This window comes from Rickettsia gravesii BWI-1, from assembly GCF_000485845.1.
In the GTDB taxonomy this organism is placed as follows: Bacteria; Pseudomonadota; Alphaproteobacteria; order Rickettsiales; family Rickettsiaceae; genus Rickettsia; species Rickettsia rickettsii.
Genome location: NZ_AWXL01000003.1, coordinates 1 through 57,671, shown reverse-complemented (window position 1 = coordinate 57,671; position 57,671 = coordinate 1). Strand labels below are relative to the sequence as shown.

The following is a 57,671-nucleotide window of genomic DNA, read 5'->3' as shown; positions in this document are numbered from 1 at the left end:
ATACTTAATCTTAAAGTAACTTTAAGAGGAGCAGCATAACTTAAACTTCTTTGACTGCACTCTTCTACATCATATTTTGGAGTATCGAATTCATATTTTACAAATTCTAAATTAGCAATATTGGAGGAATCTGAAATAGGAAAAATTGAGTTTAATATAGATTGTAAACCTGTGTTTTTTCTTTCAGAATCTTTAATATTTAACTGTAGAAAGTTTTTCTCATATGAATTTTTTTGAATTTCAATCAAATTCGGTATATCTGCTACTAAATTTATGTGACCGAAATTTTTTCTTATTCTTCTATTATGTGACAAGGGTTGTACTTCTATATTATCCCTTAATGAAACCATATAATCTCCTGACTGATAAAATTACTGCCCGCATTGCAGTGATTAGGTCCTATGCACTTTTAATAGAATAATCATAATTATGGCTCTTTTTAGCTGTAAATCATAAGATTTTTTTGAAATAGTAATAAACTCTCCTCTCAAAAATCTTATTAATTTTCACTTAAAAATATCTCCTAATTATAATCATTAATCAAAAGTGTTCAGAACCGAGGTTCTGTATATAAAATTTAAATTATTTATATTTTAAACAGTAAAATTTTTATTGGAATAGATACCTATTTCAATAAAATGCTTATAATTTGCAGTAAAATAAAATATACTGTTTTAAATTTTTTTACACAGAACTTAAATTAAAGAAACCTAGTAAGTTTCTTATTTAGATCTTGTGTAGGCTCTACGAACATTTCCAAAAAGATTTGATTTTGGTTATTTGTTTATTGCAACAAATTATAATATTTTTTTAAAATAGGTAGCTATTCCTTCAAAAATCTCATTAATTTTCACTAAAAATCAATTATAAATGTTCACAGAACCTAGAAAATTTCAATAATTTAAATTTCTAGACGTATTGTACGTTAACAAAATTATTTTAATCAACAAGATTTTTAATGTAATAGCTTTATCCTATTTCAAAAAAATAACTTAAATTAGCTTTAAATTAACTTCTTAAAATCCAAAAAGCCTTATTCAAATTTAATTACTAAAATAAGGCTTTTTGGATTTTAAGAAGTTAATTTAAAGCTATAAAATATTTCATCTGTAATGCAAAAACATTAGGTCCTGTAAAAAAATTAATCTATACTTAGTTGTTTTTGATTGAAAATCATAAGATTTTTCTTGGAATAAAAACAACTGTTTCAACAAGAATCTTATTAATTTTTACTTGAAAATATCTAAAATACAAATAATTCAACTTTTCTTTACAGAACCTAGTGTAGAAATAATTATTTTAATTCAACTTTTGCTCCGGCAGCTTCTAACTTACATTTGATTTCGTCTGCTTCTGCTTTTTTCACATTGCTTTTAATCGGCTTTGGAGCTTCATCAACTAATTTCTTAGCTTCAATTAAACCAAGACCTGTGATATCTTTCACAACTTTAATTACTTCAACTTTCTTGTCACCGGCAGCTGTTAAAACTACTTCAAACTCAGTTTTTTCAGCTACTGCTTCAGCCGCAGGAGCTGCTGCACCGGCAGCTGCTACGGCTACAGGAGCTGCTGCAGATACACCCCATTTTTCTTCTAGCATTTTCACAAGCTCAGCTGCTTGCATTAATGTTAATGATGATAATTGTTCTTCAATTTTAGCTAAATCTGCCATAATTTTTTCCTTTTTACTTTTTTTATATTGAGAGATTACTGCATCAGGTATTTTAAAGTTAATTAAATTCTTTTTTGCTTCAAATTATAAGACTTTTTTAAAATAAGAATAATATTCTATAAAAAACCTTATTAATTTTCACTATAAAAGCTCTTTAATTATCAATTAAAATACCTGATACAGTAACCTTTAAGTTAATTTTTACTAGCATGTGCTTGTATTATTCTCGCCATACTCAAAGACGGGGCTTGTAAAACACCTACAACCTGAGTAGCCGGTGCTTGTAATAACCCAACAATTTTACCCCTAAGCTCATTAAGTGCAGGTAGCTTAGAAAGTTCTTTTATTGAATGTTCATCTAATACGTGATTATCGACTATCCCACCGATAATCTTAAGATTATCATTAGCCTTAGCAAAATTAACTATTAATTTTGCCATCTCAACCGGTTCTTTAGAATAAACAATAGCAGTAGGACCCGCAAATAAATTAGCAATACTATCAAGCCCTATTTGATTTGCAGCTATTTTTGCTAAAGTATTTTTAACTACTTTAAAACCTGCTTCTTTAGATTTAAGTGATTCTCTAAGCGAACTCACTTGACTAACGGTTAACCCGTGATAATGAGTAATAATTATAGAGGGCGATTCTTTATAAATATTTACAATATCCTCTACTGCTACCGGTTTTTCTAATCTTAACACCTTTTAATTCTCCTTTTATAATACAGTTTAATATATTTAAACTGATACAAATGCTTAAAAAACAAAATTTTTTTATTATTACTATACTACCGTTAAACGGCTATAAAAATTATGCTATACTAGTTAAATCTATTTGTACCGATGCTCCCATAGTAGAAGATAAATACATTGCTTTTAAATAACTTCCTTTTAATCCGGCAGGTTTTGCTTTAATTACTGCCTCAATAAACGCATTTAAATTTCTTAATAAATCTTGGTCTGAAAAAGATAATTTTCCAAGCCCTGCATGAATTATACCTGCTTTCTCTGCTCTATATTCTACCTGACCGCTTTTAGCATTTTTAATAGCATTTTTAATATCTAAAGTTACGGTACCAAGTTTAGGGTTAGGCATTAAACCTTTTGGTCCTAAAATTCTTGCAACTGAACCTATAGCTGCCATCATATCGGGAGTAGCTATACATACATCAAAATTAATTTTCCCTGCTTTAATTTCATCAATAATATTTGTTGAACCTACTAAATCTGCTCCGGCATTTTTAGCTTCTTCTTCTCTTTCTTCTTTACAAATAACGGCAACTCTTACGGTTTTGCCTGTACCGGCAGGTAAATTAACTACACCACGTACCATTTGATCAGAATGCCTAGGATCAATTCCAAGCTTCATAACTATTTCTAAGGTTGGGTCAAATTTAACATATGATGCTGATTTTAATCGTTCAACTGCATTTGTTAAATTATATAAAGTATCTAATTTTACTTTTTCTCTAGCTTCTCTTATTTTTTTACCGCCGCTAATTTTTACAGCAACATCTTTCTTATTTGACATAATAATTAATTCCCTACTACTTCAAGTCCCATAGATGCAGCACTACCACAAATAATTTTTGTTGCTGCTTCAATATTTTTTGTATTTAAATCAGGCATTTTTAACTTTGCAATTTCACGACAATCATCCATAGTAACTTTACCTACTACGGCTTCTTTTTTAGTAGCACTAGAACCTTTAGTAATTTTAGCATACTTCTTTAAAAAGTAAGAAGCAGGAGGAGTTTTTATTTTAAAAGAAAAACTCCTATCTTCATAAACGGTAATTACGGTTGGCAGAGGTATTCCTTTTTCCATACCTTGCGTAGCATCATTAAAATCTTTACAAAATGCTGCAATATTAACTTTTCTTTGTCCTAGGGCCGGTCCTATAGGAGGTGCAGGAGTGGCTCCGGCAGCCGGAATTATCAAGTTAATATAACCTTTTATTGCTTTCTGAGACATTTATAAATATCCTTATTTTTCTCTTAAATTAATATTACTTTGTAACAATTGCATGGATCTTGTTTCCTATCATTGCGAGGAAAAGCTGTAAGTTTTGACAAAACAAGGAAGAAAAAAAATTCTATAAATCAGAAGTTTTTTATTATTTCTTCTAGATTGCCATGCAGCCTACGACTGCTTGCAATGACGACACATTATCCCGCAACAATGACATCCTGAACATTCGTACAATACAGCTTAAGTAATTAATAAACCGTATTTAGTCCAACTTTTAATCATTTTTCTTTACTTGACTAAAATTTAGTTCTATTGGAGTTGCTTTACCAAATATTGCAACTGAAACTTTTAACCTATTTTTTTCTTGATCTATTTCTTCTACTGTACCCATGAAAGTTTCAAAAGGACCGTCTGTAACAGTCACTATTTCACCAACTTCATACAATTTAGAATTCTTTGCTTCTTTAGCTTCTGCTTCCAAATTATAAAAAATATTTTGTATTTCACTTTCTGTAAGAGCTTTTGGCGTGGTTTTGCTTCCTAAAAAGCCGGTTACTCCAGATATATTTTTTACTAAATGCCAAGATTTATCAGTCATATTCATCTTTATCAAGATATAACTCGGCATTAGTTTTTTTTCTACCTTGACATTTTTACCGCGTTTAACTTCAGAAACTCCAAAAACAGGTATTAATATATCTTCAAAAAAATCTGTCATTTTCTGTTTAGCGATTTTTCTAAGCATATCTTCTTTAATGCGTTTCTCTGCTCCTGATGCCGTATGTACTACATACCACTGCTTTACATTTTTTTCAGAAGAAGGCAATATATTATCTATACTCTGTTCTGTCACAATTTATTCCTTATACTATTTGCCGATATTAAGCAAAAGCTGCATTATGTTATGTATACTATAATCAAGTATCAAACAAATTAGGCTAAAAATAAAAACTGCTACTACCACTACTAATATTGAAGCAACAAGCTCTTTTCTAGTTGGCCAAACTACCTTATAAGTTTCTTGTTTAACTTGTTCAAAAAACTTATAAATTTTATATTCTTTAAACATATTTTTGTTAGGTAATTTATTAGACTTCTTACAAAATTCTACTTCTAGAGGCAATTGAGACGATGATCCAGCACTGGAATTCTAACATACTAGTATGTACGCTGCGATTTGAGGTAAAGTACCTCTTGCAAATTTCTCTCTATAAGCAAATTTTGTAAAAATTCTATATTTTATAGCAAAAAAGCTCTAAGCCTATAATGGCAGGAGCGACAGGTATCGAACCTGCAACCTCCGGTTTTGGAGACCGGCGCTCTACCAATTGAGCTACACTCCTATCATATTTTTAATAAAAAATCAATAAAATTTATTAAAAATATTTGTTATTATTAAAAAATTACTATAATAAACAGTACTTCTAATTTATAAGATGCCACAGCAAAACAACATTTATTTCTGTAAGACGTGACATCTCACCCCTAAATTATTTTTTAACTTTAATAATATCAGCTACTTGACTCGGCACCTGATCATAATGAGAGAATATCATACTAAACTGAGCTCTACCTTGAGATAAAGACCTAAGCGTATTAACATAACCAAACATTTCCGCTAAAGGAACATTCGCAGTAACTACTTGAGCATTCCCTCTTGGATTCATGCTTTGAATTTGTCCTCTACGACTATTTAAATCGCCTATAATATCACCCATATATTCATCAGGAGTGATAACTTCAACTTGCATAATCGGCTCAAGTAATTTAGGATTACCTTTCAGCATCCCTTCTCTAAATGCTGCCTTTGCAGCAATTTCAAACGCAAGTACACTAGAATCTACATCATGAAACGCACCGTCAACTAAAGTTGCTTTAAAATCAATCATAGGGTAACCGGCAATAACACCGGTTTCTCTAATATTATTTAATCCTTTTTCAACACCTGGTATATATTCTTTAGGCACGGCACCGCCGATGATTTTACTTTCAAAGACAAAAATTTTATTTTTATCTTCATCTTTTAGATCTTTTACCTCTTTTAGAGGCTCAAAAATAATTTTTACACGAGCAAATTGTCCTGCACCGCCGGATTGTTTCTTATGGGTATAATCAATTTCACAGGCTTTTGTTATAGTTTCACGATATGCTACTTGAGGAGCTCCAATATTTGCTTCGACCTTAAACTCTCTTCTCATACGATCAATGATAATTTCTAAATGAAGTTCTCCCATTCCTTTTATCACTGTTTGTCCTGTTTCATGATCAGTTGACACTCTAAATGATGGATCTTCAGCTGCTAAACGAGAAAGTGCAAGGCCCATTTTTTCTTGATCGACTGTTGATTTAGGTTCTACCGCAAGCTCAATTACCGGCTCTGGAAATTCCATTCTTTCTAAGATTACTTGTTGATCAATATCGGATAACGTATCACCTGTGGTAGTATCCTTAAGACCTGCTAAAGCTACTATATCACCTGCTGATGCTTCTTTTACGTCTTCACGATTATTAGCATGCATTAATAGCATTCTACCGATTTTTTCTCTTTTATTCTTTACGGTATTAATAACAGTTGCTCCTGAAGTAATTTTACCTGAATATATTCTAATAAAAGTTAATGAACCGACAAACGGGTCATTCATAATTTTAAATGCTAAGGCTGCAAAAGGCTCAGTTACCGAAATAGGGAAATCTTTTTCTTCACCGGTACTTACTTCCATACCTTTTACTATACCTATATCAATAGGCGAAGGTAGGAAATCTACTACAGCATCAAGTAAAGGCTGTACCCCTTTATTTTTAAAAGCACTACCGCATAAAACCGGATAAAATGCTGCTGAAATAGTACCTTTTCTGATTAATCTTTTAATCTCTTCTGCTGTTACTTCTTCACCTGATAAATATTTTTCCATAACATGATCATCTAACTCAACAACCATATCAAGTAATTTAGCACGATATTCTTCAGCTTTATCCTTCATATCGGCAGGTATATCTTCTTCAAAATACTCAGCTCCAAGTGCTTCATCTTTCCAAATCACTGCTTTCATTTTAACAAGATCAATTATACCTTTAAAACTTTCTTCAATCCCTACAGGCAACTGAATAACAAGCGGTTTTGCTCCTAAACGATCTTTGAGCATTTCAACGCATCTATAAAAATCTGCTCCCATTCTGTCCATTTTATTGACAAAACACATTCTAGGAACATTATACTTATCTGCTTGCCGCCAAACCGTTTCTGACTGCGGTTCAACACCTGCTACACCGTCAAAAACTGCAACCGCACCGTCAAGAACACGAAGCGAACGCTCTACTTCAATAGTAAAGTCAACGTGTCCAGGAGTATCGATAATATTAATTATTTTATCTTGCCATCTACAAGTAGTAGCAGCTGAGGTAATGGTTATACCGCGTTCTTGTTCTTGTTCCATCCAATCCATGGTAGCACCGCCCTCATGAACTTCACCTATTTTATGCGATTTACCGGTATAATATAAAATACGTTCGGTAGTTGTGGTTTTACCGGCATCAATGTGAGCACATATACCAATATTACGAATATGCTCAAGTTTATTTATTTTACTCATTTACCCTACCTTATTTCATTTTTTTAGGGCTAAAATGAGAGAAAGCTTTATTAGCTTCGGCCATTTTATGAGTATCTTCTTTCTTCTTAATGGCAACGCCTCTATTATTAGAAGCTTCAAACAGCTCTTCGGCAAGTTTATCAATCATCATTTTTTCAGAACGTTTTGACGCAGCATTAATAATCCAACGGCTAGCAAGGGCATATCCTCTTCTTTCATCAACATGCGTCGGAACTTGATAATTAGCTCCTCCAACCCTAACCGAAGTTACTTCTAAATGCGGCTTCACGTTATGCATAGCATTATTAAAGGTTTGATACGGATCAACTCTATGCTTCTTTTCAATTTTATTAAAGGCTGAATAAACAATTTTCTCTGCAAGGGCTTTCTTCCCTTCTTTCATAATATTATTGATAAATTTTGACAGTAAAATACTGTTATATTTCATATCAGGTAAAATTACTCGCTTTTCCGCGGCATGACGACGTGACATTTTATTTTTTCTCTCTAACTAACTAATAATTTATTTTTTTGTAACTGCAACTTGTTTACGAGGAGCACCGTAACGTGACCGACCTTGCTTACGTCCTTTAACTCCGGCAATATCATAAGCACCGAGTACGATATGATATTTCACCCCCGGAAGATCAGGAACCTGACCGCCTCTTACTAACACCCTATCATGTTCCTTTACACTATGCTTTTCACCAGGAATATATGCATTTACGGTTCTTTTATTACTTAAACGCACCGTTGCAATCTTACGAAGTGCAGAGTTAGGCTTTTTAGGGGTAACGGTTTTTACAACTAGGCAAACACCGCTTTTAAAAGGATTAGATTCTAAGGCAGGAGATTTGGTCTTACGAGTTTTTGACTTTCTCCCAAAACGCACTAATTGATTATATGTCGGCATTAAAAAAATACTCCAAAAAAACTTATATATACGATAATTAAAGGGTGGAAAATACTTCCACCCTTTATTTTCAATCATTTCTAAATACAAATTATAAGAATTTGTAAATTACACTAAATTTAAATTATAATTACTTTTTCCATAAAAGCAAGTATGTTTTAATTAACAATCATTTTTTTCTCAATTATTTTTGCTATAAAGCTGATTAACATCACTAAAATATAGTAACAGCACGCAGCAATAAGCATTGGAAAAAAATAATTATATGTTTCAATTGATACAATTTGTGCTCTACGCATTAAATCCATTTCTCCAAGCATAGAAATAATGGCTGATTCTTTAATCAAATTTACAAGCTCATTTACTAATGACGGAAAAATATTTTTAACTGCTTGCGGCAGAATTATATCTTTCGTTATTAAAAACTTTGGAATAGCAAGAGCTTCAGCCGCTTCAAACTGCCCTTTATCAACTGCATTAATCCCTGCCCTGATTACTTCGGAAACATATGCTCCCGAATTAAGAGAAAAAGAAATAGCTCCCGCCATAAACACACTAAATTTAACGCCTATGATATAAGGTGAAGCAAAATAAATAATACTTAATTGAATTAATAAAGGCGTTCCTCTGAAAATAGAAGTATAGAAATTTGCAAAAAGCCTTAAAGCACGATTTTTATTTACCTTACAAATAGCGAGCAGCATCCCTATTACTAAACCGAATATAACGGCAATAACGCTATATTTTAAAGTTACCAAAGTTCCCTTTACAATAAAAAAGATTTTTGGATAGAATTTTATTAAATACTCAAACATATTTTATATATATTTTTTTCTTGTCATACTGCGGCTTGACCGCGATATCTAAAAAAATAAGCATTTTTGGATCCTGCGATTAAATCGCGGGATGACATAAGAACATTAATCAGTACACTCTCTTCGCCGGCGGGACTGTTGTTACTTCATCGGTTAAAGTAGTTAAAGTCACAGGTTTATAATCAAGAACTACTTTACCTGCTTCATCGATAGAGCTAAGAGTATGCTTCATCCAATCCCCATCATTACGATCAGGATAATCTTCACGTGCATGAGCTCCTCTGCTTTCTTTTCTTGCAGCTGCCGAATATACCGTTACTAAAGCTTGATCAAGTAGATTATCTAGCTCTAAGACTTCCACTAAATCGCTATTCCAAATTAAAGATTTATCGTTAATTTTTATATCTTTATAGCTGCTTCTTATTTCGCTAATCATTCCTGCTCCTTCATCTAGTACCTCTTGAGTTCTAAATACCGAAGCATGGCTTTGCATAGTTCTTTGCATTTTAAGCCTTAACTCTGCAACTAAAATATTACCGTTAGCGTGACGGACTTTATCAAATCTATTTATAATTTTTTCAAGGCTTTCTTCTTTTATAGACTTGTGGGGACTCGCAGGCTTAATAAGCTCGGCTGCTTTTAATGCAGAACTTCTACCAAATACTACTAAATCAAGCAAAGAATTTGATCCTAATCGGTTAGCACCGTGTACCGATACGCAGGCCGCTTCACCGATTGCCATAAGCCCTTTTACTACGCTATTATGATTTTTACCGTCTTTGATTATGACTTGACCGTGATAATTCGTCGGTATCCCGCCCATATTATAATGTACCGTAGGAAGTACCGGTATCGGCTCTTTAGTCACGTCAACACCGGCAAAAATTTTAGCCGTCTCAGAGATACCGGGCAAACGACTATGTAAAATCTCAGGCGATAAATGATTTAAATGTAAAAATACATGATCTTTATGCTTGCCGACTCCTCGCCCCTCTCTGATTTCTATAGTCATTGCTCTTGAAACTACATCTCTTGAAGCTAAATCCTTTGCAGCAGGAGCATAACGCTCCATAAAACGCTCACCGTTTGCATTCACAAGATATCCCCCTTCGCCTCTTGCCCCCTCGGTAATAAGACAGCCCGCCGAATATATACCTGTCGGATGGAACTGTACAAATTCCATATCTTGCAGTGGAAGACCGGCTCTAATCGCCATGCCTCCCCCATCACCCGTACAAGTATGAGCAGACGTCGCCGAAAAATAAGCACGCCCGTATCCGCCCGTTGCAAGCACTACATTATGAGCTCTAAAACAATGCAGACTACCGTCATCTAAATTCCACGCAACTACGCCTCTACATTCACCATCTTCCATCAATAAATCAATAGCAAAATACTCAACGAAAAACTGTACTTTATGTTTTAGTGACTGTTGATATAAAGTATGAAGTATGGCATGCCCCGTACGATCTGCCGCAGCACATGTACGCTGAGCTGCTTTTCCTTTGCCGTACTCTGTTGTCATTCCTCCAAAAGGACGCTGATAAATTTTTCCCTCTTCAGTTCTTGAGAAAGGTACGCCGTAATGCTCTAGCTCTAAAATCGCATCGGGAGCGTTTTTGCACATATACTCAATGGCATCCTGATCGCCTAACCAATCAGAACCTTTTACCGTATCATACATATGCCAACGCCAATCATCTTCGCCCATATTCCCAAGAGCCGCACTAATTCCGCCCTGAGCAGCCACAGTATGACTACGGGTTGGGAACAGCTTAGTTATACAAGCGGTATTTAGCCCTTCTTTAGCCATACCGAATGCAGAACGAAGACCTGCTCCGCCTGCACCTACAACTACTACGTCAAATTTATGATGAATGATATTATACGCTTTGGTCATTAAATTAATTTTTTACTATTTTGATACGTGAATTGTCTACCTCTATCACCCCATGGCTTGATCACGGGGTCCAGTAATTCAATACACAATAATGCTATAAATTGTTTTCTGGATACCGCGGCCAAGCCGCGGTATGACAATTTTTATCCTTTATAAAACATCGCTACTACAAAAGCTACAATAGTCACAATGCAAAATAATTGCACTATTATAATCAATGTATTACGTAATTTGTGACAACTTATATAATCCTCAATTACTACACGCATACCAAGCATCGCATGATACAACGAAATAACCACCGTAATTAACAAAGCTACTACATTAAAAGGCTTTTTAAGCTCCCACATAATAATATTTATATCATTATTTTTGTTGATTAACGTAAAATATATTAGCCACACAGAACATAAAGCTAATATAATCCCCGTTACTCTTTGCAATAACCAATGATGAGAACCGCTTTTAGCAGAACCGCTATTTTTTGCTTTTACAATTTCTGCTTTAAAATCATATACCATTAATTTTCTCTATTATTTGTTTTAGCTTTTCGTCATTGCGAGGAAATTACGTAAGTAATTGACGAAGCAATCTCAGACATTTGTTATTATTTCTGAGATTGCCACGGCGATGCTACGCATCTCCTCGCAATGACGTTTTTAATTACTACACCCATAACAATACCGTTAATAATACAGATCCTACCACTACACACCAACCGGTGATATTAACCAATTTTATAGAAAAACCGTAACCGACATCCCAAAATAAATGCCGAATGCCGTTACATAAATGATAAAACCAAGCGTAGCTAACAGCTACTAAGCATATTTTTATAATACAGCATTCAGCAAACTGTAAATAATTATTGTCATATTTACTAAGAATCAACCACCACGCCAAGATTGACACCGCAAAAAACAAAGCTACGCCGGTCATACGATGCAAAATTGATAATGTAGAACTTATTTGCGGCTTATATATAGTTAAATGCGGCGAAGTTGGACGCTTATTATAAATTTCTTGTTTGGTTTTAGTCATATATTTCTAATAAATAAAAAAGGGTTATGTCATTCCCGCGGAAGCAGGAATCCAGTAATTAAAAAATACACATATACTGAATTTTTAAAATTAAAAGCTCTCTTTTTTCTGGATTCCCGCTTTCGCGGGAATGACATACTACACGTTTCAATCAGTCAACGACATCTATCTCTGCAACCAATGTCTTTCTACGGGCGATAAATCCTCTGTCACTGCTCTCCTATCATCGAAGACAAAACATTCACCTTGCCATAAATTGTTCTTGTTTTGTGTATCTTCTAGATATTGCAGTATTCCACCCTTTAAATGATATACCTCATCATAACCTATGCTTTTAAGTAAGCTGGTGGATTTTTCACACCTGATACCACCTGTACAAACCATAGCAATTTTCTTACCTTTGAGCAATTCTTGATTCTGCTGAACCCAAGCAGGAAATTGTTTAAATGTTTTGGTATTAGGATTAATTGCTGATTTAAATGTACCAACCTCTACTTCATAATCATTTCGAGTATCTATTACTATAACATCTTGTTTTGTGATAAATTCATCCCAATCTTTCGGCTCTATATATTCGCCTTTAAACAAATCAACATTTAAATCATCAACGTTCATTGCTACGATCTCTTTCTTAAGTCTGACTTTCAATTTCTGAAAAGGATGAACATCACTATAATTTATTTTAACGTTAACATCTTTGGGACCGGTCAGCTTTATCAATTCTTCAAGTACAAGATTTACATTTTCATATGAACCTGAAAAAGAACCGTTAAAGCCTTCATTAGCTAATAAAATAGTACCTCTAACATATTTTCTTTTACCGATAAGCAAAAGTTTCGGTATCAAATTCGCCGGTTCTTCTATATTAACAAAACTATATGCACTTAAAATTGCTATTTTTTCATTCATAAATTATTTAGGTATTATTTTTACATTCTATGTCATTCCCGCGAAGGCGGGAATCCCGCAAAAGCTATAAAAAACTTATTTTTATAGCTTTATTTTATTAAATATGTAATTTTTGTATCAATGTTAAGGTTATTTTTCTGGATTCCCGCCTTCGCGGGAATGACATAGAAAACTATATCTTACATAACCTGCAATGGTATGAACATATTACTACTACCCCTTTCAATAAGGAGCAAAATATTTTGCTTATCTGATTTTTTAGCATTTTCATATAATTCTTCTAGCTTACTTATATCGTCTATGCTTTCCTGATTAATATTGGTTATCAGATCGCCAATTTTGAAGCTACTTTCTTCTTCATCAATATTGGTTATAACTATTCCCATTTTATCTTGAGGAATAGTATATTTTTGTCTTAGTTCTTCAGTCAAATTACCAAAAGTAATATTATTTTTAGTAATAGATAAATTATTTTCTTCTTTATTTGTTATTTCTTTCTTATTGGTCTCTTCTGTAGAACCTTTGGTAACCTCTTCATTATCCGAAGTAATTTTAATAGGTAATTCAAGCTCCTTTTTATCGCGAAGTATTTTTACTTTTACTTCCTGATCAATAGGAGCATCTGCAATAATTACACGTAATTTTTTAGTATTTTTAACCGGTATATCTGCAAACTCTATTATTATATCACCTGTTTTAATTCCCGCTTTATCACCTGGACCGTCTTCTTGTACTTTAGCTACTAACACCCCCCTAGTATCTTTAAGTCCTAGCCCTTCAGAAATTTCCTCGGTTAAATCTTGTATTGTTACTCCAAGGCGTCCTCTACTTACTTTTCCATCTTTCTTAAGACGTTCGATTATAGGCTTTGCAGTATTTGACGGTATTGCAAAACCGATACCTATATTAGTACCGAGCGGTGAAAAAATTGCCGTATTTACACCGATTACTTTCTGATCCAAATTAAACATAGGACCACCAGAATTACCGTTATTAATTGCAGCATCCGTTTGAATAAAATTATCGACTATATTGTCCGTATCTATATCGATATCCCGCCCTTTAGAAGAAATAATACCACTTGTCACCGTACCACCTAGATTACCGAACGGATTACCGATCGCAATAACCCAATCTCCTACTCTTGCATCATTTGAATCTCCAAACTCAACAAAAGGTAGAGGTTCCTCGCTATCTATTTTTAAGAGAGCTAAATCGGTTTTAGTATCGTTACCTATTAATTTAGCCGATAATTCGGTATTATCTGCAAGTTTTATATTAATTTTATCAACATTTGCAATTACATGATAGTTTGTCACTATTAAGCCGTTAGGTTCAATAATAAATCCTGAACCAAGCGGAACACTTTTCGGAGTTTGATCGACCTCTTCCAAATTCAGCGGTATATTAAGCTTTTCTAAAAAATCACTAACTTTTTCTTGCAGAGGATCTTTCTCAGCATTTTCCGATTTACTATTAACATATTCTATTGTTGAAATATTAACGACTGCAGGAATTAACGGTTCAACTATATCGGCAAAGCTATAACGGGCAGCTTCACTTATTTTTAAAGGAGCAGAATTTATTTCCGTAAATTCATTCTCTTCTTGATCTGCTACTTTTAAAGACTTACTATTTTCTTTTGCTAGAACAACGTTACTTGATATTAAAACTATTATAACAAGAACTATTTTCAGATTAATCATATACTCCAAGTAAATAAAAAGTAGATAGACTAGTATACTACTTAGTTAGATTTAGATATTTTAAAACTTCAGCATCCGGTGAAATTACAAAATTAGTATCCTCTTTCTTTAAAGAATTTTTATATACTAAAAGTGATCTATAAAATTTATAAAATTCCGGGTCGACTGAATAAGCAGAATTATATATTTTTGCCGCTTTCTCATCGCCATCACCTTTAATAATTTGTGCATCTCGATAAGCTTTAGCAAGTATTATTTTACTTTCTTTATCTGCTTTTGAACGAATACGCACGCTTTCTTCTTGTCCTTCCGCTCTAATTTGGGTTGCTTCTTTTTCACGTGCCGTTTGCATACGACGATAAATAGCCGCACTATTTTCTTTTGGTAAGTCTGCTCTTAAAATTCTAACATCTACAACATCAATACCGAAGCTTTTAGCTTCACCGTCCACTTGATTTAAGATATTTAACATTACGTTACTACGTTCCTGACTTAAAAGGCTACTTAGCGAGATTTTACCTATCACCTTACGCATTGACGATTCAAGATTACGAGTCAGCCTAATTTTCACACCTTGATAATCATGTACCGTTTTATAAAACATTACGGGATTATTAATTTGGAATTTGGCGTAGGCATCAACAATAACTCGTTTACCGTCAGCAGCCGTTAATTCTTTTGCCTCAACCTCAACATCTAAAAGACGCTTATCAAAAAATTCAACATTTTGAATAAACGGGATTTTAATATTCAGTCCTGGATTTTCTATAGTTCTAACTGCCTCACCAAACTGGAATACTACTGCAGATTGGCGTTGGTCAACTGAAAATAAGGAGCTAGAAATCAGTATCAGCCCAAAAACAATTGTAAAAATTATATAATAAATTTTTTGTTGCATTTAATATTCCTTGTTGTTTAGATGTCATTCGTGTATAGCGTGAAAAACACGTTCAATGTCATTCCCGCAAAAGCGGGAATGACATAGCACCCCTATGGTTTAATAGCCATATGCGGCAGTAGTGCATTATTAATAATTGTTTTATTTGAACCGCCTAATATCTCTTCGACTACTTCTAAATATAATCTATCTCTAGTTACTTGCCTACCTGTAGCATATTGTTTATAAATAGCATTAAATCTTTGGCTATCACCTTCTGCTTTCGATATAACTTCTGCTCTATAACCTTCTGCTTCTTGTATAATCTTTGCAGCCGCTCCTCTAGCTTCCGGCAAAATCTTATTATTATAGGCTTGAGCTTGATTTATTTCTTTTTCTTTATCTGCTTTTGAAGTTTGCACGTCTCTATAAGCGTCTATTACTTCGGCAGGCGGCTCGGCTTTTAATAATTGTACTTTCTCAATCATAACGCCGGCATTATAACTATCCAATATCTTCTGTGCTAATTTCTCTATTTTATAAGTAATCTCCTGCTTTTGATCGGATAATACCCAAGAAATAGGAGTATTGCCTATGACTTCCCTAACGGCACTCTCAACTGTTGCTTTTACTGTTTCTGCAGGTCTTTGTACGTTAAAAATAAAATCTTCAAGATTATTAATATGCCACATTACGTCACAATTTAAAGCAACGATATTTTCATCACCGGTGAGCATTATACTTTCACCGGCAATATTTTTAGTATTATCGCCACCGCTACGCAGAGAGCTATTTGTACGATAACCAATCTCAATCCGACGTGATTGTTTAACTTTCTCAACTATTATACTTTCAAAAGGCGCCGGTAAATGATAATTAAGCCCGGGGTAGCCCTTACGCACAAAACGCCCAAATCTTATTACCGCTGCTTCTTCGCCTTCTTTTATTTCATAAATACCCGAAGCAAGACATAAAGCAACCACTGCGACAACAGCTAAAATTATTGTTTTAGCATTGAAATTAAACGGGAATTGAAATTGATCAAAATTAAATTGATTTTTACGCGGTCTTGTGAATATGTTATCTTCTTTATCAGAATCAAAATCTTTCCATGGGGATTTTTTTAAAATTGAGATATATTTTTTATTAAGCATTTGCTTTGTTGTTTTATATTATTTTAAAGATGAGATAATTATATATATTATAGTATATAACGTCAAGTTACGAGCTTAAAACAGCTTTAAAAAGGAAATTTAATTATGGCGAATTTACACCAACGACAAATTATAGATAAAATTCAGCATATTACCTTTAAAGACGGTACTTTTTTAAATGAAGTTATATCGGATATTATAATTAAAGGTAATAATATCGGTTTCTCAATAGATATATCAGGTAAAAATAAGTTAGAAGCCGAAGAAATTAGACTTAAGGCAATTAATAAACTTAACGAGATTTTGGAAGTAAATAAAATAACAATTGTTTTTACTGAAAGTAAACCGATGGAGAAAAAAGTTCAAAAACCAAAACATTTTGTAGAAAATGTAAAAAAAATTATCTTAGTAGCGTCAGGTAAAGGCGGAGTCGGAAAATCTACAATATCGGCTCTTATCGCTCAGCAGTTAAGTCTAGAAAATTACCGAGTCGGGATAGTAGATGCGGATATTTATGGTCCGTCAATTCCGCATATATTCGGCATTAACGAAGTACCGGAAACGAAAGATGGACGAATAATCCCGATACTTGCTCAAAGCATCGAAATTATGTCTATAGGCTTCTTCGTTAAAGACCACTCGGCAATTATTTGGCGTGGTCCTATGGCGAGTAAGACTATTTATCAATTATTATCGGTAACAAAATGGGATAATTTAGATTATTTAATTATCGATATGCCGCCGGGGACAGGTGATATTCATTTAAGTATACTAGAAAATTATCATTTAGACGGCGTAATAATCGTAACTACACCACAAAAAATATCAGAAATAGACGTAATACGTTCTATAGATTTATATCAAAAACTAAATTTACCTATTTTGGGAATAATTGAGAATATGAGCTATATGCTTAAAAATAATAGCGGCGGACATTTATCGCAAAAATATAATATACCACTAATCGCTCAAATTCCGATCACACCGCAAATAGCCGAGGCTTGCGATAAATCACTACCTCTAACAAACTTATTAACATTACCTTTAGAGAAGTATTTACAATGAAAATACATGTATTGGCAGATGATAGAACAGGCAACACCCATCAGGCTATTGCACTTGCTGAAAAATTAACTGAAGAATATACAACAATTAAGCTTGAATATAATTGCTTAGCTAAGCTACCGAACTTTTTACTAAAATATTATCCTATTCATATAAAAAGTGAGCTATTGCAGTATCTTTTTGATAAGTCCCCACCTGATATGATAATTACCGCTGGAAGAAGAACGGCAGTACTAGCATTTTATTTAAAAAAGAAATTTAAAGATATCAAGTTAATACAAATAATGCAGTCTAATCTTCCTTACAATGCATTTGATGCCGTTATTCTGCCTTATCATGACCAACGTCATTGCGAAGCCACAAAGTGGCTGAAGCAATCTCAGGGCTTTTTTACTAGATTGCTTCGTCAATACTTCGTATTTCCTCGCAATGACGACTTTAAAAACATCATCCCCATCAACGGAGCTATCAACAACGTAACCGAAAAGTTCGCCACGGCGAACTTGGAACTCCAAAAACATTATCCTAATCTTAAACAGTTTATTGCAGTGATAATCGGTGGGAATAATAAAAAATTTAATTTCCATGAAGATGAAGCAGTTTTATTTGCTTCATTATTAAATAAAATATATACTAATCAAAAAATACCTTTTTTCATTAGTTTTAGTAGACGTACACCACACACTGTAAAATCAATTATTAAAAATAATATACCGTCCTCCACAATTATTTATGACCCGAACGAAGACGCAGGCTATAATCCTTATATAGCTATGCTCTCCAAGGCAAAATATATAATCTCTACGGCCGACTCAATCTCAATGTGCAGTGAAGCAGCTTCAAGCGGCAAACCTCTTTATATATTCTGCCCATCAAACTTTAATTCTTCAAAACATAAGATTTTTATAAAGCAGTTAGTAGAACAGAAGATAGCAAGAATTTTTGATCAGTCAGCTATTGCTCTAGAAGAATATAGCTACAAACCCTTAAATGAAGCAGAAAGAGTAGCTGAAATTATTAAATCTTTAATCAAAAGCTGGTAAATTATATGGATAAAGATATACAATCATATATATTCATTAATAAGCTAAAATCTTTACCGTTTGTCAGCGAAATATGGCTTTTTGGCTCTCGTGCTAGAGGGGATAACGATGAGCGTTCCGATATTGATATTGCAATTATCTGCCCTAATATTACAGATCAAGAATGGCTAGAAGTTATGTCTATTATAGAGAATGCCGACATGCTTTTAAAAATAGATTGTGTAAGGTTTGAAAGTACTAAAATAAGCTCTGAACTTTATAAAAATATATTAAAAGAAAAAAAAATTATATATGTCAAAAATAAACCTTAAACTTGAAACATTTCGTAAAGCTTTTATGACGTTTGAAGATATTTATTTAAAACCGACAACAGAAGGTAGGACTTATATTGATGCCGCTATACAAAGATTTGAATTTACTTTTGAACTCGCTTGGAAGTTTTTAAAAGAATATTTTTCTCAAAAAGGCACAGTTCTTCACTATCCTAAAGAAGTGATAAAGGAAGCTTTTGTTGCCAGTATTATAAATGATGAAATGATGAGAGTTTATGGATTTATATGCTTACTGATCGTAATATGACATCTCATACTTACGATAAAAAGCTTGTTGATGAAATATAGAACCGAATAAGACATTATGTTCCTGAACTTAAGAAATTACTAAATATCATTGATTTAAAGATTTAATAATACCTTGCAGAGTTTGGAGTTCAGGGGAAGAGAGACTATTTATACGTGTAAATATATTAGTGATATTTTGTTGCATAGCAGGTTTTCTGTCGAAAGCCTTGAAGAATCCGGCTTTATCGAGTTTGCCGAATAAATTTACTAAAAAATGCTCTATTTCTTCTTTAGTAGCTAACTTTTGAATGTTATGTACATCCTCTCTGGGCGTAGAATTACGAAACAACTCATAGCATATAATAATAACCGCTTGAGCAATGTTTAATGAGCTAAATTCGGTTGTATTAATAGTGATAATCTTATTAGCAAATGCGATTTCTTCGTTGCTAAGCCCATTATTTTCCCGCCCGAACATGATCCCGACTTTTTCAGAATTTGGATAATCTAAAGGTAAATTTTGTGAAAATACATAATCTTTATTCATAGCCCTTTTAATGCAAGTAGTAGCATATAAATATTCGAGGTCTTTAATGCTATTCTCTAGGCTATCAAAAATTTTTGCATGATCTATAATATTAACCGCTCCGACTGCATTACTACGTGCTTGCTCATTAGGCCAGCCGTCTCTTGGAGCTACGATTCTAAGCTCATTTAAGCCAAAATTCTTCATTGCTCTTGCAGTAGCACCGATATTCGCACCCATTTGCGGGGCAACTAATATTATTATTGGATTCATTTTAATAATTTTTTGTAACTAAGCAGGTATAGGCAATCGCTACGGCGTCAGCTTCATCGGAATTGGTAATTAAGGAAGTACCAGGCAGCAAAAGCTTTATCATATGCAAAATTTGGTCTTTCTCTGCATGCCCATATCCTGTTACGGTTTTTTTTACCGTATTTGGCTTAAACTCTCGCATGTCCAAATTATATCTACCGATCAGCGACATTATCGCCCCTCTAGCATATCCAAGCTTTAAAGAAGTCACGCTATTAGTATTAACAAATGTTTCTTCAATCACTGCCATATTTGGTTGATATTCTAATATTACTTTTTCTAATGTACTATTAATAAAAGCAAGTCTATGATGAATTTCATCCTTACTATTTGTTTTAATAACACCACTAGCTAAATATTTCAACTGTGCGGTCTCCTTTGCCACTACTGCCCATCCAAGACTCCCAAGTGCCGGATCAATCCCAAGTATTATCATGATTATCTAATGTTATTTTTATTGGCATTATTATATGACTTTTATGTCATTCCCGCTTTCGCGGAAATGACATCGAAAACCATCCAACAAAGCCTGTCAAGCCACAGGGTGACAGCTTTATGTCTTCATATACTGATAAAATTCTTGATTATTCTCCCACAACTCACGCACCTTAACGAATAAAAATAAATGAACAGGAAATCCAAAAAACCTCTCCATTTGCATTCGGGATTTTGCTCCTATTTCTTTGATTTTAGAGCCGTTTTTACCGAGTATTATAGTTTTATAGCTCTCTCTTGAAACTACTATAACTTGATTAATCTTTACGGATTTGTCTTTAAGCTCTTCCCATTTTTCGGTTTGTACGGTTAATTTATAAGGGAGTTCTTTCTGCAAATTTAAAAATAACTGCTCTCTTGTAATTTCTGCTGCAATAAAACGCATAGGTAAATCCGTTATGTCGTCTTCCGCATAAAGCCAAGGGGAAATTTTGGCCTTACTTGTTATATATTCAAGTAATCCATCAATATTTTTGCCTGATAAAGCAGATATAGGAAAAAGCAAGCTATCAGGATGATTTTCTGTTAAAAAAGCTTTAATGTCATTTAGATATTTTGATTCGATGTCTATTTTGTTCAATAAAAATATCGGAACAATATTAAGTGAGCAAAGCTTATCTAAAATATTATGCGTTATATCATCAAACAACTTTAGACTATCAATAATTAACAGAACTAAATCCGCACTATGCAAACTAGACCACGCACATCTTACCATTGCTTTCTCTAAGTTCCCTTTCGGCTCAAATATACCGGGCGTATCGTATAAAATTACCTGCGTATCTTTTAAGGTAATAATACCGGTAATAATTGACCTAGTAGTTTGAACTTTTTGGGTAACGATTGAAAGCTTCTCACCGATTATTCTGTTTAATAAAGTTGATTTTCCGCTATTAGGTCGCCCGATTATACAAACCGATACCGTTTTCTGATTAGACATCTTCCCAAACTTCACTTCTAGAGGTAATTTAGACGTCGATCCAGTACTCGCATCCTCGCGTACTAGTGTGTACGCTGCGGCGGCAAGTGCTTCCGTGTCTCCTTTAAATTCCTCTCTATAAGCTGGTTTGGCAAGATGTCTATTAGTCATTTTTAAGTCTATGCAATAAGCTTCGTGCTGCGTTTTTTTCTGCTTCTTTTATTGCGTGACCAGTGCCTGTTTGTTCATAATCTTTTACTTTTACAAGAACCGTAAAAGTTGATGAATGGGAGGCTCCTTCTCTTTTTATCAGACGATATATAGGTAGGTGATGATCACTAGCTTGAGCCCATTCTTGTAAAGCAGTTTTTGGGTCATAATCCGTTAAATTCTGAACTTTTATAAATTCTGCCCATAACTTCTCGATAATATCATGGGTTGTTTCAATATTGCTATCAAGATATATAGCTGCAATTAAAGCTTCCGTGGCATTTTCTATATTATTAAGATTATCACGCCCGCCTGCTACTTCTTCGCCATGAGTCATAATTATATAATTTTTTAAAGTAAGTTTAGCTCCAACCATGCATATTGTTTCTTTGCAAACCAAATATGATCTAATTTTAGCTAAATTCCCCTCATTATAATTTGCAAAATTTCTAAATAAAATTTCTGTGATTACTAAATTTAATACGGCATCACCTAGAAATTCTAATCGTTCATAATCTTTATCATCCTTGTACTCGTGATGTTGCCTTAAAGACGGGTGACTCAACGCCTCTATTAAAAGCTTTTTATTTTTGAAATTATAGCTAAGTAGCTTTTCTAACTTCTCAAATGATTCCATTACGCATCCGTGTTATAAAGATTTCTGAAAATTCGATTTAACCTAACAGATTCAATCCATGGCTTTAACTTTAGTACTAGATTAATAACTCCTATATCATTATCCCACCAAGTTATTTTTGTTGAGAACCAAATAAATTGTGCTTTAGCAATAAAATTTTCAAACGGTACAAATCCAAGATTTACTCTACTATCATTTGACTGATCTCTATTATCCCCTAAAAAGAAATATTTCCCTTCAGGTACATAAAAAACATCCGTATTACCGTATCTATCATTATATATAACGCCACAAATAGGAGCAAGCTTATAAGAAAAATATGTTTTACCGTTTGGCAGTGTTTCTTTAAACTTTAAATATTTTATTCCCTCTTCGCTTATATAAGTTCCAACTTCCGTGCGTTCTATTTTTTTGTCGTTAATATATATTACGTCATCAATCAATTGGATTTTATCACCGGGTAGCCCTATTAAACGCTTTATATATCTAACATTCATATCGTTAGGCGGACGAAAAACTACAATATCGCCACGCTCCGGTTCACGAGCAAATATTCGCCCTTTAAAAAGAGGAATAAAATCAAAAAAAGATAAAGAATAATTACTATAACCATAACTATATTTCGTAGAAAATATATAGTCATTCTCAAGTATGGTTGCTTTCATAGACCCGGTCGGAACGGTAAACGGCTCCATAATAAGTATTCTAATAAGTAAAGCGATACATATTACAAAAGCAAAAGACTCCCACTCTTGCTTAGCTGTTTTATTAGTGTTTGATTTTGTATTATCTGTTTGCATAATCTCTTAATTATTTATAAATTGGAATCGTCATTGCGAGGAAATTACAAAGTAATTGACGAAGCAATCTCAGGAGTTTGTTATTATTTCATGAGATTGCCACGCTCCTTTCTCCTTTCAGTCGCTCGCAATGACGGCTTAGTATCCACGCGGGCAATATCTCCTCGCAATGATGATAAAGTCAAACCACGCTATAACTCTTTATCCTCGCCTCAATCTCGCTTCTAAAATGGCGTATCAGCCCTTGAATCGGCCAAGCTGCCGCATCACCTAAAGCACAGATAGTATGCCCCTCTATTTCTTTCGTAACGTTAAGGAGTTCGTCTATCTCAGATTTTTTGGCATTACCTTTAACTAGCCGCATCATAACTCGCCACATCCAGCCCGTACCCTCACGGCAAGGAGTACATTGCCCGCAAGATTCATGCATATAAAATTTACTAAGCCTTGCTATTGCATAAATAATATCGGTAGATTGATCCATAACTATAATACCGCCTGTACCAAGTCCGGAACCTACGGTTCTTAAACTATCAAAATCCATATCCACTTCACATAATGACTTAGGAAGTAAAGGCACAGAAGAACCGCCCGGGATTATGGCTTTAAGATTATCCCATCCACCACGAACACCACCCGCATATTTCTCAATTAATTCTTTTAACGAAATGCCCATTGCTTCTTCAACATTACAAGGCTTGTTAACATGCCCTGATATGCAGAAAATCTTAGTTCCCGTATTGTTAGGTTTACCTATACCGGCAAACCAGCTAGCTCCTCGTCTTAAAATGGTTGGCACTACTGCGATAGACTCAACATTATTTATAGTAGTCGGGCAGCCATATAACCCAAAGCCAGCAGGAAAAGGCGGCTTTAAACGAGGCATACCTTTTTTGCCCTCTAAGCTTTCAAGCAATGCTGTTTCTTCGCCACAAATATAAGCACCCGCCCCACGATGTAAATAAATATTACAATCAAAGCCCGAACCGCAAGCATTCTTTCCTATTAACCCTTCTTTGTAGGCTTCATCTAAGGCACGCTGAATATTAGAGGCTTCATTATAAAACTCACCTCTAATATAGATATAACAATTATTCGCTCCTATAGCAAAGCTTGCAAGCAAGCAACCTTCTATTAATTTGTGCGGCTCAAACCTTAATATATCACGATCCTTACAAGTGCCAGGCTCAGACTCGTCGGCATTTACTACTAAATAGCAAGGCTTCTCTGAATTTTTAGGCATAAATGACCATTTCATACTGGTAGAAAATCCGGCACCTCCTCGCCCTCTAAGCCCTGACTTCTTAACCTCTTCAACGATGAAATCTCTACCTTTATCAAGCAAAGCTTTAGTATTCTCCCAATCGCCTCGCTTCTTGCTAGATTTCAAATCATGGCTTTGCTGCCCATGCAGGTTAGTAAAAATTTTGTCTTCTTCTTTTAGCATAAACTATTCTCGTTATGGCTCAAAAACATCATTGCGAGGAAAAATTGAAAATTTTGACGAAGCAATCTCGTGCCAAAATCCTAAGATTGTCACGCAGCCTAGGGCCACTCGCAATGACGATGAAGCCGGTCCACGCAACAATGCCTGCTCGCAATGACGATTCTTTACCTTTCTATTACTTTTTTATTAAACTTCCTATTAACAAACATTGTAAGTATCGGAGCAGAGATAAAAATTGAGGAATAAGTACCGGCTATTATCCCAAAAAATACAAGTACGCTAAAACTACGGATTGCCTCACCACCAAAAAGAATAAGGGCTAAATTGGCAAGTAGCGTGGTAATGACAGTTAAAATAGTTCTTGATAAAGTCTCATTAATACTTAAATTTATAATTTCCGTGATATTTTTTTTATGATATTTACGTAAATTTTCTCTAATCCTATCATATATTACTACCGAATCATTAACGGAATAACCTATAATAGTTAACACTGCAGCAATAGTACTTAAGTTAAAATCAAGCTTTGTCATACTCATAAACCCAAGAGCGAGTATTACGTCATGCACTAAGGCGATAAGTATACCAAAACCGAAATACCACTCAAAACGCACCCAAATATAAACCATAATCGCTAAGAAAGAGAATAGCATCGCCATAGCCCCCGCTTCTATTAGCTGCCTACCGACTTGCGGACCGACAAAATCTACCTTACGATATTCAAACTTATACGGAAAATTACTTTGCAAAGATGCTTTAATTAACTCAATATTTTTCATGAGATTTTCTTCACTACTACTACCAAATCTAAGCGATAAATCACGCTCACTACCAAAATTCTGTAAGACCACCTCACCTATTCCAAGCTTTCCTAGAACCCCACGCATTTTTGGCAAATCAGGAGCTTGATCAAGCCTTACTTCAATAACTATACCACCGGCAAAATCAATACCGAAATTAAATTTATATATACCGATCCAAATAAAGCTAATGAGTGATAAAATAATTGAGAAAGTGTAGCTAACTTTTTTAAAATTCATAAAATCAAAATCGATTTTATTAGGTAAAAGTCTTAAAGGATAAATTTGCATTATTATATATTTTGTTGAATAAGGATTATATTTGTATTATATAGTAAATTCAAAAAGGTTAAATGATTTTTTATGTCAGAAGTAGTAGTAAAAGAACAATTAGAGCAATATATAAACAAAATAGAAAGATTAGAACAAGAAAAAGCTGATTTATCTCAAGAAGTAAAAGATATCTTCCAAGATGCTTCTTCACATGGATTTGATGTTAAAGCTATGAAATCTATATTGAAACTAAAGAAATTGGATAAAGATAAACTGGCCGAGCAGGACGCTATGCTTGAGCTTTATAGAGATACTTTAGGGATTTGAGGCATACGTCATTGCGAGGAAATTATGAAGTAATTGACGAAGCAATCTCAGGAGTTTGTTATTATTTCATGAGATTGCCATGCAGCCTACGGCTGCTCGCAATGACGTATTTAGTATTCACGTAGCAACGCACTCTTTCGCAGTAATGACATAAGAGTTACAAATATATTTAAGCTTTTGCTGCCTTAGTTTTAGCAATAGGGATATGTCTCTCTTTAATTCTAGCCGACTTACCGCTTCTATTTCTTAAATAATAAAGTTTAGCACGACGAACTACTCCGTATTTTACTACATCAATAGAGTGTACTATCGGCGAGTAAGTCATAAAGCGTCTTTCGACTCCTTCACCGTGGCTAATTTTACGTACTAAGAAAGATGAAGTAATACCACGATTTCTTTTTGCGATAACTACACCTTCATAAGCTTGAAATCTTTCCGTTAATTTTTCCTTACCGTCTTTCTCAATCGATCTATCAATAATTTTAACAGTTACCTTAACTGTATCGCCGGCTTCAAAATCAGGAATTTTTTTATTTGCAGTACGCTTTGAAATATTTTCCTGTTCAAAGCGGTCAATAATATTCATTTTTTTAACTCCTTAACTCTATAAATCTTTAAGTAACTCCGGACGGCGTAATTTAGTAATCATATGTGATTGCTCTTTTTTCCATTCATTAATTAGCCTGTGGTTACCGGATAACAAAACACTCGGTACAGCTCGATCACGCCAAATTTCAGGTCTTGTATATAGGCCGCATTCAAGTCCGCCCTTAAATTCCCCGTCTTCTTCAAAAGACTCGGAAGATAAGGTATTTTGGTTCATTAAAACACCTGGCAGTAGTCTAATTAAGCAATCGAGAATGGTGAGGGTAGGTATTTCTCCGCCGGATAAAATGTAGTCGCCTACACTAATTTCTTTAACATTATACTCTTCAATTACACGTTCGTCAATCCCTTCGTAACGTCCACATAAGAATATGAGGTTTTTATTTTTCAACATCTCTTTAGCAAAGCTTTGGGTAAAGACTCTACCGCGCGGTGAAGGATAGTACATTTCAGCATTAGGATTTAAAGCAAGAGCATGATCTATGCTACTGCCTAGAACATCAGGACGCATTATAAGCCCGTTACCACCGCCATAAGCCTCATCATCAATATTTTTATGCTTAGTTAAACCGAAATCTCGAATATTAATAACGTCATATGACCAAATATTTTTATTTAGTGCTTGTCCTGCTAAAGAATGTCCTAGAGTCCCAGGAAACATTTCAGGAAAAACGGTTAAGATTGTGGTATGAAGTATAGACATACGTTTAAAATAGTAGACAGTACCAATTAACGCAATAAAATTATAATTTAATTATTTACCCCACCCACCTGTCCTATAATCTTCTTTTCTTTGTTTTTTAGCAGTAGCTGTTGTACCACTTCTAAATGCTTCAGCTTTTTGTTGATGCGTTTTATGAGCTTGATCACTTCGAAATTTTTGAAACTCTGCTTTCTTAGCAGCTTCTATATAACGACTTGTTATTTTCTCTAAGCATCTCATAGCATCTTTATCTAAACTAATACCTGCTTCTTTTGCTTGCTGCTCTATTTTTAATGCTGTCTTATAACCTGCTGCTGCGTTTTTAGCTATAACTTGCCTCTGCATAAACCCACTCTAGAATCTTTCTTCATTGCATCATTATATGGATTTATCTTATTATTTTTAATATCCTTTATTTGTTTTTCTGCTTTCTTTTTATCAAAATCTTCTAGCATAACTTCCCCCCAAATTTAAGTTAAAAATATATCTATAGTTGCATATATTTTATTTCAAAAAAAGTTAATAAAGAAAAATAGAGGTATAAGTAATTAAAAATTAACCAATTTGTGTTATAAAAACTTCATCACTTCTTCAGCGATGATTAGCTCTTCGTTTGTCGGCACAGCGAAAACTTTAACCTTACTGCTTTCAGCGCTTATTAGATGCTCATTTTTTTGGTTTTTTGCATCATCTATTTTAATGCCCAGCCATAAAAGTTTTTCAGTAATCATTTCTCGTATTACAGCGGAATTCTATCCAACACCGGCAGTAAAAATTAGACAATCAACTCCCTCAAGTACAGCAGTTAGCTTACCTATTTCAAGTACAATGCGATACACAAATAAATCTATAGCAAATTTAGCATCAGGTGAGTTACTGGCAAGCAAAGTACGCATATCGGAGCTTTCACCGGACATACCGAGTAATCCTGATTTCTTATATAGTAACTCGGTTACTTTTTTCGTATTCATTTGCTCATGATCGATAAGATATAACACTACTCCAGGATCAAGGTTACCTGTCCTTGTACCTATCATAACACCGTCAAGTACGCTAAAGCCCATGGAACTTGTTAGACTAAGACCGTTTTTAATAGCACATAGACTACTACCGTGTCCTAAATGAGCTATAATAGTCTTTGTAGGTAAATCTTCCTTTGTCATTTCTTTAAAATGGCTGCTAACATATTTATATGATAACCCATAAAAACCGTAACGAATTATCCCTTTATCATAATATTTTTTCGGTAAACCGAAAGCTTTTGTATAGGAGGATTGGTAAAATGAAACGACGTATCAAAACAAGCTATATATGAGATTTCTTTATATTTTTGAAGAAATAAATCCAGTACCTGCAAATTATAAGGTTGATGCAAGGGGCTTAGAGGTATTAATGCTCTTAAATCTTCACTAACTTTTTCATTAACAATAACCGGTTTATTAAAATTTTTCCCGCCATGGACAATACGGTGACCGGTTGCAATTAACTTGAGATTTTCTTGTTTTTTCCACCAATCTTCAAAAAGATCAATCATCATTTTAATAGCATCATCTTTAATGTCGGTAGCAGATGCCTGTTTTTTATTTATATGAAATAATATTTTATTATCATTTTTTCTAAAAAAATATTATAAATTTTATCCTTAACTTTTTTATTCTGAATTTCAAAAATAAAAATTTTTAAACTAGATGAGCCGGCATTAGCTATTAAAATAACATTTTTCATTATTTACCTACTTGGATATGTAGCTTCGCCTTAGTTTGATTATAAATAAATGAAGCAAGTACACAGAAAATAACACACATATCCATAGGATCGGCTCTACTTGTTAAAATAATAGGCACACGGGCTCCAAGAATGATACCCACCATAACCGCTTGACCCAAATATTTTAGCTGCTTTGCAAGCATATTGCCTGATTCAAGATCAGGTACTACTAATATAGAAACTGAAGAGCTAATGCCTTTTGCTTCTGCAGCAAATAAAGAGATAGCATTATCAAACGCAAGCGGTCCATCAACTATAGCATTCGTAATTTGCCCTCTATCTGCCATTTTCGATAAAGCAGCAGCATCAAGGGTTGTAGGGATTGCAGAAATTATCGTCTCAACTGCCGATAATACCGCAACTCTAAACCTGCTTGTCTTCTTTGATCATATGCATTAAATCAATAGCATTCTGCACTATATCACGCTTATCTTCTAGAGTAGGACGAATATTAATAGCAGCATCGGTAATAATGAACGGTTTTGGAAAGGTAGCAACTGCCATTAAGAAAGCATGGCTTATACGACGTTCGGTACGTAGTCCATTCTCCTTATGAACTAACGCAGACATAAGCTCATCAGTATGAAGCGACCCTTTCATAATAGCCGCAACTTCTCTTTTCTTCGCAAGCTCTACGGCTTTTTTTGCTGCTTCGTGGCTATGCTCAACATTAATTACTTGATAATCCTCAAGATCGACATTATTAACTTTTGCTACTGATTCAATTTTATGTTGCAGACCAATCAAGACCGGTTTTATTACATATAAATTGTGCCGCTCTAACTGCACCGAGTAATGATTCTTTATCAATCGGATGAACTACTGCAGTTTTAACAGGCTTAAAGCCGTCGGCTCTAAGTAATAGATCGATGAAATGCTTTGCTGCTTCATCAAAGTCAGGATCGTTGATTTCTTTTGGAGGAGTATAAGTAGTACCTAATTTCTTAGCTAGAATGGCATCTAAAAAAGTCTCGTTTATTATATGTTGCTTCTTCATAAACCCCTTAATAAATTAATCACTAACTTAATTAGATAGTATATAAGTTAATTAATAAAGGGAAAACTAATTATTGTTTTTAGCGGACATTTCTTAAGTGCTATTAACGCAACAGTGTATATTCGAATTCCGTGTAGGCATTGTTGCGTAGTTCGGAAAATACCCTTAATGTCATTCCTGCAGAAACGAGAATCTAGTAAAGCATAAAAAAATTTGTTTTTTATATGCTTATTTTATCAAATATGTAACTTCTGTATCAATATTGAAGTTATTTTTCTGGATTCCTGCTTTCGCAGGAATGACATAAGAGCTATATATCAATCATTTAAATAATTTCCAATTTCGTTCTTGCGGTGGAGAATCTTCTCTTCCTTCAGAAAAAAAATCATTAGTAGGATTTGAGCTTAGTTCTGTAAATATTTCTTCCCAACTTTTTTGCGGTTTTAAGCTTTTATCTGATGATAAATACTTGAGTTCTTCAGAACCATTTTTAGTTTGATCGTTCATCAATATTTTTGTTTTTACATATTCTATATACTATAGTTGTTATTCTACTTCATATTTCTTAAATGATCTTCTAATTTTCTTAGCTTTCTACCCTCGTTTACTATAGGCTTTGCATAGGTTGGCATTTTGGCATTTTCTCTATATTTATTAATCTGATCGATCTGAGCATTGACTTCATCGGTAATGGCTTGCTTTCTATCCTCTATTTTATTTAATACTTCAGTACTATATTCATAATTTTTAACATCAGCATTAAAGTTATTAAGCTCTTCCGTAATCTTTTGGTCTATTTCAGCTCCCTCGGCGGTATCTTTAACTTTTTGTGCTATTAATGCCGGCATTTCTTCGATCTTGATATCATCTCTTTTGAAATGATCTTTAAGCTCTTTATAAGTTTGCTCTAAATTTTCCTGGGCTTTCTCGTGCATAATATCATAATGCTCTTGGCGACGAGTATATCGATCTCCATCTATAAATTCTGCATGTTTTCTATGAGCGTTATCTATCATATCTCGCATCTGAGAATCAGTAGCTTTCTCACGCATAAATCTGTCGCCCATCATTACCGGTTCACCTTCCTCAAATAACCTACCATGCACCTCATGAATAAGCTTTCTTTGAGCTAATTCTTGATAATATTCCACATCACTATGTCTACCTGCTTTTTCTAGTCTTGTTAGATATTCCGGTGATAATATATCTGCTTGAGCAGCTAGCGCCTCCTTATTAATATGCATTTGGAGCTCTTCATGTGCTCGTGCTTTTTCATCATCTTTTAATTTTTCGCTATAAGTTCTAAGCCTTGGATCGTTATATTCAAAATCATGCCATTCGGCACTGGTTAGATTACCCTCATAAGCATCACGTAAATCTTTACCGACTATTGCAGTTAAAGCTCCTCTTTTTATTCCTGTATAACCTGCATATATTTTTTCGCCTATACCTACACGCTTTTCTTCTTTTAATTTACGTTTTGTATCAACACGATGCTCTATCTCTTGCCAGCTTCTAAGCACTCCTATATTCTTACCGAACAGACCAACACCTCGCCCTGACATTTCTTGGTGAGCATTTTTATAAGCATCTTGATAATCTCTAGTAAAGTTTGCATCGCTAGCGAGTTCACGTAAGTTAGCATCTTTTAATGACTTATCAAGCTCAGCTTTTTGTTCTTTACTTAAAGCGGCGTAATCTTTCACTTCATATTTATTTGCAGCAATTTTATCTCGAAGCTGAGTAAACTTCATTTGCGATAGTTCTTTTGCTTTTAATTCATTCCCCTTAGGTAAATTCTTTAATAATCCTGCAATACCGTTTTCATAATCCGTAATAGCATTCATTTTTACATCTTTAGAATCTATACCGTATTTTCTCTTAACCTCATTTTGTACGGTTTTATTTGCTGAAGAACCGAGAGCTTGCTTTTCAAGCCTTCCCATCATCATATTTTCAAATTTCTCGGCAAAGAACATACGAGCTTGCTCTTTCCCTGCACTTACACGGCTAGTTACAGGTGCACTTACCGTCTTAGCCACATAATTTAGCGGTCTATTCATTTGTTTCGCTGCAGATTCATAAGATTGCTGATTAACTTTTTGTATGTCTGTTAAATTACCTGAAGTACCGGCAATAAATTGTGCCGTCGATATAGCAGTATCGTTAAATTTACTTAGCAAATAAATAGACACAAAAATTAGTAATATCCCATCAAGTTGGACAAATTTCCCATTTATAAAATTACTAATTCTTTTTGCATCTTTAACTAAATCTAAAAACGGTAATTCAATATAGCGTTCATCTATACACTCATACGCAGCACAATGCTTACATTTATCAGGGTCATTCTTACAAGAATCATCTACTATTATATGATCTTCAGGAACTAATATATTTGCTTTGTGGAAATTATTTATACCGCCTTTCATCGGTACTGGGAACCACCAATAAAATATTGAATGACCCAGGCTTGGATCTATATCCTCAAGGAAACTACCGAATATTTCATTTATCGGACCTAAATTAGGAAAATCATGTTTACATACCGCAAAACCAAGCGTTGAATATATTTCGGTTCTGATGATCATTGAAATAAAAGCGATACCGGCAAATAAAATTATAGGTTGTAATGCATATGATATTAATTGTCTTAACCAATTCTCAAATAACGAACGAGTTATATTAAACAACATGAAACAAATAAATATCGGTCCCATAATTATAATCATACCGATAGTTATAAGAGCGGTTAGATAGATAATAGTGGCTTTAAATATAAGAAAGAAAATAAAATATAAGGCTATTAAATATAGAATGATATATATAAAACCAAGCCAATCAACAAATAGTAAAGAAAACAATTTAGATAAAGTTTGAGGAGAAATAAGTAACCCAAGCAAGCTTTGAGAACCGGGACCGGTAGCCGAAGCTTCATTAATTATTTGCAGTATTTGCTGAACCCCATCAATAAAAAATACGAATAAATAATCATGAAAAAATGTCCAAGCTTTATCCGTACTTAATAATATTGAGACTATACTAACTTTTAATATTCTAACTATAAGTTCGACATGAGTAAGGTTTATATTACCTATTAAAAAGGAAACGCCTGTAAACATTATATATAGAGTTAAAATAGCCGAGACACTCATCCTATAACCCGACGTATCAATTATTTGTTGATAAGTTTTCTTTATAATCCCATCCTTACCAAATAATACTCCTTTTATTAAATCCGTTAAAAATTGTAGCGGATCGGATCTAGTATCAGTAACTCCGGACTTTATTACTAATCTATATTGCCCGCTATTATCATCATAAAATTTATCTATAATCTTAAAATAAAGAGGAGATTGAGCATATTTTGACTTATCTTCACCTTTATATTGATAATTTATACCGCCGGCTTTCAAGAATTGTCCTGTACTACTAATACTATAAAATTCATAGCCTACACTCGAAGTAAGCTCTCCTAAATGCTGAGTTATACCTTGCGGTTTACGCTGTGAGTCCGGTGAAATATTGGGATCGGTATTTTTAGCGGCAATAAGAAAATAAAGCCCGACACCGTCTGTCATTATACATGGAGCATTACTAATCATTGCATCATTTTGATTTGCGGGATTAGGAGTACACATATCAAGTCTAGCATTATCCCAAAAAGTACACGGTTGTAGCTTAACGCAAAAAGCAGCCAAAGTAGTTGTGTTATTTTTTTGACCATACCATGGACACCATGCAGATAACTGACCTGAAGCATTTTTATCGCCAAGTATATAACTCCACGGTCTTACCATAACGGTTAAAGGATAGCCGTTTACTTTATAAGCACTATCACGCCATGGTGCTACCTGATCACCTTCCTGTCTTGAAGTAATTTCTTCCGGATCATATCTAGAAGAAACATTGAATTTGATAAAACCGAAATCATCAGGGTCAATACAAGTATCGCCGGTACAACCGGAAAGCAGCAATAGCGATATTAATAATGTAATAAAAATATTTTTGTTCATTTATTATGTGTTATTTCCATATGTCTCAATTTCAACGTCATTGCGAGCGACCACAGGGGGCGTGGCAATCTCATGAAGCAGTACTAAATTCCTGAGATTGCTTCGTCAATTGCTATGCAATTTCCTCGCAATGACGGTGAAAATATTTACAATTATTCTTTCTTCTCTCCTTCCTCTTTCTTCACATCATTACGCTCAGCAAGAAATTTATTTGTAAATTCACCACCTCCTTCCGGTTTTCTAGCTTTATAATTTTGATCAATTATCTTGTCTTTGAAAACTCTAGCCGGAGCCATTGCAGCCTTTTTAACCGGTTTTGTTACCGAATCTATATCCTGCATAACGGCTCCCACAGGATCAGAACGTTCTTGATAATTTCCTGATATTCGTGCCGGTGTAACATTTGTAAGCATTCCAACTACTATATTTACAAAAGTTACTAAACCATATGACATTAAGCAATATGAATAAAATAATAAAGCCGTAGTAAATAATACTAAGAAAGTATTAGCATTGTTCGTTAGAATATTCGAGCTACTAATTTCCGGAACATCCGGTACATAGAAAGGTATTCCGGGTAAAAACGGTAATGTAAAAGAGAAATGAATCGGAATACCAAGATTTGTTAAATCAAGCCCTATTTTTATTGGTATAAGAGTATCCCAACAGGCTCTAACTACCACTTTTAAAAGCTGCTCAGATAAAACCTGATCTATCAATAAAAAGAAAATCAATAATATTGTCGGCTGCACTACATAGCTAAGCAATATCGATATCCAATTATCAAATAAACTTTTAGTTTTTTCAAATAACATTAATATTATAAAAAACGGTGCCAATGAAATCATAACAGTTACCCCTATGAATGCAATAACATAACCTATTATAACTTCTAAAATAGCTCTAAAATAAGTAATAAGTGAATAAATGGTTATAATAGCGATAAATGCTAAACCATTATGTATTTGTAATAATTCAATAAATAGTAATCCCCAAATCCTACCGTTAGTATATTTATCAAATATAGGATCAATAAAACCAAAAATATTAGATCTAGAGCTTGTAGCACCTACTACGTTAGTTACAAAGAAATCAATACCGTCGGTAAATGCACTAAAGAAGTATGTATTAAAGAAGCTCCAACTTTCTTCTCTAATTAAAAAAGCTACTATAGCTATTTTGCATATACGTGTTATTACTTCTACGGCAGTCAATTTTAATGCTCCTGCAACGAACATTAGCCCAAATATAGTAACATAAAGGGTTAATGCAGATTTAGCTAAATTCTGCACTGCAGAATTTTTAACTAACTTAATATAAAAGTTTTGACTAAAAGTTCTAAACTGACCGGTAATAGGTTTAATAGCACCGTTATATATTATATCAGAAAACCAAGTTGTACCGGTATAATTAGCATAATTTACACTAACTACCCCTTGTATATTACTATTAGGATTTACCACCCTTAACCATAAATATCCATCTTGCGGTGCATCAGCCGCAAAGTTATAATCTACCGGCGTACCACGAACAGATGGATCAGGTAACGTACCATCAGATGTTATTAAATATTCTAACTTTATATTTTGTTGATCACCAAGATTAATTGAATTTGCCCCATTACCTATTTCAACAATCATCGAATAACGACCAAAATATAAAAAATTAGCTGACCAATCATTCTTATTTATATAATCTACAAAACTAGCATAATTTGAAAAATTTCGGCTCCAATCACTCATTAAAACTGAATTACTAAACATATTACTAACTTGCCAATCGCTAGTAAAATCCATAGTACCGCCGCTAGTGGCTTGATAATATATAAAGCTACTTTGAGTACTGCCTGAATTTATAAAACTCTGATCTCGTCCCTTAATAACCTGCCCGCCTACTTTAATTATCATCCCTCTACCTTGATCGTAATAGCAAGCAGGGCTAGTATTTATACCGGCATTAGCAGGACAAGCATTAATTAAGTCCATGAAATACTGTACCGCTCCCGTTATCATAGGCTTACCGACTATTATTCCATTATCGGTATTTTTATACTTTGTAGCAGTACCTGTGCCGCTACATACACTTTTTCTTTCCTCATCTATCATATTACACACCTGCTCTGCAGAAGAGTAAATTATTCTATTATCAAAATTTCCAAGGTTACTTTGAGTATAAAGTGCAGAAGCAGCGAATATCGAGCTATCAAGTTCCTGTGTTAAAATATTATCTACGGTATTAGGAAGTTTTGGAGTATTAGGGCTAAAAAAATTATCTTTACCAACTAAACTAATATTTACTACATCGCCGGCCTTAACTTCAATTCTCGAATTACCGTTAGAATAGTTAAAATATTTAACAGAATCAGACATTTTAGTAAATGAAAGTGCATCAAGGTCTTTATCAGGCGGTATAGCCCCCGGTGTTTCACTGTTATTGTCCGTAACAAAACGAGGAAATCCTAAAGCTTCAAATTGAAATTTAGAATAATTATAAGTTTTAATGAAAACTTGCGGCGTACTAAACCTTGGATCAATTCTATATAATACTAGATATTTTCTAGGTTCAGGAGTAATACCTGAAGTAGACCAATTTATTTTTAACAATTTACCTTTCTTAACAGTATTACCTGTTGATTGCCAAATTCCGGCTGTAGATAAACTAATTCCTATATTACCCTCTTGAAAACTTGTAAATTCAGGCACTTCTAAACAACCGAATAAGCTTTTTAACCCGCCAAAACTGGTTGACATCCATGAAAAAGCATCATCGGCTTTAGCTGGCATCGCCATAAACAAAACTAATAAAACTAAACTCTTAAGAATTTTCATAACTTTAAATTGTTATCCAACACATCATACCGTGGCTTGTCCATAATATTAAATAGTAAACCCATTATTGCGAGCAGCTGTATGGCTGCGCGGCAATCTCATGAAATAACTCCTGAGATTGCTTCATCAATTATTTCATAATTTCCTCGTAATGACGATTTTCGATTCACCCTCTATTTCGGTGTTTCAGGTTTAGGTGGTTCTTCATTTGTCTTCTCGCCCCCTTCTTTTGGCGTATTTTTCCTATTTTTCTCAGCCTGATCTAATGTCTTATTGCGTTGTTTTAATCGTGCTTCCGCTCTGCCGGTAATACCTTGTCTTGTTTTATCATCCATTCCTATTGGACTTAATGCTTTTTGCCCTGCATCATGAGACATTTTACCACCAATTTCAGTAGCCGAAGGCCCAACAGCACTAGTTAATTTTACTACCATACGTCCCGAAAATTCGACATAACCGTACATACCGTAAGCAATAATAACTAGAGCTACGATATTTTGCATATTTACTCCCATCATACCCGACATATAATCCATTCCCCAAGGGGCAAACCAATTAATACAGAAGATGGGTACATTCAGCAATGCAATAGGTAAAATAGTACCGATAAACGGAATTTTTATTGGTAAAGCACATTTCCAACACACGCTATAACCTAAAACAAAATCTAGATAAATGGTAAATAGCTGTGTTAGCAATATAATACCTGCCATCATAACTACCGGTTCTATCATATAGCGGATCGTAAACCTCACCCAATTATCAAATAAATACCTAGTAAAATCAAATAATAAGAAACTAATAAATAAAGGGGCTATACCGATTAATATACAAGTTGCCATAAATGCCATAATATAAACGGCAACAGCTCTAAGCGCCGTAATAATTACTATACCAACCGCAATAAAAGTAATTATAAAATATATAATACCGCTAAGCCCAAGAGAAAGAAGTGCAAGTAATTGAGCGATAAAGGTTTGACTAAAAAATATTTTACTCATTACTGCATCTAAAAACATGAAAGGATTAGAAATAGTATTAGTAGAAGTAAACAAACTATATCCACTCATATTAGCAATAATTGAGTCTGAAAAATTGGTAATTGCATCAAAAAGATAGTTATTGAAAAATTCAAAGGTATTACCGTTCATAAGTCCGCTAACTACCCCGATTTTTGCTATTCTAATTACTAGCTCTTTTTGGTTTATCTTAGCAAAACCAAGCAAAAACATTGCTCCGTAAGTCATCACATACAGAATTAAAATTGCTTTAATATAGGTAAAAAAGTTAGTACAGGACGAGCTATCATTAGCTTTATAACATACCATACTTTTAAAAATAGAAGTAGCAGCCCCTTGTACTTTAGTTTTAAATAACTGAAGTAACGGATTCATTACTTTAATAGTAAAACTTCCTACTTTTAAGGATGTTGAGAAATGTACTTTATAGCTACCTTCACTATCTTTATAGTCCCTTAAATTATTACCAGGATCATTTAGAATTTTCATCCATATATAACCCGCCTCATTTGCGTTAAAGCTATATTTACCTTCACTATCAACGCTAATTCCTTGAGGTAAATAGGTTTTACCGCTAGTATTCGGGTTTTCCGAAGGCTTTACTATTATGTATTGCACTCGTCCTCGATCATCAAAAGTATCGTTAAAACTATTACCGTTTTCTCTATAGCATTTAGTCTGTTTAATATTTAAAACGTATCCTCCCGTATTCTTACTGCTATCTTGTGAAGTAGGAGACCACAGCCTATATTGTAAATAACTTTTTGCAATATTACTGTTAAAAGGTATATTATATATAACTTTATATAAATATTTACCGTCTTTATCTTTATAGTCAGATGGTTGATCTGTATCTGCAACAAATTTAGCAAATTCTAGCTTAGAAGGCAGAGCTTGACTTACAGAACCCGCATCATTTATTTGATATATTAATCCAGTTGGTCCTTTGCCTCCTTTACCGTCCGCCGTATACCAAAATCTCCGATTCTTTTGAAAATCTCCATCGCTACATATGCCCGAAGTACAATTTACACCTCCAATATAATCTTTATCTTTTGGATTACGATCGCTAACACTATCAGGACATTGACCATTTGGAGGAATATTAGCATTATTAGAACATTGAAGGGCTGAATAGTCGGTAAATAATTTACCTGTGTCGTCAGACCACGAAAATGTAAAACTCTCATCATCTAGGTAGTTTTCTGGTGCTGGTCTAGTTATATTAACCCAAGCCATACATTTCTCTTTACATTCTGATTTCTTAACACACCTAGGATTACAGCCTAGTGCTCCCCAGTCGCAACCTATTTGCTCACCCCAGTTAAGGCACCTCAATGTGACTTTACAATTCCAATACTTCTCTTTTAACTCGCAAGCATTGACATACTCACCTGAATAAACAGAATATTTTCCACAAATTGGATTATAAGTAGTTTTATTCTCTGAACAATCTTTCGTAACTTCAGCACCTTTAAAAGCATCCTTAACTGTCGCATCCGTATTGGCAAAATTAGGAGATACAGAAACTAAAACTCTATCATTGACGTATAATTCGGCAATATTACGCCATTCATTATTTTTTGCATCCATTATTAGAGAAACAGGTGGATTATTTGTATCGTTAATACGAGGAATCGGGATCATTTGACCGTTATCGTCTAAATTAGATCCAGCCCCTATACGTTGTAAATTATCTTTCGGTATATAAGCTAAACACAAACTAACCTGACCGACCACTTGTAAATTCACCGGTTGGCTGTTTTCTACTAGCACCTGAGTATTTAGCCATTCACCGTAACGAGTAGGATCAGGAATAAGCAGAGTCGTGTTGTCAGGCAACACCTTAGAAGTGTTTACATAATTAGCATTAGCATTAAGGGTTATAGTACTGGTTACTGAATCCACCCCTCCTTTACCGTCCGACGCATATCTCATGTAGCAGCCGTCACCAACTTTTACTGCTCCTATCATACCAAGTGCTGCAAAAATAAAGCAAACTAACGTTGCTACTATAGCAAGTACTCCTAAAACTTTTAATAAGTTACCCTGCATATTCTATCATTTACCTCCACCCGAACCGCTTGCTAAATCAGCTAATCCTTCGCCTGTGCTGCTTTCTGAATCCCCGCCTTGCTGCTCTCCCTCTTTACGCTTACCTCCAACATCCGGCTTATCTCCTACCGGCGGCTTACCTTGCGAAACCATAGCAGCATCCTTAAGGAAAGCTGCTCCTTTCTTTACTAAATCAACGATTTTAGTTGGACTTGCCGTTACTGCATCCATATTAGGACCATTAGTTAAATCAGAAGCAAATCGCCCTATAGATTTAGAGAAGTAATAAAAAATAACCGACAATACTAATACGCATAAAAGTTCCGCTAAAATAGATACAACATCTCTAACAATTGATTTTATTGGAAAAAGTATCAATAAATGCTCTTCCCAACCTTCACCTGCATAATATTCTAACATTTTATATCCAAAACTTTCCTGACATTTATCTGCCCCACCAACAGGAAGCCTTAACTCAAAAGTACTAAATCTAATATCCCCTTTTTCATAATCATATCTAAGAAATTCACAATTTTTAAATATTGCGGAATCATACATAGTTATTAATAAAGCTATAAAACCTGCTACTACTGCCGGCTGCAATGCACATGAAATACATACTTTTAGCCACCCGTCAAAATAAGCTTTTGTACGGGTAAATAGAGCCATAGGAATGAATATAGGAGAAATATATGTCATAACGTAAATAGTAATCATGCAAACTAAATAATGCGTAATAAAATATAAAAGTATAGATAAAAATATTACAGAAAATACTAAACCTGCTGCAAGTATAATAACGTTTCCGGCCATAAAGAATCCAAACATAACGGTAAAAAATCTAAGTGCTCCTGCTTTACTTAAATCCTTCGGTCTGTAATTTTTGCCATCAGGATCAAAATTAGGTATAGGTGTATTATTACCACGGGGACCATTGCCGACCACATTCCCTAACACTCCATTCTTATCTATATTATAAAGTAAATCCAAGCCAAGATAATAACCTATACGGCAATCAATCGCGTCCCATAAACCGTAAAATTTATAACCGTCCTTATACTTTGAATTATCAAATTGACATAATCCTCTAGAACCTGCTGCATTAAAGATCATCTGTGCAAAGTCCGGTGCTGCTCCTGTCAAAAGAGGTAATCCATATTTTAACATACCGTTTTCTTTTGTCGGCTGACCGCCGCTAAAATCTAAAGGTCCAAGACCGATAGAAAAATAAGCAACAAATAAGAATTTTATTACAAAAAGAGCTATTTTTTCAGTACTTGCATATTCTGTATTTAGAGCCATATTAAAGGCAAAAAACATAGTATAAAGAATTAATGCCGCACCTATAATTCTCTTTAAATAACCTTGAAACGTAGAAAAAGCAGCAAGATTAGTTATTCTAGAATTTTGATCTTGAGCACTACAACTCTTTCCAGCAAAAAATATTTTATTAAGCGTTTCGCTCAAACACTGAACTGCAAGACCGGAAAAATTAATTAACGATTGACTATAATTTGCTCCCGTATAGCAACTTTTTCCTATATTACAATTCTCATCCTCAGGAGGAGGTGGAGTCGGTGTAGCACTCAAAGATTTACATGCTACCGGCATCGGTCCCCTTGACGTAGGCATAACTAAACATAGATCATTATCCCATTTTTTAACCGTTAAAACGATATTCTTTAATACAGGATTTGCTCCAAGATCAGGATTATTATCGGTACTTAAATCACTAATCTTTTTAGAGTCACCTTCATTTAAAGTATACATGGTGCAAGGGCTACTACTACCTTCTACATTTTTAAAACAAAACGTTATACTAGACGCAACTGAGTTACAATTACCTCTCGGATCTTTCATATCAATATTACGAATTATATAGCCATATGCCGTGTCCTTTTCTAAATACCCATCTGAAGTAGTCGGTAAACTAGAACATGATTCTCCAAAGCCGGCAAAGCTAGCTAAGCTTACAGACGCTATACAAACTATAATAAATATCTTTAAGGTTTTAAGAGTTTTCATTAGAACTATTATCTTTTTTTTCTGTTACTACGCCGCTTTTTACTAACTCATCCCATGCCTTTTCAGCATTTGCACGTCGTTCTGATATTTCTCCTCTTCCTTGTTCTCTTACTCTTCCTCCTCCGCTTGCTACTAGTTCATTCCATACTTTTTCTACTTTTACACGTTTATCTCGAATCTCTGCATTTTCCCGTATCTGTTTTACGCCTGTCGGATTATCATGTTCCTTTAAGTTAAAACTATAATCAATTATTCCTGACCCCTTACTTGTACTGTCAACTTTTTCTTGCGGTGACGTAGTAGTATTATCTTCTTTTCTGTCGTTTTCTATATTTTTATTTTCTTCTACCTTTGCTTTTTCTGACTTATTAAGTTCATCAGCTAATTTATCAAATTTATTAGTGACACTATTATCCCTTTCTCTTATCTCAGTTACTACACCGCTATCGACTAATTCATTCCATTTCTTTTCTGCATTCGCACGTCGCTCCGATGTTTCTTCACCTTGCTGGTCTCTTATTCTTCCTCCCCCGCTTGCTACTAATTCGTTCCACGCTTTCTCTACTTCTGCACGTTTATCACGAATCTCTGCATTTTCCCGTATTTGCTTTACTCCTGTCGGATTATCATGTTTCTGTAAGTTAAAACTATAATCAATTACTCCTGTACCTTTACTTGTGCTGTCAACTTTTTCTTGTGGAGCTGCATTATCAACTTTTTCCTGTGAAGGCGGAGTATTATCAATCTCTTTTTTACTTTCTTGATTATTATCTCTTATGATTTTTCCAACACTTTCAGCTTCAATATTACTTTGTGGTGCAGGTGTAGAAATAGAAGTTCTAATACTAGCAGGCGGTGGTGAAACAGCTTCTGTAGGAGCAGGAGGAGCAACAACATCTGATCTTGCTTCACTACTTACAGTTTTTGGGCTAGAAGTTGCTACAGAAGACGAAGCTGTCGGCGTTGTTACCGCAGGTGCCGACGTACCTCCGCTTGCAGCAATATTATCATTTGGTAGTCCGCCTTTCCCTACCTCTAAATCACTTGCTCCTCCACCTTGACCAGCTTTTAAATCACCAACTCCTCCTCTACTTGCTATCTGATCGCCCCCCTTAGTTGCAGCACCCGCAGTAGCAAGTACTGCCATAGCTGCCTTAAATATTGCTTGCGGTTTTATAGCAACATTATTAAGAGCTACTCCTTCCGTCATATCTGCAGCAAATTCAGCTAGTTGACTACTAAAATTATACATCAAATACAATGTAAAACATGCCGTAACTAACGCAAGCAAAATATTTTTAATTTTCTCAAAAAGCACTTTTGGAGACTTGAAAAACATTCCGGGACCCAAAACTACTCCCGATAAAAACTGGAATTTAGCAAGAAATTTATCGGTAGGGGTATTACCCGGTTTACTATCGACAATTTCACTTACATTATCTTTTGCAAAGTTAAATGCCGTGGTAATAGGGTTATTTAACATATAACCTAAACTATTTTGACAGCTTTCTACGGCATCTTTATCAGGATATTGTGACGTATCATCCCAATCATTATTAATGTAAAATACTAAAACATCCCTCTTAGAAGTAATGCCACCTTGAATTTTGTCTTCTATACTATTGTGAATTAACTTGCTCTTATATTGACATTTACCGTAGAAACCATAATCATATACCGAAAACATCGTGATCATAAAAGTAACTACCACCATAGGTTGTAGCAAGAACGAGATCATTAGTTTAACCCAGCTATCAAAATAATTTCTTGTATATGTGAATAAAAACATAGGTACAAAAAGAGGAGCCAAAATACCGAGTATTACTATAGATATCATACACATAATCGTTGCATTAACCATAAAGGCAGCAACCGAAATCACAAGTAACGGATAAGAAAGAGCGAGTGACACCAACATCATATTACCGGAGATTATCGCCGGAATTAGCAAATAAATATATGGTGGGGCACTAAAACTAAAGAAATCAAAATTTAAAAAATCATGACTGCGATAAGCATTTTCGACAAGTAACGTAGATAATATATCAAGCCCTAAATAATGAGCTACCCTACAATCTAATGCATCCCATAATGCAATATAAGAAACGGTACCGTCATAAGAAAGATTGTTAAATTTACATAAACCGGACGGAGCAGCATTCATAACCCAACTTGCTAAACCGTTTATACCGTCAAGTAAGAAAGGAAACGCCCACTGAATCATGCCGTCTAACCGGTCATACGGAGAACCATTACCAGGGGTTATATTAATTCCTATTGAAAAATAAGTTACGAATATCATTTTCAATATAAAATTTATATACTCACTTTTTGGTGGTACTTCACCTGCAAGTAATAGTTTAAAGCCAAAAAACATAACATATAAAGTTAGAAAAGCCGTAACTATTTTATACATTCCTACTTGAAACTGAAAGAATGCACTATCTTGCCTTGAAGCCAAATTAACCACTTGGCTTACATTATCAAAACTACAAACATCTTTACTAATTAGTAATCTAGCAATCATTTGCCTCATACACTCTATAAGAGGAGAAGTCATGACTACTGCAGTTTTTGAAGCATTATAAGCTTTTTGATAACATCCATCACCCGCTGCACTACAGGAAACTAAAGCTAAAGGATCGGTAGGAGTTTTATTTGGATCCTCAATAAAATCCTTATCTGCTACATCCATAAAGCTATTATACATGGATTTTGGAAACGGCTCTTTCATATATTTACAACCGACGGGAACGTCTCCTGTAAATCCTTTTGTCGATACGCATATTCTATCTTTATCTTGAATAATTTTCCAATATATTACAGGAAAGCCTACATCAAATGCAAAACCGTCATCACCGGGCTTACCACTATACGGAACATGATATTCCTTTTTTTTATTTGCCCACGCTTTCTTTATATCATCCCAAGGGTCGCCCCCTGTTAAGACGGCTTTAGCAATAGCAAGTGCCGATTCTGCAACAGATTTTGCCCGAGATACAATTAATTTAGCATTATTACATAAAGCAAAGCGTAATTCTGGATTTTTAGGATCAATTCTGTTTTCACGAGTACATTGACCTCCGGGGAAATTCCCAAAATTACTATCGTTAAATAAATCACTGTCGTTTATTTTAAGCTTTAAAAACGTATTCATGTATAAAACGGGAGAGACAAGATTCATTACCGCAAAAGTAAAGAACGGAGCAACAATACATGTATGAGAAAATTCAGCACGCAGCAAATCGCCTACGCCTTGGGTTTCGCAAGTTAAGCCACTCAAAATATCTACAATGCTATCAAGAGTATCTTTAGCATGAGTTTTAGTAACTAGCCCTAAATTTAGGGCAAAGCTTAATACTAATGTTATAAGTATACTACGAGGAAATAATTTCATAACTAGTTACTTGCCTCGCATTGTAAAAATGTCATCCCGTGGCTTATCCATGGGATGACAGACAGGCATTTATAATGTTTTAACTGCTTCATAAAATATAGGTAACCATTTATCCGGATCATTGCCGTGTTTCTCTCTAATTTGATCGAGCAATATTACAGTCTCAACTCTACCGGATAAAACACTGATTATGTTATCCATACCATCTAAGCTAACTTTTGCAACTACGGCATCTATTCCTTGTTTTATTAAAAAATAACGTGTAGTAGGGTCGGTAGTTTTAATTAAAACATATTCTCGCTGACTTAACATAAATGCACTACGATAAATATCCGTAGCTTTCAAATTAGGTAAAAAAATCTGCGTAGCTGTTTGTTGAATCAACGTATCACTAATTCTACTTTTTGCGGCATCTTCAACACTCTGCGTAGCAAATATAACAAAAGTATTTAATTTTCTCAACACTTTTAACCAATCTTTGATCTTAGGTGCAAATACCGGATTATCGATTAAAGCCCATGCTTCATCAAGTACTATCATAGTTTTCTGCCCATCTAAAGAGCTATTAATACGATGGAAAATATATAGTAATACCGGTGCAAGGCTTACAGGATCTTTAAGTAATTCAGTCATATCAAAACCGAATACTCTTGCTTTTTGTAAATCAATATCATCTATTTCATTGTCAAATATCTTAGCGTGTGAACCTTTACCAACCCACATTGCAATCCTACTTGCCAAACTATTTGGTGTATCAATACCAAGAAATGCTATAACATTACTAAGCCTTCTGTCTTGTTTTGCTAATCTAAAATTACCGCTTATCGCTTGAGATAAGATTTTATTATCTTGTGCAGTTAAACTTTCACCGTTAGAAGTTACAAGCACGCGAAGCCACTCTAAAATAAACGTTCTATTCTCACTAGTATCTTCAAGCTGTAAAGGGTTAAAGTTGCATTTTAAACCCGGATCAATTACTGTATAAACTCCGTTTAAAGCACGTATAAATATTTCTGCTCCTCGATCTTTATCAAAAAAGAACATACGAGGTTTGAATTTTTGTGCTTCAGCACATAAGAAATTCATAAGAACTGTTTTACCGGCACCGGTTGGACCGATAATGAGAGTATGTCCAACATCCCTTACATGAAAATTAAAATAAAACGGTGTACCTGAAGTAGTATCAAGTACTGTGACATATTCTCCCCAATGGTTATCTCTAATTTTACCGAGCGGATAATTATGTTGTGAGGCAAAGCTAGCCATATTAAGAGTATTTATAGTGGATTTACGCACTATATAATCCATATTTCCCGGCAACTGTCCCCAATAGCTAGGTTCCATGTTAACTTTTTCTCTAACCGGCTGAATTCCTGAATTAGAAAGCTCAACTGCTGCCATTGACAATATATCTTCCAAAGCTTTAATATTATTTGCAGAACATAAAAGCGATAAATGATGCTCACCGAAAGCGATATCACCGCTCGTGGCCATATCAAGGGCCGTATTAATTTCAACAATTTGTGAAGTAGCTTTATCACCGGATTGTATCATTCTATTTTGCTGTAATTGCATTTTACCGATCGCTACTGTTCTATTAACAAAGACAAAGCTTTGCGTCATAACAAATTCAAAAGGCATTTGCAGGAATCCGTCAAAAATTCCTGCCGAAGTATTAGGACCATATTCAAGTATACTGATCATTCCGGCATATTTCTTGCCAAGCGGACTTCTTGCTTCAATAGTACGAGAATCAAAAAATAAGCGATGAGTCGGTAAATATTCGTCAATAGTACCACGCGGTAATGCTATAGGACCCGGTGAATCGCCACAATTGATTAAAGATGAAAGGAATTCTAAAATTTCACAATAACTACCTGACTGCGTTTGACGAACTCCAAGTAATCTTGCTCCGTAACTTCTGAATGTATTAATCACTCTAGTTGACATTTCTTGAAGATTTTCTTTCATCTCTTTCATGTCGTTTTCCCAAGCGGTTTTATTAGATTTCTGTCTAAGCTTCTTTAGAAAATACTCAACTATAGCAACACCGCCAGTATCAGGCTTATATAAAATACTAACATATAATTCGTTAAAAAACGACCTAGCCCCAGCATGTTTCTTACGCCATTCTGCACCTAAATAAGTAATAAAATCATTAGGGACTTTTACGGTAGGATCATAAGTAAATTCCGTATCGTCAAATATTACTGCTTTACGTCTTCTAATAGTATGAAAATACATAATGATATTTCCCGAAGCCATATTTTTAAGTAAAGCATTTCTGATATTCTTTTTAATGTCTAGATCTTCATCATCAGCAGTTTCAAAAGAAAATCCATTTATTTTAATAACTTGTAATAAAGAATTATCTTTTGTTAAAATAGTATTACTATCCCAATGACATTTATAAGGAATAAAATGCGAAGTGGGTCTTTCTTGTTTAGACCTTAATTCTTTAGCTGCTCTAGTTCTAAATAATTTCATTACCTCACCTGATTTAACTATTTTGATTTATTTTGTCAGTTATACCTCTTTTTATGTCATTCTCGCGTAGGCGGGAATGACATAAAACTCAAATATTATACGAATTTGCTCCGTAGTAAAATTTATTAGGACATTGGCTAGTTCTTGACATTTTATTTAAATATAGCTCTATGAATCTCGGTTCTTTAAAACATATAATATAAGCTACCAAATGCAAAGCAGCTGCAATGAATAAAATCATAATGCCGTTATTCCAAATAAATACTATCATCGTCATTATCATATTTAATGCAGCAAACTTAATACTTACTCCAAATATCATAGGCGGTCTAGTTAACCCTACAAATAAAAGATCGGATGCTAATGCTCCTGCCATAAAAAACCTCTATTAATTTATATTAATATCAAACATAGTTGACAATATTGAATTCGGTGCTTCACTATTCACAAAATGTACGTAACCGTTATTATTTTCAAGGACATTAACTGCTATCTTAATTAATGCTTCTTCGATGAAATTATTACTATCATCTAACATTGATTTCAACAAGTTAATATCTCATATTTCTATATTATACGGAAACGTCTCGGATACCTGTAATATCTCATATGACAATATTAAATGTTCTGCACTTAATGCAGAAGCAATTGTTGCTACCGTTAAGTTAACATTTAATAAATGTGTTTTCTCCTGATCGTCACTCGCAAACGGTGCTATCACGGGTATAATATTATTATCTGCAAAATTTAATAAAATTTCTGGATTAATCATAATAGGCTTACTTAAAAAACCAATATTTATAACATCATGATTTACAATTTTTCGGTGAGATAGTTTTGATTTTTTTGCTTGCAGTAAATTAGCATCCTTACCTGAAATACCAACTGCATAACAACCTATACTACTTAACTTTGTTACTATAAGCTTGTTAACGTAACTGGATAAAATTTCCATAATAATAGGATTATTTAGATAACTATAGTCGCTTATTTTACTAATTTTTTGACTAAAATTTTCATCTATTTGTGATATTAAAGACGAACTTCGTAAATCAATATGATCATGTACTATATATATTTTAGCACCGCACATCTCAAGCAATCTAACAGATTCAATAAAAGCCGTAAATAATTTATCGTCAATAATAATAGTAGCAGGCAATTTTAGAACTATTGCTTGATTCTTCAACTCACTACTACACTTTATTATATTCTTAATTATAGCAATGTTATTTAATGAAGAAATACTATCTACCTCTTTATTTTTGAGGTTTGATGCATTTTGCCAAACTAGCTTTAAGTTCTCTTGCACCTTCTTTACTCCTACTACTTACATACATAACATTACATGAGTAGTTTAAAGTTGCAAGAAAATTCTGTGCTTCATCGTTAAGGTTTTTATGATCCGTAACTTTATCGGATTTTGTGAAAATAATTTGAAATTCTCTTTTAGTTGCAAGTAATAGATCAGCTACTTTCTTATCATTTTCTTTTATACCCCTTCTTGAATCAATCAATAAGTTAACTAACCTTAAATTATAACTATTTCGTAAATAATAACTAATTAACACTCCCCACTGCTCTTTGACTGATATAGGAACATTAGCAAAACCATAACCGGGAAGGTCAACTATAATAAGTTTATCTGCAAGGTTAAAGAAATTGATTTGCCTAGTACGCCCTGGAGTATTAGAAACTTTAGCAAGATTTTTATTATTACATATCGTGTTTATTAGGCTTGATTTGCCGACATTTGACTTACCGACAAAAGCAATTTCCGGTAATGAAAAATTGGGGATTTGATTTATATTCATAGCACCGGCTACAAATTTAGCTTGATGACGAAAAAGCTTACTGCCATCAGTTGATTTTGTAGGCACTATTTTCTGGGTAGTCATAATTTGCTTTCGTATTGGATGTAATAATGCCTTCTCGCAATGACAGGAAAACCAAACCATGCAACAACACTGAGTTAGGAATGGCATCAGCAGACTTCAATAACGCTATAAGTGAACTAGCATGACATTAAAAAACATGGTAGCGGGGGCTGGATTTGAACCAACGACCTTCAGGTTATGAGCCTGACGAGCTACCGAGCTGCTCCACCCCGCAATAATTGAGAATTGACGATTTATCTGTGTTATATTTTGACTTAGTCCAATACTACGTGAATATTGTTAGTGTCATTCTTGCGTAGATACCGAGTAGTCGTAAACTGCACGGCAACCCAGAAAAAATAATAAAAAAATTCTATAAATCAGAATTGTTTACTGGATTGCTTCGTCAATTGCTATGCAATTTCCTCGCAATGACGATTTGTTATCCACAAACAAAGCCTAACTAGCTTCTTTCTTACTACCGAAAGAAAGACCTGAGAATCTTTTATTGAAATCACTAACACTTTTGTTCGATTGATTTACTACATTTCCAGAATCTTTATTCCATGCCGGATGCTTTCTAAAATCAACATCCATTAAAATTTCATCTGTAGGATGAGTAGACATTGTTTCAAAAACATCACTTCCTACTTTAATCAAAAACTTTTTATATTCTGGATGTATACCGCTTTTCATAATGATTTTGCCGTTTTAGTCTGAATTATTTTTTTCTTAATAGCTCTAGCGTTACTTGATAAAACATTATCATCGGCTTTTAGAATATATGCATCAAAACCCCCGGCTTTTTCCACTGAACTAATACATCTAGCATTAACCGATAATCTATATTCCCCGGCTGTTATATCACTTGTAAACTTAACCGATCTTAGATTAGGTTCAAAACGTCTTCTAGTTTTACGCTGAGAATGTGATACATTGTTGCCGTATAAAACACCCACACCTGTGAGTTCGCACTTACGAGACATAAGCTAAATACCTTAAAACTTATAAAATATACTTCAAGTAAATGAAGAGTCATATACGAAGATCAACTTCAAAAAGAGCTAAGAGTTCACAAGCCGAGGAGCGGAGCATATACTTAATACGTAAGCACCGCAGATCTTGTAGAACGACGTAACCAATTTTTGAAGTTGATCGAGTATATACAATATACAAAAAATATAAAGCAATACTCCCCTAGTGTCAAGAGATAATTATTTTGTAGTTAAGTATTAGCTAATGCTTGATTTTTATTAAATAACAGAGTTTTATATAAAAATATAAATTAATTAAACTATTATAAATCTATGCTTATTAATGGGAAGCCAGTTCAAGGTAATATCACCGGACTAATTAAAAAATTAGGAGAGTTACCTTCAAGTTTTCCTGAATATATTAGTAAGCTTACTCCAAAACCATTAAGTACAAAGGAGCAAATTGATCATAATCAAACAGCTTTTTTGTATAATGAAGGATTAAATTATATAGCAAAGGCAATCATCTTGTTGCTCTTAAACAACTACAACAAGCTAAACAAATTGCTATAGGTCAAACTGACAGTAATTTTCTTTCCTATATTAATACTATGATAGGACGTAGCTATCAACAGCTGGGACTGTTTGATAATGCTATTCAAAAATTTCAAGATAGCATAGAGAATTCTTTTGAAGCAAAGCAATATTATAATGTAGAAAATTCATACAAAGAATTAGTCACTGCACATCAACAACAAGGAACATTAGATAAATTTATTAAAAAGCAAGAAGCAATTTTAATAAAAAGCCAAGCTAAAGAATTAATGGCAAGATTAGCTTTATGAGCTGCTTATAAAACTCAAAACCGTAAAGAAAATTCAATAGCACAGTATGCATATGCTTACTCGTTACAGCAAGGTATAATTAATTATGAAGCTGTTCGTGTGGAACAGCATAAAGTTGGTTTTGCTGATAAAGAAAAGATAGGCACTGATAACATTCAACAATGCGTTACTGTAATTTTACATGATCCATTAACTAAAAAAACTGCATTAGCCCATGTTGACAGATTTACTGATGCTAGTTCTTTAACACATGATGTAATAAGCAACTTTCCTCCTAATACTAAATTAGAAGCTTATTTAGTAGGAGGGCGTGATAGATCTGCAGTATCAATTACGGGGTATCAGATGGTAATATTCGTAAAGTAACATAAGAATTAAATAACCACTCTAACGTAAATATAAAATTTATGATATAAATGATGATTTAGCAATTTATACTAAAGATTTAAATGAAGAGATTGCCTGTAGTTTCTTTTCCGTAAAATTAAATAAAATAGCATTAGCTAGAAATATTAATTCACAACAGTTAGAGCAATTAATTACTGACTTTAATCAGAATGAATTGATAGAACAAGATTTAATAAAAGTACGAATAATTGGAGGTAATGATTCGCCTGAATCATCTAAATACTTGGAAGATATTCGTACTACTTTAAATGGTATTGATAATATAATACTAATATGATTAATATAATAGGTTTAGATGCATGTAAAAATATACATCCCAATTCTTTTGAATTAGATGGCTATCACGGGGGAGTTAGAGCTTGAGATTAATTGTAGAATATTAAATTGATACTATTAGAAGAGAAAATAGCTGAGATGTGGGGCGTCACTAATAGCAATATTTATCTTTATGGTCCATTTAGTAAAGAAATAAAGATAGGTACGATGTATTTATACGTGAAATAGGCACAAGCCAAGCCTAACATAGTACCGATAACGATTATACGGAATTTTGCAGGACTAAAAATTAAAATAACTATTCCAAGAATAATTACTATTTTTATTATATCATCTGTCGTATAAGAACTAGAATTTATAGCATAAACATTTAGATTTATACCTAGAAATATTATTATACATAATAAGTTCTTAAACATTTTATACCTCTATAGGCCCAGTAGTTAATCCATTTATAAATTGTTTTAAATAAGGATTATCACTACTACGCATTTCATCTTTACTACCGTACCATTTAATTTTTCCTTGATAAAGCATAGCTACTTCTTTAGCTATTTTTGCGGCACTAATCATATCATGAGTTATAGTAATCGTAGTTGCCCCTAACTCTTCTTGGATTTTTATAATTAATTCGTTGATAACATTTGCCATGATAGGATCAAGCCCTGTGGTCGGTTCATCAAGAAATAAAATCGACGGTGTACTACAAATAGCCCTAGCAAGGGCTACTCTTTTTTGCATCCCTCCCGATAATTCGGCAGGGTAAAGCTCGAGTATTCTAGGGGATAAACCAACGGAATTAAGCTTTGCACCGGCAAGGTCGTTTTTTTCTTTCTTAGATAATTTTTTAGTCTCGAAAGTAATATTATCACGTATATTTAAGGAGTCAAATAATGCTCCGCCTTGGAATAAAAAACCTATACCGTCCATAATTTCAAATTTTTGTTTACTTGAGATATCTTGGATTTCTACATTATCAATAAAAATTTTACCTTTATCAGGTTTAATCAATCCTACTATATTTTTAATTAGAACCGATTTGCCGCTACCGGAACCACCTAAAATAACTAATGAACTGCCCTTTTTTACATCCAAATCTATTCCGTCTAACACCTTATGATTAGCAAATGATTTATATAATGACCGAATTTTAATTTTAAATTCTTCTACACTCATGCATACTCCAAATAAACAAAAAAAACTGTATACTCGTTTAATTTGAAAAATTAAACGAGTATACCTATACTTTAAAAAATAATTCGGTTATTAAATAATTGCTGATTAAGATAAGGATAGAAGAATTCACTACTGCCGAGGTAGTTGCTCTTCCAACTCCCTTAGCCCCTTTACCTGAATAATAGCCGCTATAGCAACTTATTATAGAAATAATAAACCCAAAAACTCCCGCTTTAATAAGACCGGAAACTACGTCAATCGGTTCTAAATACTGAAAAGTACTGGTTAAATAAGCTGCACTATTAAAATCAAGTTTATATACCCCTACCAAATAACCGCCCATAACACCAATTATATCCCCGATTAACACAAGACAAGGCATTGTAATAATAGCTGTTATTACTCTTGGAAAAACTAAATATTTAATAGGATCGGTAGATAAAGTATATAAAGCATCTACCTGCTCCGTTACTCTCATTGTGGCTATTTCGGCGGCGATTGATGCCCCAACTCTTCCCGCTACCATTAGTCCGGCTAAGACAGGTCCAAGCTCTCTAGTCAGCGACAATACTACTACCGTTGCAATAGAGCTTTCAGCTGAGAAACGGGAAAAACCGATATAGCTCTGTAATGCAAGTACCGCCCCTGAGAAAAAAGTCGTCATCGCAACAACCGGAAGCGAGTGAAACCCGATAAATAATAATTGTCTGATGATTAAACTCAAATATAAAGGCGGTCTTATGATACTGCTAACGGCAGCAAAGCTAAATAGAGAAAAACTACCTACACTTTGTGCAAACTTTATAGTACGTTTACCGATCGAATTAGCTATATTGAATAACATTTGTATTTTTTCTATTTAATTTAAGTACGCTATGTCATTTCTGCGAAAGCAGGAATCCAGTAACCTCTAATGTCATCCCGCAGTCTTTTTTAATTTTTTTCTGGATACCGTGGTCAAACCATGGTATGACACAGATATCTACCCGATATACTTTCTTTTATATCTACTACCAAGGTTAGTTAATACCTCATACCCGATAGTACCTATAATACTCGCTATTTTATCGGGTGTGCAATAATTTCCGATAATTTCCGCTTCCTGCCCTAGAAAAATCTCGGACGGTGGTAGATCGGTAACATCGATATTTATTAAATCCATCGATACTCGCCCTACTATAGGAACGCTGCGACTGTTAATAAATACTTCACCTTGATTGCTAAAATTACGACTAAACCCATCGGCATAACCAAGCGGTAACGTTGCAATGACACTATCACGCTTAGTTGTAAAAGTCATATTATAACCGATATGGCTATCTAGTGTCAAATTCTGTAAGTGAATTATAGGAGCTTTTAAGGTTATGGGATTCTTTGTTAAGGGATTAAGACCGTATAAGGCTGCCCCCGGTCTTGCTAAATCAAAATGGTAATCCTGTCCTAAAAATATGCCGCCGGAATTAGCAAGGCTTGCTTTGATGTTTGGGAAATATTGTAAATAAGCTTTAAATCTGTTTAACTGTTCTAGATTATAAGGATTATCTATTTCCTCGGATATAGCTAGATGGCTTATAATATATTGTAAATCTAGCCCTTTTAACAAATCACGATCATTAATTAGCTGCTCTATCTCATCAGAGCTTAAGCCAAGACGATTAATCCCCGTATTGAAATGTAAATAACAAGGCAATACTCTGTTTTTCAAATTACTAAATTTTTGCCAAATTTCTATTTGTTTTAAGTTATTTAGAACAGGTGTTAAATTATATTCTATCAGCTCTAAAGCATCATGTTCAAAAACGCCGTTAAGAACTAAAATATTAACATCTAATCCTAAAGCGTTGCGTAAATTCACTCCTTCTTCACTTGAGGCCACAAAAAAATGCCTACAATTTTCTTCTATTAAAGCTTTAGAAATTTGTACTGCTCCAAGACCGTAACCGTTAGCTTTAACGGCAGCACCAACTAATGAGGTTTTGCAAATATCTTGTAATAAAAGGTAATTATTTTTTATTGTAGATAGATTTATTTCTACAGTACACAAGCTCATAGTATATTTATTAACTCTTTTACGATGATAGGACAATACGGATATTATATGAAATTTTGTAGATAAGTCACTTGTTTCTATAGTATCCGTGATAAAAATATTGTCTATTAGACCTCTTGCATAACTTGCTTCTAAAGGTAATTTGTACGTCAATCCAGTACTCACATCCTCACGTACTAAAATGTACGCTGCGGTGCTGCGTTCCATATTTCCTACAAATTCCTCTTTATTAGCTTCGTTCTCCAAGAGGTCTATTATCGAATTTTTAGAACCGGCAGAAAGCACTGCATGAGTTATAAAAGCACTAACCGATAAAGCCGAATGTTCTTTTAAAAATCTCGCTGCTTTTACTATTGTTTCTCCACTATCTATAATATCATCAATTAATATGCAATTTTTGCCCTCTACACTCCTGTTATTGATATCATCTCGCAATTATTATTTATATCCCTTTCTTTTTTTATATAAGCTGAATCTATATTTAGTAAATTACTAATTTTTTGAACTCGATTGATACTTCCTTTATCAGGTGCAACTATAACGAAATTGCTATAAGTTCTTAAAAACGGGATATATAAATTTATAGGTTCAAGATTAGAAACAGGAATATTAAAAAATTTCTCTATTTTATCGGAGTGTAAATCAATAGTAATTACATGGTTTACTCCGAGCTTCTCTAAAAAACCTGCTATTAACTTAGCAGGAATTATATTTTGAGAATTTATATTATCTTGCCTTGCATAACCAAAATAAGGCATTACTAAAATTATTCTATTTGCTCCCGCTTTTTTTGCTACATCTACTAGCAAAAACAACTCAATTAAGCGATCATTAACGGGTTTTGATGTGGATTGTACTATGATTATATCTTCATTATGAAACGATTTTTGAATTTCTACTTTTATTTCGGAATCATTGAAATAGGTAATTCTCGGCTCAATAATATTTAATGCTATAGCTAAACGCGTTGCGAGTAACTTACTACTACCTGCTAAGATTTTCATGTGAGTGATTTATGTTGTTTAACGCTATTAGCGAGCGGGCTTTGTTGCGTGGATATCTAATCGTCATTGCGAGTAGTCGTAGACTGCGTGGCAATCTCATGCAATAATAACAAACTCCTGAGATTGCTTCGTCAATTGCTATGCAGTTTCCTCGCAATGACGATTTAAGATGACAGTGAAATAAGCTTAAGAACGACTTTCTAATTTTTGTATTAGTGCCTCAAAGCCTTGATTTTTTAAAGTATCGGTAAACTCGTCTTGTTGAGCTCCAATAAGACTTACACCTTCCGTAATTATATCAGAAACTTTAAAAACGTCTTTTCCGTTTCCTTTCATTTCACGTACAAGATATTCTACTTTAATAGGGCCTTGCTCTTTATTACTAATGATATTCATAGCAACCATAAAATCGGTCGAGCTTAAAGGACGAACTCCTACTATTTTAGGCTGTTCGCCTTTATAATCTTTTATTAAATCAGTATAAGATTTAGTAACATATTTAGAGTAAACTTTGATGAATTCCTGAACTTGCCCACCTGATAAAGTTTTTATCCCATTTCTGCCTAATGTATATTTAGCCATCCAATCAAAATCTAGGTTCTGAGACATTAACTCACGTGCTTTAGCAATTTTTACTCGCTCAGATAACTTACTATCGTTTAATATACTAGAAGCTTCATTTACTAAATTAGTAACGTAACTGTTTAAACCGGCAGGCACTTTTTCATTAGAATAAGCGGAAAACGTCATAACTAATAAAAATAAACCTGTAATAATTTTTTGCATATAATCCTCTTTAATTTCATTAATTCTTGGGTTTATGACATTTAAAATTTTCAGGATATTGAACCGATGCTTCACGAGCACGATGTAATGCTGATCTAATAGCCACATAAGGATCGGTAGAATTCTTCATCACATAATCACTAAACGGTAATACAACATATCGATCGTTTATTTTACTAACTGCTAGTACTCCTAAGTCAAAATCATTATGAGTGTAGTACATTAATGGATTAAGAGCATAATTAGTAATTACCGAATCCATCATATCTCTTGCGTTAGTACTACCGATTATCGGCAATACTAAATAAGGACCTGGGGCAACTCCATAATGTGCGAGGGTACTACCGAAAGTTTGACGATCGGACGACAAACCTACTTTACCTGCCACGTCAAATAAACCGCCTATGCCAA

General features: G+C 33.9%; 54 protein-coding genes, 2 tRNA genes and 7 pseudogenes (1 of these 63 running past the window's edge). 9 read left to right on the top strand and 54 right to left on the bottom strand.

Annotation, left to right across the window (positions count from 1 at the left end; translation table 11 throughout):
• The 19 genes from rpoB to hflK all read right to left on the bottom strand — a co-directional run.
• Nucleotides 1–350, bottom strand: partial view of a DNA-directed RNA polymerase subunit beta gene (gene rpoB, locus RGRA_RS0101470; protein WP_017443357.1) — the start only. The gene continues 3,772 nt to the left of window position 1, outside the view; the window shows 350 of its 4,122 coding nt (coding positions 1–350); it begins with the start codon at nt 348–350; its stop codon lies beyond the left edge, outside the window.
• 944 nt (nt 351–1,294) lie between these two features.
• The gene (gene rplL / locus RGRA_RS0101465) at nt 1,295–1,672 is read right to left on the bottom strand and encodes a 50S ribosomal protein L7/L12 (protein WP_017443472.1); all 378 of its coding nucleotides are present in this window, start codon (nt 1,670–1,672) and stop codon (nt 1,295–1,297) included.
• Between the two features lie 194 nt (nt 1,673–1,866).
• Entirely contained in the window at nt 1,867–2,376 is a 510-nt protein-coding gene (gene rplJ, locus RGRA_RS0101460; RefSeq protein ID WP_017443471.1) for a 50S ribosomal protein L10, read from the bottom strand.
• Nucleotides 2,377–2,485: 109 nt separating this feature from the next.
• A complete protein-coding gene (rplA, locus tag RGRA_RS0101455) occupies nt 2,486–3,205 on the bottom strand; it encodes a 50S ribosomal protein L1 (RefSeq protein WP_017443470.1) in 720 nt (239 codons plus the stop codon).
• Nucleotides 3,206–3,210: 5 nt separating this feature from the next.
• Complete coding sequence (gene rplK, locus RGRA_RS0101450) at nt 3,211–3,648, bottom strand: 50S ribosomal protein L11 (protein ID WP_017443469.1); 438 nt, start codon at nt 3,646–3,648, stop codon at nt 3,211–3,213.
• 271 nt (nt 3,649–3,919) lie between these two features.
• Nucleotides 3,920–4,498, bottom strand: a complete 579-nt coding sequence (nusG, locus tag RGRA_RS0101445; RefSeq protein ID WP_017443468.1) for a transcription termination/antitermination protein NusG — start codon at nt 4,496–4,498, stop codon at nt 3,920–3,922.
• Nucleotides 4,499–4,513: 15 nt separating this feature from the next.
• A complete protein-coding gene (gene secE / locus RGRA_RS0101440) occupies nt 4,514–4,714 on the bottom strand; it encodes a preprotein translocase subunit SecE (RefSeq protein ID WP_024547225.1) in 201 nt (66 codons plus the stop codon).
• Between the two features lie 198 nt (nt 4,715–4,912).
• Nucleotides 4,913–4,988 (bottom strand) — tRNA-Trp (locus RGRA_RS0101435).
• Nucleotides 4,989–5,135: 147 nt separating this feature from the next.
• Nucleotides 5,136–7,235, bottom strand: coding sequence for an elongation factor G (fusA, locus tag RGRA_RS0101430; protein ID WP_017443466.1), 2,100 nt, complete (start codon nt 7,233–7,235; stop codon nt 5,136–5,138).
• A gap of 10 nt (nt 7,236–7,245) precedes the next feature.
• Nucleotides 7,246–7,728, bottom strand: coding sequence for a 30S ribosomal protein S7 (gene rpsG, locus RGRA_RS0101425; protein WP_017443465.1), 483 nt, complete (start codon nt 7,726–7,728; stop codon nt 7,246–7,248).
• A gap of 30 nt (nt 7,729–7,758) precedes the next feature.
• Entirely contained in the window at nt 7,759–8,148 is a 390-nt protein-coding gene (gene rpsL / locus RGRA_RS0101420; protein WP_004996647.1) for a 30S ribosomal protein S12, read from the bottom strand.
• 158 nt (nt 8,149–8,306) lie between these two features.
• Nucleotides 8,307–8,963, bottom strand: a complete 657-nt coding sequence (locus RGRA_RS0101415) for an amino acid ABC transporter permease (protein WP_017443464.1) — start codon at nt 8,961–8,963, stop codon at nt 8,307–8,309.
• Nucleotides 8,964–9,072: 109 nt separating this feature from the next.
• Nucleotides 9,073–10,863: a succinate dehydrogenase flavoprotein subunit gene (gene sdhA, locus RGRA_RS0101410; RefSeq protein ID WP_017443463.1), complete on the bottom strand. Its 1,791-nt coding sequence runs from the start codon at nt 10,861–10,863 to the stop codon at nt 9,073–9,075.
• Between the two features lie 143 nt (nt 10,864–11,006).
• A complete protein-coding gene (gene sdhD / locus RGRA_RS0101405) occupies nt 11,007–11,384 on the bottom strand; it encodes a succinate dehydrogenase, hydrophobic membrane anchor protein (protein WP_017443462.1) in 378 nt (125 codons plus the stop codon).
• Nucleotides 11,385–11,529: 145 nt separating this feature from the next.
• Complete coding sequence (gene sdhC / locus RGRA_RS0101400) at nt 11,530–11,904, bottom strand: succinate dehydrogenase, cytochrome b556 subunit (protein WP_017443461.1); 375 nt, start codon at nt 11,902–11,904, stop codon at nt 11,530–11,532.
• A 165-nt stretch (nt 11,905–12,069) separates the two neighbouring features.
• Nucleotides 12,070–12,813: an oxygen-dependent tRNA uridine(34) hydroxylase TrhO gene (gene trhO, locus RGRA_RS0101395; protein ID WP_017443460.1), complete on the bottom strand. Its 744-nt coding sequence runs from the start codon at nt 12,811–12,813 to the stop codon at nt 12,070–12,072.
• 179 nt (nt 12,814–12,992) lie between these two features.
• Nucleotides 12,993–14,519: a Do family serine endopeptidase gene (locus RGRA_RS0101390; RefSeq protein ID WP_017443459.1), complete on the bottom strand. Its 1,527-nt coding sequence runs from the start codon at nt 14,517–14,519 to the stop codon at nt 12,993–12,995.
• 37 nt (nt 14,520–14,556) lie between these two features.
• Entirely contained in the window at nt 14,557–15,417 is an 861-nt protein-coding gene (hflC, locus tag RGRA_RS0101385; protein ID WP_017443458.1) for a protease modulator HflC, read from the bottom strand.
• A 92-nt stretch (nt 15,418–15,509) separates the two neighbouring features.
• Nucleotides 15,510–16,550: an FtsH protease activity modulator HflK gene (gene hflK, locus RGRA_RS0101380; RefSeq protein WP_017443457.1), complete on the bottom strand. Its 1,041-nt coding sequence runs from the start codon at nt 16,548–16,550 to the stop codon at nt 15,510–15,512.
• Between the two features lie 105 nt (nt 16,551–16,655).
• Here hflK and RGRA_RS0101375 point away from each other — a divergent pair, with 105 nt between their 5' ends.
• Genes RGRA_RS0101375 through RGRA_RS08345 form a run of 4 tightly spaced genes read left to right on the top strand, consistent with a single transcriptional unit; the run spans nt 16,656 to nt 19,237 of the window.
• A complete protein-coding gene (locus tag RGRA_RS0101375) occupies nt 16,656–17,615 on the top strand; it encodes an Mrp/NBP35 family ATP-binding protein (protein WP_017443456.1) in 960 nt (319 codons plus the stop codon).
• A complete protein-coding gene (locus RGRA_RS0101370) occupies nt 17,612–18,658 on the top strand; it encodes a mitochondrial fission ELM1 family protein (protein WP_017443455.1) in 1,047 nt (348 codons plus the stop codon). Before RGRA_RS0101375 ends, RGRA_RS0101370 begins: the two co-directional genes overlap by 4 nt.
• 5 nt (nt 18,659–18,663) lie before the next feature.
• Nucleotides 18,664–18,969, top strand: a complete 306-nt coding sequence (locus RGRA_RS0101365; protein ID WP_017443454.1) for a nucleotidyltransferase domain-containing protein — start codon at nt 18,664–18,666, stop codon at nt 18,967–18,969.
• Nucleotides 18,950–19,237: an HI0074 family nucleotidyltransferase substrate-binding subunit gene (locus RGRA_RS08345; protein ID WP_236609753.1), complete on the top strand. Its 288-nt coding sequence runs from the start codon at nt 18,950–18,952 to the stop codon at nt 19,235–19,237. Before RGRA_RS0101365 ends, RGRA_RS08345 begins: the two co-directional genes overlap by 20 nt.
• 87 nt (nt 19,238–19,324) lie before the next feature.
• Here the strand turns inward: RGRA_RS08345 and RGRA_RS0101355 are convergent, their stop codons facing one another.
• The 7 genes from RGRA_RS0101355 to secF form a co-directional block, all read right to left on the bottom strand.
• Nucleotides 19,325–20,017 carry an RNA methyltransferase gene (locus RGRA_RS0101355; protein ID WP_017443453.1) on the bottom strand — a complete coding sequence of 231 codons (693 nt, stop codon included), beginning with the start codon at nt 20,015–20,017 and terminating at the stop codon, nt 19,325–19,327.
• Between the two features lies 1 nt (nt 20,018).
• Complete coding sequence (gene ruvC / locus RGRA_RS0101350) at nt 20,019–20,492, bottom strand: crossover junction endodeoxyribonuclease RuvC (RefSeq protein ID WP_017443452.1); 474 nt, start codon at nt 20,490–20,492, stop codon at nt 20,019–20,021.
• 117 nt (nt 20,493–20,609) lie between these two features.
• Entirely contained in the window at nt 20,610–21,641 is a 1,032-nt protein-coding gene (gene era / locus RGRA_RS0101345; protein ID WP_017443451.1) for a GTPase Era, read from the bottom strand.
• The gene (gene rnc / locus RGRA_RS0101340; protein ID WP_017443450.1) at nt 21,634–22,317 is read right to left on the bottom strand and encodes a ribonuclease III; all 684 of its coding nucleotides are present in this window, start codon (nt 22,315–22,317) and stop codon (nt 21,634–21,636) included. The genes era and rnc overlap by 8 nt, the downstream gene beginning before the upstream one ends.
• Entirely contained in the window at nt 22,317–23,117 is an 801-nt protein-coding gene (gene lepB, locus RGRA_RS0101335; RefSeq protein ID WP_017443449.1) for a signal peptidase I, read from the bottom strand. The genes rnc and lepB overlap by 1 nt, the downstream gene beginning before the upstream one ends.
• A gap of 181 nt (nt 23,118–23,298) precedes the next feature.
• On the bottom strand, nt 23,299–24,564 hold the full coding sequence (gene nuoF, locus RGRA_RS0101330) for an NADH-quinone oxidoreductase subunit NuoF (protein ID WP_017443448.1): 1,266 nt from the start codon (nt 24,562–24,564) through the stop codon (nt 23,299–23,301).
• 164 nt (nt 24,565–24,728) lie between these two features.
• Nucleotides 24,729–25,655 (bottom strand): protein translocase subunit SecF, encoded by a 927-nt coding sequence (gene secF / locus RGRA_RS0101325; RefSeq protein WP_017443447.1) that lies wholly within the window; start codon nt 25,653–25,655, stop codon nt 24,729–24,731.
• 72 nt (nt 25,656–25,727) lie between these two features.
• Here secF and RGRA_RS0101320 point away from each other — a divergent pair, with 72 nt between their 5' ends.
• Nucleotides 25,728–25,964 carry a DUF2312 domain-containing protein gene (locus RGRA_RS0101320; protein ID WP_017443446.1) on the top strand — a complete coding sequence of 79 codons (237 nt, stop codon included), beginning with the start codon at nt 25,728–25,730 and terminating at the stop codon, nt 25,962–25,964.
• 169 nt (nt 25,965–26,133) lie between these two features.
• On the opposite strand, the gene rplS is transcribed toward RGRA_RS0101320, so the two are convergent.
• The 19 genes and pseudogenes from rplS to rpmB form a co-directional block, all read right to left on the bottom strand.
• A complete protein-coding gene (gene rplS / locus RGRA_RS0101315; RefSeq protein ID WP_014273176.1) occupies nt 26,134–26,550 on the bottom strand; it encodes a 50S ribosomal protein L19 in 417 nt (138 codons plus the stop codon).
• Nucleotides 26,551–26,568: 18 nt separating this feature from the next.
• The gene (gene trmD / locus RGRA_RS0101310; protein WP_017443444.1) at nt 26,569–27,273 is read right to left on the bottom strand and encodes a tRNA (guanosine(37)-N1)-methyltransferase TrmD; all 705 of its coding nucleotides are present in this window, start codon (nt 27,271–27,273) and stop codon (nt 26,569–26,571) included.
• Between the two features lie 51 nt (nt 27,274–27,324).
• Nucleotides 27,325–27,618 carry a hypothetical protein gene (locus RGRA_RS0101305; RefSeq protein ID WP_017443443.1) on the bottom strand — a complete coding sequence of 98 codons (294 nt, stop codon included), beginning with the start codon at nt 27,616–27,618 and terminating at the stop codon, nt 27,325–27,327.
• Nucleotides 27,600–27,728 (bottom strand): hypothetical protein, encoded by a 129-nt coding sequence (locus RGRA_RS14035; RefSeq protein WP_017443442.1) that lies wholly within the window; start codon nt 27,726–27,728, stop codon nt 27,600–27,602. Before RGRA_RS14035 ends, RGRA_RS0101305 begins: the two co-directional genes overlap by 19 nt.
• Nucleotides 27,729–27,842: 114 nt before the next feature.
• Nucleotides 27,843–28,998: pseudogene (locus RGRA_RS08340) on the bottom strand (acetate/propionate family kinase).
• Nucleotides 28,998–30,037, bottom strand: a pseudogene (locus RGRA_RS08335) (phosphate acetyltransferase). Before RGRA_RS08335 ends, RGRA_RS08340 begins: the two co-directional pseudogenes overlap by 1 nt.
• Before the next feature lie 321 nt (nt 30,038–30,358).
• A complete protein-coding gene (locus RGRA_RS0101285) occupies nt 30,359–30,544 on the bottom strand; it encodes a hypothetical protein (protein ID WP_024547224.1) in 186 nt (61 codons plus the stop codon).
• Nucleotides 30,545–30,588: 44 nt separating this feature from the next.
• Nucleotides 30,589–34,053 carry a TrbL/VirB6 family protein gene (locus tag RGRA_RS0101280; protein ID WP_017443441.1) on the bottom strand — a complete coding sequence of 1,155 codons (3,465 nt, stop codon included), beginning with the start codon at nt 34,051–34,053 and terminating at the stop codon, nt 30,589–30,591.
• 152 nt (nt 34,054–34,205) lie between these two features.
• Nucleotides 34,206–36,881, bottom strand: a complete 2,676-nt coding sequence (locus tag RGRA_RS0101275) for a TrbL/VirB6 family protein (protein WP_017443440.1) — start codon at nt 36,879–36,881, stop codon at nt 34,206–34,208.
• Nucleotides 36,882–37,054: 173 nt separating this feature from the next.
• Nucleotides 37,055–39,955, bottom strand: coding sequence for a TrbL/VirB6 family protein (locus RGRA_RS0101270; RefSeq protein WP_017443439.1), 2,901 nt, complete (start codon nt 39,953–39,955; stop codon nt 37,055–37,057).
• A gap of 6 nt (nt 39,956–39,961) precedes the next feature.
• Nucleotides 39,962–41,980: a TrbL/VirB6 family protein gene (locus RGRA_RS0101265; RefSeq protein WP_017443438.1), complete on the bottom strand. Its 2,019-nt coding sequence runs from the start codon at nt 41,978–41,980 to the stop codon at nt 39,962–39,964.
• Nucleotides 41,967–45,377, bottom strand: coding sequence for a TrbL/VirB6 family protein (locus RGRA_RS0101260; protein ID WP_017443437.1), 3,411 nt, complete (start codon nt 45,375–45,377; stop codon nt 41,967–41,969). Before RGRA_RS0101260 ends, RGRA_RS0101265 begins: the two co-directional genes overlap by 14 nt.
• A gap of 69 nt (nt 45,378–45,446) precedes the next feature.
• On the bottom strand, nt 45,447–47,864 hold the full coding sequence (locus RGRA_RS0101255; protein WP_017443436.1) for a VirB4 family type IV secretion/conjugal transfer ATPase: 2,418 nt from the start codon (nt 47,862–47,864) through the stop codon (nt 45,447–45,449).
• 88 nt (nt 47,865–47,952) lie between these two features.
• Nucleotides 47,953–48,240, bottom strand: coding sequence for a type IV secretion system protein VirB3 (locus RGRA_RS0101250; protein ID WP_010976817.1), 288 nt, complete (start codon nt 48,238–48,240; stop codon nt 47,953–47,955).
• A 12-nt stretch (nt 48,241–48,252) separates the two neighbouring features.
• Nucleotides 48,253–49,176 (bottom strand): annotated as a pseudogene (locus RGRA_RS08330) (amino acid kinase family protein).
• The gene (yihA, locus tag RGRA_RS0101240) at nt 49,124–49,762 is read right to left on the bottom strand and encodes a ribosome biogenesis GTP-binding protein YihA/YsxC (protein WP_017443435.1); all 639 of its coding nucleotides are present in this window, start codon (nt 49,760–49,762) and stop codon (nt 49,124–49,126) included. The pseudogene RGRA_RS08330 and the gene yihA overlap by 53 nt, the downstream one beginning before the upstream one ends.
• A gap of 137 nt (nt 49,763–49,899) precedes the next feature.
• A tRNA-Met gene (locus RGRA_RS0101235) sits at nt 49,900–49,976 on the bottom strand.
• 224 nt (nt 49,977–50,200) lie between these two features.
• Entirely contained in the window at nt 50,201–50,437 is a 237-nt protein-coding gene (gene rpmE, locus RGRA_RS0101230; protein WP_017443434.1) for a 50S ribosomal protein L31, read from the bottom strand.
• The gene (rpmB, locus tag RGRA_RS0101225; RefSeq protein ID WP_004996729.1) at nt 50,434–50,727 is read right to left on the bottom strand and encodes a 50S ribosomal protein L28; all 294 of its coding nucleotides are present in this window, start codon (nt 50,725–50,727) and stop codon (nt 50,434–50,436) included. The genes rpmE and rpmB overlap by 4 nt, the downstream gene beginning before the upstream one ends.
• Before the next feature lie 321 nt (nt 50,728–51,048).
• On the opposite strand from rpmB, the gene RGRA_RS13060 reads away from it, so the two are divergent.
• The 4 genes and pseudogenes from RGRA_RS13060 (at nt 51,049) to RGRA_RS08310 (ending at nt 52,331) form a co-directional block, all read left to right on the top strand.
• The gene (locus RGRA_RS13060) at nt 51,049–51,288 is read left to right on the top strand and encodes a hypothetical protein (protein ID WP_017443433.1); all 240 of its coding nucleotides are present in this window, start codon (nt 51,049–51,051) and stop codon (nt 51,286–51,288) included.
• A 38-nt stretch (nt 51,289–51,326) separates the two neighbouring features.
• Nucleotides 51,327–51,560, top strand: a complete 234-nt coding sequence (locus tag RGRA_RS13055) for a hypothetical protein (RefSeq protein WP_017443432.1) — start codon at nt 51,327–51,329, stop codon at nt 51,558–51,560.
• Between the two features lie 36 nt (nt 51,561–51,596).
• A pseudogene (locus tag RGRA_RS08315) lies at nt 51,597–51,928 on the top strand (hypothetical protein); the annotation flags it as partial.
• Nucleotides 51,929–52,122: 194 nt separating this feature from the next.
• A pseudogene (locus RGRA_RS08310) lies at nt 52,123–52,331 on the top strand (hypothetical protein).
• 83 nt (nt 52,332–52,414) lie between these two features.
• Here the strand turns inward: RGRA_RS08310 and RGRA_RS0101200 are convergent.
• The 9 genes and pseudogenes from RGRA_RS0101200 to RGRA_RS0101170 form a co-directional block, all read right to left on the bottom strand.
• The gene (locus RGRA_RS0101200) at nt 52,415–52,663 is read right to left on the bottom strand and encodes a DUF5510 family protein (protein ID WP_017443429.1); all 249 of its coding nucleotides are present in this window, start codon (nt 52,661–52,663) and stop codon (nt 52,415–52,417) included.
• 1 nt (nt 52,664) lies between these two features.
• Nucleotides 52,665–53,420 (bottom strand): ABC transporter ATP-binding protein, encoded by a 756-nt coding sequence (locus RGRA_RS0101195; RefSeq protein ID WP_017443428.1) that lies wholly within the window; start codon nt 53,418–53,420, stop codon nt 52,665–52,667.
• 64 nt (nt 53,421–53,484) lie between these two features.
• Nucleotides 53,485–54,264, bottom strand: coding sequence for an MlaE family ABC transporter permease (locus RGRA_RS0101190; protein ID WP_017443427.1), 780 nt, complete (start codon nt 54,262–54,264; stop codon nt 53,485–53,487).
• A gap of 138 nt (nt 54,265–54,402) precedes the next feature.
• Nucleotides 54,403–55,470 carry an alanine racemase gene (locus RGRA_RS0101185; RefSeq protein WP_024547223.1) on the bottom strand — a complete coding sequence of 356 codons (1,068 nt, stop codon included), beginning with the start codon at nt 55,468–55,470 and terminating at the stop codon, nt 54,403–54,405.
• A gap of 116 nt (nt 55,471–55,586) precedes the next feature.
• Nucleotides 55,587–55,725 (bottom strand): annotated as a pseudogene (locus tag RGRA_RS13050) (palindromic element RPE1 domain-containing protein); the annotation flags it as partial.
• Between the two features lie 63 nt (nt 55,726–55,788).
• A pseudogene (locus RGRA_RS13045) lies at nt 55,789–55,905 on the bottom strand (phosphoribosyltransferase family protein); the annotation flags it as partial.
• On the bottom strand, nt 55,875–56,474 hold the full coding sequence (locus RGRA_RS13040) for a ribose-phosphate diphosphokinase (protein WP_017443425.1): 600 nt from the start codon (nt 56,472–56,474) through the stop codon (nt 55,875–55,877). The gene RGRA_RS13040 and the pseudogene RGRA_RS13045, both read right to left, overlap by 31 nt.
• A gap of 186 nt (nt 56,475–56,660) precedes the next feature.
• Entirely contained in the window at nt 56,661–57,260 is a 600-nt protein-coding gene (locus tag RGRA_RS0101175) for a Tgt2/MlaC family protein (RefSeq protein ID WP_017443424.1), read from the bottom strand.
• 19 nt (nt 57,261–57,279) lie between these two features.
• The coding region (locus RGRA_RS0101170) for an MlaA family lipoprotein (protein ID WP_024547221.1) at nt 57,280–57,671 on the bottom strand (392 nt) is incomplete at its 5' end.

Bases quoted from the DNA above. Each gene is read 5' to 3' on its own strand.
- rplL (WP_017443472.1), bottom strand. From the start codon at position 1,672: ATGGCAGATTTAGCTAAAATTGAAGAACAATTATCATCATTAACATTA.
- rplA (WP_017443470.1), bottom strand. From the start codon at position 3,205: ATGTCAAATAAGAAAGATGTTGCTGTAAAAATTAGCGGCGGTAAAAAA.
- rplK (WP_017443469.1), bottom strand. From the start codon at position 3,648: ATGTCTCAGAAAGCAATAAAAGGTTATATTAACTTGATAATTCCGGCT.
- secE (WP_024547225.1), bottom strand. From the start codon at position 4,714: ATGTTTAAAGAATATAAAATTTATAAGTTTTTTGAACAAGTTAAACAA.
- fusA (WP_017443466.1), bottom strand. From the start codon at position 7,235: ATGAGTAAAATAAATAAACTTGAGCATATTCGTAATATTGGTATATGT.
- rpsG (WP_017443465.1), bottom strand. From the start codon at position 7,728: ATGTCACGTCGTCATGCCGCGGAAAAGCGAGTAATTTTACCTGATATG.
- rpsL (WP_004996647.1), bottom strand. From the start codon at position 8,148: ATGCCGACATATAATCAATTAGTGCGTTTTGGGAGAAAGTCAAAAACT.
- RGRA_RS0101415 (WP_017443464.1), bottom strand. From the start codon at position 8,963: ATGTTTGAGTATTTAATAAAATTCTATCCAAAAATCTTTTTTATTGTA.
- sdhA (WP_017443463.1), bottom strand. From the start codon at position 10,863: ATGACCAAAGCGTATAATATCATTCATCATAAATTTGACGTAGTAGTT.
- sdhD (WP_017443462.1), bottom strand. From the start codon at position 11,384: ATGGTATATGATTTTAAAGCAGAAATTGTAAAAGCAAAAAATAGCGGT.
- sdhC (WP_017443461.1), bottom strand. From the start codon at position 11,904: ATGACTAAAACCAAACAAGAAATTTATAATAAGCGTCCAACTTCGCCG.
- trhO (WP_017443460.1), bottom strand. From the start codon at position 12,813: ATGAATGAAAAAATAGCAATTTTAAGTGCATATAGTTTTGTTAATATA.
- RGRA_RS0101390 (WP_017443459.1), bottom strand. From the start codon at position 14,519: ATGATTAATCTGAAAATAGTTCTTGTTATAATAGTTTTAATATCAAGT.
- hflC (WP_017443458.1), bottom strand. From the start codon at position 15,417: ATGCAACAAAAAATTTATTATATAATTTTTACAATTGTTTTTGGGCTG.
- hflK (WP_017443457.1), bottom strand. From the start codon at position 16,550: ATGCTTAATAAAAAATATATCTCAATTTTAAAAAAATCCCCATGGAAA.
- RGRA_RS0101375 (WP_017443456.1), top strand. From the start codon at position 16,656: ATGGCGAATTTACACCAACGACAAATTATAGATAAAATTCAGCATATT.
- RGRA_RS0101370 (WP_017443455.1), top strand. From the start codon at position 17,612: ATGAAAATACATGTATTGGCAGATGATAGAACAGGCAACACCCATCAG.
- RGRA_RS0101365 (WP_017443454.1), top strand. From the start codon at position 18,664: ATGGATAAAGATATACAATCATATATATTCATTAATAAGCTAAAATCT.
- RGRA_RS08345 (WP_236609753.1), top strand. From the start codon at position 18,950: ATGTCAAAAATAAACCTTAAACTTGAAACATTTCGTAAAGCTTTTATG.
- RGRA_RS0101355 (WP_017443453.1), bottom strand. From the start codon at position 20,017: ATGAATCCAATAATAATATTAGTTGCCCCGCAAATGGGTGCGAATATC.
- ruvC (WP_017443452.1), bottom strand. From the start codon at position 20,492: ATGATAATACTTGGGATTGATCCGGCACTTGGGAGTCTTGGATGGGCA.
- era (WP_017443451.1), bottom strand. From the start codon at position 21,641: ATGACTAATAGACATCTTGCCAAACCAGCTTATAGAGAGGAATTTAAA.
- rnc (WP_017443450.1), bottom strand. From the start codon at position 22,317: ATGGAATCATTTGAGAAGTTAGAAAAGCTACTTAGCTATAATTTCAAA.
- lepB (WP_017443449.1), bottom strand. From the start codon at position 23,117: ATGCAAACAGATAATACAAAATCAAACACTAATAAAACAGCTAAGCAA.
- nuoF (WP_017443448.1), bottom strand. From the start codon at position 24,564: ATGCTAAAAGAAGAAGACAAAATTTTTACTAACCTGCATGGGCAGCAA.
- secF (WP_017443447.1), bottom strand. From the start codon at position 25,655: ATGCAAATTTATCCTTTAAGACTTTTACCTAATAAAATCGATTTTGAT.
- RGRA_RS0101320 (WP_017443446.1), top strand. From the start codon at position 25,728: ATGTCAGAAGTAGTAGTAAAAGAACAATTAGAGCAATATATAAACAAA.
- rplS (WP_014273176.1), bottom strand. From the start codon at position 26,550: ATGAATATTATTGACCGCTTTGAACAGGAAAATATTTCAAAGCGTACT.
- trmD (WP_017443444.1), bottom strand. From the start codon at position 27,273: ATGTCTATACTTCATACCACAATCTTAACCGTTTTTCCTGAAATGTTT.
- RGRA_RS0101305 (WP_017443443.1), bottom strand. From the start codon at position 27,618: ATGCAGAGGCAAGTTATAGCTAAAAACGCAGCAGCAGGTTATAAGACA.
- RGRA_RS14035 (WP_017443442.1), bottom strand. From the start codon at position 27,728: ATGCTAGAAGATTTTGATAAAAAGAAAGCAGAAAAACAAATAAAGGAT.
- RGRA_RS0101285 (WP_024547224.1), bottom strand. From the start codon at position 30,544: ATGAACGATCAAACTAAAAATGGTTCTGAAGAACTCAAGTATTTATCA.
- RGRA_RS0101280 (WP_017443441.1), bottom strand. From the start codon at position 34,053: ATGAACAAAAATATTTTTATTACATTATTAATATCGCTATTGCTGCTT.
- RGRA_RS0101275 (WP_017443440.1), bottom strand. From the start codon at position 36,881: ATGAAAATTCTTAAGAGTTTAGTTTTATTAGTTTTGTTTATGGCGATG.
- RGRA_RS0101270 (WP_017443439.1), bottom strand. From the start codon at position 39,955: ATGCAGGGTAACTTATTAAAAGTTTTAGGAGTACTTGCTATAGTAGCA.
- RGRA_RS0101265 (WP_017443438.1), bottom strand. From the start codon at position 41,980: ATGAAAACTCTTAAAACCTTAAAGATATTTATTATAGTTTGTATAGCG.
- RGRA_RS0101260 (WP_017443437.1), bottom strand. From the start codon at position 45,377: ATGAAATTATTTCCTCGTAGTATACTTATAACATTAGTATTAAGCTTT.
- RGRA_RS0101255 (WP_017443436.1), bottom strand. From the start codon at position 47,864: ATGAAATTATTTAGAACTAGAGCAGCTAAAGAATTAAGGTCTAAACAA.
- RGRA_RS0101250 (WP_010976817.1), bottom strand. From the start codon at position 48,240: ATGGCAGGAGCATTAGCATCCGATCTTTTATTTGTAGGGTTAACTAGA.
- yihA (WP_017443435.1), bottom strand. From the start codon at position 49,762: ATGACTACCCAGAAAATAGTGCCTACAAAATCAACTGATGGCAGTAAG.
- rpmE (WP_017443434.1), bottom strand. From the start codon at position 50,437: ATGAAAAGCGGTATACATCCAGAATATAAAAAGTTTTTGATTAAAGTA.
- rpmB (WP_004996729.1), bottom strand. From the start codon at position 50,727: ATGTCTCGTAAGTGCGAACTCACAGGTGTGGGTGTTTTATACGGCAAC.
- RGRA_RS13060 (WP_017443433.1), top strand. From the start codon at position 51,049: ATGCTTATTAATGGGAAGCCAGTTCAAGGTAATATCACCGGACTAATT.
- RGRA_RS13055 (WP_017443432.1), top strand. From the start codon at position 51,327: ATGATAGGACGTAGCTATCAACAGCTGGGACTGTTTGATAATGCTATT.
- RGRA_RS0101200 (WP_017443429.1), bottom strand. From the start codon at position 52,663: ATGTTTAAGAACTTATTATGTATAATAATATTTCTAGGTATAAATCTA.
- RGRA_RS0101195 (WP_017443428.1), bottom strand. From the start codon at position 53,420: ATGAGTGTAGAAGAATTTAAAATTAAAATTCGGTCATTATATAAATCA.
- RGRA_RS0101190 (WP_017443427.1), bottom strand. From the start codon at position 54,264: ATGTTATTCAATATAGCTAATTCGATCGGTAAACGTACTATAAAGTTT.
- RGRA_RS0101185 (WP_024547223.1), bottom strand. From the start codon at position 55,470: ATGAGCTTGTGTACTGTAGAAATAAATCTATCTACAATAAAAAATAAT.
- RGRA_RS13040 (WP_017443425.1), bottom strand. From the start codon at position 56,474: ATGAAAATCTTAGCAGGTAGTAGTAAGTTACTCGCAACGCGTTTAGCT.
- RGRA_RS0101175 (WP_017443424.1), bottom strand. From the start codon at position 57,260: ATGCAAAAAATTATTACAGGTTTATTTTTATTAGTTATGACGTTTTCC.